The sequence below is a fragment of the Aureimonas endophytica genome (genome assembly GCF_014642635.1).
Classification (GTDB): domain Bacteria; phylum Pseudomonadota; class Alphaproteobacteria; order Rhizobiales; family Rhizobiaceae; genus Plantimonas; species Plantimonas endophytica.
Window position 1 is genome coordinate 235,610 of the sequence record NZ_BMIQ01000003.1, and the last position, 57,168, is coordinate 292,777.

General features: G+C 67.2%; 47 protein-coding genes and 1 pseudogene (1 of these 48 running past the window's edge). 29 read left to right on the forward strand and 19 right to left on the reverse strand.

Annotated features, from left to right (window positions below; all coding sequences use genetic code 11):
- Window positions 1-298 precede the first annotated feature (298 nt).
- Window positions 299-1,474 carry an MFS transporter gene (locus tag IEY14_RS11295; protein WP_188908474.1) on the reverse strand — a complete coding sequence of 392 codons (1,176 nt, stop codon included), beginning with the start codon at window positions 1,472-1,474 and terminating at the stop codon, window positions 299-301.
- 115 nt (window positions 1,475-1,589) lie between these two features.
- Between IEY14_RS11295 and pdxR the strand changes: the two genes are divergently transcribed.
- Window positions 1,590-3,098 (forward strand): MocR-like pyridoxine biosynthesis transcription factor PdxR, encoded by a 1,509-nt coding sequence (gene pdxR / locus IEY14_RS11300; protein WP_188908475.1) that lies wholly within the window; start codon window positions 1,590-1,592, stop codon window positions 3,096-3,098.
- A 145-nt stretch (window positions 3,099-3,243) separates the two neighbouring features.
- On the opposite strand, the gene IEY14_RS11305 is transcribed toward pdxR, so the two are convergent.
- Genes IEY14_RS11305 through IEY14_RS11315 form a run of 3 tightly spaced genes read right to left on the reverse strand, consistent with a single transcriptional unit; the run spans window position 3,244 to window position 8,772 of the window.
- Complete coding sequence (locus IEY14_RS11305) at window positions 3,244-3,840, reverse strand: glutathione S-transferase family protein (RefSeq protein WP_373288967.1); 597 nt, start codon at window positions 3,838-3,840, stop codon at window positions 3,244-3,246.
- 50 nt (window positions 3,841-3,890) lie between these two features.
- Complete coding sequence (locus IEY14_RS11310; protein ID WP_188908479.1) at window positions 3,891-8,351, reverse strand: WD40 repeat domain-containing serine/threonine protein kinase; 4,461 nt, start codon at window positions 8,349-8,351, stop codon at window positions 3,891-3,893.
- A gap of 10 nt (window positions 8,352-8,361) precedes the next feature.
- Window positions 8,362-8,772 carry a hypothetical protein gene (locus IEY14_RS11315; protein WP_188908481.1) on the reverse strand — a complete coding sequence of 137 codons (411 nt, stop codon included), beginning with the start codon at window positions 8,770-8,772 and terminating at the stop codon, window positions 8,362-8,364.
- A gap of 181 nt (window positions 8,773-8,953) precedes the next feature.
- Here IEY14_RS11315 and IEY14_RS11320 point away from each other — a divergent pair, with 181 nt between their 5' ends.
- From IEY14_RS11320 to IEY14_RS11330, 3 genes and pseudogenes are all read left to right on the forward strand, one after another.
- Entirely contained in the window at window positions 8,954-9,838 is an 885-nt protein-coding gene (locus tag IEY14_RS11320) for an adenylate/guanylate cyclase domain-containing protein (protein ID WP_188908482.1), read from the forward strand.
- 174 nt (window positions 9,839-10,012) lie between these two features.
- Window positions 10,013-11,164, forward strand: a pseudogene (locus tag IEY14_RS11325) (IS3 family transposase).
- A 163-nt stretch (window positions 11,165-11,327) separates the two neighbouring features.
- Entirely contained in the window at window positions 11,328-11,777 is a 450-nt protein-coding gene (locus IEY14_RS11330; protein ID WP_188908484.1) for an OsmC family protein, read from the forward strand.
- On the opposite strand, the gene IEY14_RS11335 is transcribed toward IEY14_RS11330, so the two are convergent.
- From IEY14_RS11335 to IEY14_RS11370, 8 genes are all read right to left on the reverse strand, one after another.
- Window positions 11,756-12,478: an ABC transporter ATP-binding protein gene (locus IEY14_RS11335; protein WP_188908486.1), complete on the reverse strand. Its 723-nt coding sequence runs from the start codon at window positions 12,476-12,478 to the stop codon at window positions 11,756-11,758. The genes IEY14_RS11330 and IEY14_RS11335 overlap by 22 nt on opposite strands.
- Window positions 12,475-13,299, reverse strand: a complete 825-nt coding sequence (locus IEY14_RS11340; protein ID WP_188908488.1) for an ATP-binding cassette domain-containing protein — start codon at window positions 13,297-13,299, stop codon at window positions 12,475-12,477. The genes IEY14_RS11335 and IEY14_RS11340 overlap by 4 nt, the downstream gene beginning before the upstream one ends.
- A complete protein-coding gene (locus IEY14_RS11345; RefSeq protein ID WP_188908490.1) occupies window positions 13,292-14,140 on the reverse strand; it encodes an ABC transporter permease in 849 nt (282 codons plus the stop codon). Before IEY14_RS11345 ends, IEY14_RS11340 begins: the two co-directional genes overlap by 8 nt.
- A complete protein-coding gene (locus IEY14_RS11350; protein ID WP_188908491.1) occupies window positions 14,137-15,183 on the reverse strand; it encodes an ABC transporter permease in 1,047 nt (348 codons plus the stop codon). The genes IEY14_RS11345 and IEY14_RS11350 overlap by 4 nt, the downstream gene beginning before the upstream one ends.
- A gap of 48 nt (window positions 15,184-15,231) precedes the next feature.
- A complete protein-coding gene (locus IEY14_RS11355; protein WP_188908493.1) occupies window positions 15,232-16,821 on the reverse strand; it encodes an ABC transporter substrate-binding protein in 1,590 nt (529 codons plus the stop codon).
- 46 nt (window positions 16,822-16,867) lie between these two features.
- The gene (locus IEY14_RS11360) at window positions 16,868-17,242 is read right to left on the reverse strand and encodes a carboxymuconolactone decarboxylase family protein (protein ID WP_244639444.1); all 375 of its coding nucleotides are present in this window, start codon (window positions 17,240-17,242) and stop codon (window positions 16,868-16,870) included.
- A 1,118-nt stretch (window positions 17,243-18,360) separates the two neighbouring features.
- Window positions 18,361-18,600: a helix-turn-helix domain-containing protein gene (locus IEY14_RS11365; RefSeq protein ID WP_188908497.1), complete on the reverse strand. Its 240-nt coding sequence runs from the start codon at window positions 18,598-18,600 to the stop codon at window positions 18,361-18,363.
- 44 nt (window positions 18,601-18,644) lie between these two features.
- Window positions 18,645-18,884, reverse strand: coding sequence for a hypothetical protein (locus tag IEY14_RS11370; RefSeq protein WP_188908499.1), 240 nt, complete (start codon window positions 18,882-18,884; stop codon window positions 18,645-18,647).
- A 184-nt stretch (window positions 18,885-19,068) separates the two neighbouring features.
- On the opposite strand from IEY14_RS11370, the gene IEY14_RS11375 reads away from it, so the two are divergent.
- From IEY14_RS11375 to IEY14_RS11425, 11 genes are all read left to right on the forward strand, one after another.
- Window positions 19,069-19,332, forward strand: coding sequence for a hypothetical protein (locus IEY14_RS11375; RefSeq protein WP_188908501.1), 264 nt, complete (start codon window positions 19,069-19,071; stop codon window positions 19,330-19,332).
- Between the two features lie 184 nt (window positions 19,333-19,516).
- On the forward strand, window positions 19,517-20,104 hold the full coding sequence (locus tag IEY14_RS11380) for a thioredoxin family protein (RefSeq protein ID WP_188908502.1): 588 nt from the start codon (window positions 19,517-19,519) through the stop codon (window positions 20,102-20,104).
- A gap of 24 nt (window positions 20,105-20,128) precedes the next feature.
- A complete protein-coding gene (locus tag IEY14_RS11385) occupies window positions 20,129-21,763 on the forward strand; it encodes an FAD-binding protein (RefSeq protein ID WP_188908505.1) in 1,635 nt (544 codons plus the stop codon).
- Entirely contained in the window at window positions 21,760-22,089 is a 330-nt protein-coding gene (locus IEY14_RS11390) for a 4Fe-4S dicluster domain-containing protein (RefSeq protein ID WP_188908507.1), read from the forward strand. The genes IEY14_RS11385 and IEY14_RS11390 overlap by 4 nt, the downstream gene beginning before the upstream one ends.
- A gap of 19 nt (window positions 22,090-22,108) precedes the next feature.
- Window positions 22,109-22,945, forward strand: a complete 837-nt coding sequence (locus tag IEY14_RS11395) for an ABC transporter ATP-binding protein (RefSeq protein ID WP_188908508.1) — start codon at window positions 22,109-22,111, stop codon at window positions 22,943-22,945.
- A gap of 13 nt (window positions 22,946-22,958) precedes the next feature.
- A complete protein-coding gene (locus IEY14_RS11400) occupies window positions 22,959-23,813 on the forward strand; it encodes an ABC transporter permease (protein ID WP_188908510.1) in 855 nt (284 codons plus the stop codon).
- A 91-nt stretch (window positions 23,814-23,904) separates the two neighbouring features.
- Window positions 23,905-24,933: an aliphatic sulfonate ABC transporter substrate-binding protein gene (locus IEY14_RS11405; RefSeq protein WP_188908512.1), complete on the forward strand. Its 1,029-nt coding sequence runs from the start codon at window positions 23,905-23,907 to the stop codon at window positions 24,931-24,933.
- 86 nt (window positions 24,934-25,019) lie between these two features.
- Window positions 25,020-26,477 carry an MFS transporter gene (locus IEY14_RS11410; RefSeq protein ID WP_188908514.1) on the forward strand — a complete coding sequence of 486 codons (1,458 nt, stop codon included), beginning with the start codon at window positions 25,020-25,022 and terminating at the stop codon, window positions 26,475-26,477.
- Window positions 26,478-26,876: 399 nt separating this feature from the next.
- Window positions 26,877-27,845: an aliphatic sulfonate ABC transporter substrate-binding protein gene (locus IEY14_RS11415; RefSeq protein ID WP_188908516.1), complete on the forward strand. Its 969-nt coding sequence runs from the start codon at window positions 26,877-26,879 to the stop codon at window positions 27,843-27,845.
- 44 nt (window positions 27,846-27,889) lie between these two features.
- Window positions 27,890-28,726: an ABC transporter permease gene (locus tag IEY14_RS11420; protein ID WP_188908517.1), complete on the forward strand. Its 837-nt coding sequence runs from the start codon at window positions 27,890-27,892 to the stop codon at window positions 28,724-28,726.
- Between the two features lie 4 nt (window positions 28,727-28,730).
- Window positions 28,731-29,507 (forward strand): ABC transporter ATP-binding protein, encoded by a 777-nt coding sequence (locus IEY14_RS11425; protein ID WP_188908518.1) that lies wholly within the window; start codon window positions 28,731-28,733, stop codon window positions 29,505-29,507.
- A 5-nt stretch (window positions 29,508-29,512) separates the two neighbouring features.
- On the opposite strand, the gene IEY14_RS11430 is transcribed toward IEY14_RS11425, so the two are convergent.
- Window positions 29,513-30,269 (reverse strand): IS5 family transposase gene (locus IEY14_RS11430; protein ID WP_188908519.1). Its coding sequence is split into 2 segments (ribosomal slippage): window positions 29,513-29,936 and window positions 29,935-30,269, totalling 759 coding nucleotides; the frame shifts between segments, so codons are not numbered across the junction.
- A gap of 285 nt (window positions 30,270-30,554) precedes the next feature.
- Between IEY14_RS11430 and IEY14_RS11435 the strand changes: the two genes are divergently transcribed.
- Entirely contained in the window at window positions 30,555-30,986 is a 432-nt protein-coding gene (locus tag IEY14_RS11435) for a Rossmann-fold NAD(P)-binding domain-containing protein (protein ID WP_188908520.1), read from the forward strand.
- 383 nt (window positions 30,987-31,369) lie between these two features.
- Here the strand turns inward: IEY14_RS11435 and IEY14_RS11440 are convergent, their stop codons facing one another.
- Window positions 31,370-32,407 (reverse strand): aldo/keto reductase, encoded by a 1,038-nt coding sequence (locus IEY14_RS11440; protein ID WP_188908522.1) that lies wholly within the window; start codon window positions 32,405-32,407, stop codon window positions 31,370-31,372.
- Between the two features lie 213 nt (window positions 32,408-32,620).
- Between IEY14_RS11440 and IEY14_RS11445 the strand changes: the two genes are divergently transcribed.
- The 3 genes from IEY14_RS11445 to IEY14_RS11455 all read left to right on the forward strand — a co-directional run bounded on the left by IEY14_RS11445 (window position 32,621) and on the right by IEY14_RS11455 (window position 36,279).
- Window positions 32,621-33,529, forward strand: coding sequence for a LysR substrate-binding domain-containing protein (locus IEY14_RS11445; RefSeq protein ID WP_188908524.1), 909 nt, complete (start codon window positions 32,621-32,623; stop codon window positions 33,527-33,529).
- Window positions 33,530-33,894: 365 nt separating this feature from the next.
- Window positions 33,895-35,421, forward strand: coding sequence for an FAD-dependent monooxygenase (locus tag IEY14_RS11450; RefSeq protein WP_188909229.1), 1,527 nt, complete (start codon window positions 33,895-33,897; stop codon window positions 35,419-35,421).
- Window positions 35,422-35,505: 84 nt separating this feature from the next.
- Window positions 35,506-36,279 (forward strand): SDR family oxidoreductase, encoded by a 774-nt coding sequence (locus IEY14_RS11455; RefSeq protein WP_188908526.1) that lies wholly within the window; start codon window positions 35,506-35,508, stop codon window positions 36,277-36,279.
- A 220-nt stretch (window positions 36,280-36,499) separates the two neighbouring features.
- Here the strand turns inward: IEY14_RS11455 and IEY14_RS11460 are convergent, their stop codons facing one another.
- A complete protein-coding gene (locus IEY14_RS11460; protein WP_188908528.1) occupies window positions 36,500-37,672 on the reverse strand; it encodes a cystathionine beta-lyase in 1,173 nt (390 codons plus the stop codon).
- Between the two features lie 472 nt (window positions 37,673-38,144).
- Between IEY14_RS11460 and IEY14_RS11465 the strand changes: the two genes are divergently transcribed.
- Window positions 38,145-38,894: a Crp/Fnr family transcriptional regulator gene (locus tag IEY14_RS11465; protein WP_373288968.1), complete on the forward strand. Its 750-nt coding sequence runs from the start codon at window positions 38,145-38,147 to the stop codon at window positions 38,892-38,894.
- Here IEY14_RS11465 and cydC read toward each other — a convergent pair.
- Together cydC and cydD are read right to left on the reverse strand one after the other, a co-directional pair.
- Window positions 38,882-40,543, reverse strand: coding sequence for a thiol reductant ABC exporter subunit CydC (gene cydC / locus IEY14_RS11470; protein ID WP_188908530.1), 1,662 nt, complete (start codon window positions 40,541-40,543; stop codon window positions 38,882-38,884). The genes IEY14_RS11465 and cydC overlap by 13 nt on opposite strands.
- Window positions 40,540-42,276 carry a thiol reductant ABC exporter subunit CydD gene (cydD, locus tag IEY14_RS11475; protein WP_244639446.1) on the reverse strand — a complete coding sequence of 579 codons (1,737 nt, stop codon included), beginning with the start codon at window positions 42,274-42,276 and terminating at the stop codon, window positions 40,540-40,542. Before cydD ends, cydC begins: the two co-directional genes overlap by 4 nt.
- A 158-nt stretch (window positions 42,277-42,434) precedes the next feature.
- On the opposite strand from cydD, the gene IEY14_RS11480 reads away from it, so the two are divergent.
- Genes IEY14_RS11480 through hemN form a run of 4 tightly spaced genes read left to right on the forward strand, consistent with a single transcriptional unit; the run spans window position 42,435 to window position 46,677 of the window.
- On the forward strand, window positions 42,435-44,018 hold the full coding sequence (locus IEY14_RS11480; protein WP_210318403.1) for a cytochrome ubiquinol oxidase subunit I: 1,584 nt from the start codon (window positions 42,435-42,437) through the stop codon (window positions 44,016-44,018).
- 23 nt (window positions 44,019-44,041) lie between these two features.
- Entirely contained in the window at window positions 44,042-45,190 is a 1,149-nt protein-coding gene (cydB, locus tag IEY14_RS11485; protein ID WP_188908536.1) for a cytochrome d ubiquinol oxidase subunit II, read from the forward strand.
- Window positions 45,191-45,202: 12 nt separating this feature from the next.
- On the forward strand, window positions 45,203-45,355 hold the full coding sequence (gene cydX / locus IEY14_RS11490; protein WP_182422368.1) for a cytochrome bd-I oxidase subunit CydX: 153 nt from the start codon (window positions 45,203-45,205) through the stop codon (window positions 45,353-45,355).
- Entirely contained in the window at window positions 45,352-46,677 is a 1,326-nt protein-coding gene (gene hemN / locus IEY14_RS11495; protein ID WP_188908538.1) for an oxygen-independent coproporphyrinogen III oxidase, read from the forward strand. The genes cydX and hemN overlap by 4 nt, the downstream gene beginning before the upstream one ends.
- 304 nt (window positions 46,678-46,981) lie before the next feature.
- Here the strand turns inward: hemN and IEY14_RS11500 are convergent, their stop codons facing one another.
- Entirely contained in the window at window positions 46,982-47,374 is a 393-nt protein-coding gene (locus tag IEY14_RS11500) for a winged helix-turn-helix transcriptional regulator (RefSeq protein WP_188908540.1), read from the reverse strand.
- Window positions 47,375-47,471: 97 nt separating this feature from the next.
- Here IEY14_RS11500 and IEY14_RS11505 point away from each other — a divergent pair, with 97 nt between their 5' ends.
- Both IEY14_RS11505 and IEY14_RS11510 read left to right on the forward strand, forming a co-directional pair.
- Window positions 47,472-48,533, forward strand: a complete 1,062-nt coding sequence (locus IEY14_RS11505; protein ID WP_188908542.1) for an SDR family oxidoreductase — start codon at window positions 47,472-47,474, stop codon at window positions 48,531-48,533.
- Window positions 48,534-48,577: 44 nt separating this feature from the next.
- Window positions 48,578-49,498 carry an alpha/beta hydrolase gene (locus IEY14_RS11510; protein ID WP_188908545.1) on the forward strand — a complete coding sequence of 307 codons (921 nt, stop codon included), beginning with the start codon at window positions 48,578-48,580 and terminating at the stop codon, window positions 49,496-49,498.
- Window positions 49,499-49,578: 80 nt separating this feature from the next.
- On the opposite strand, the gene IEY14_RS11515 is transcribed toward IEY14_RS11510, so the two are convergent.
- Window positions 49,579-50,445, reverse strand: coding sequence for a transglutaminase-like domain-containing protein (locus IEY14_RS11515; protein WP_188908546.1), 867 nt, complete (start codon window positions 50,443-50,445; stop codon window positions 49,579-49,581).
- 442 nt (window positions 50,446-50,887) lie between these two features.
- On the opposite strand from IEY14_RS11515, the gene IEY14_RS11520 reads away from it, so the two are divergent.
- From IEY14_RS11520 to IEY14_RS11530, 3 genes are all read left to right on the forward strand, one after another.
- Entirely contained in the window at window positions 50,888-52,105 is a 1,218-nt protein-coding gene (locus tag IEY14_RS11520; RefSeq protein WP_188908548.1) for a glycosyltransferase, read from the forward strand.
- 178 nt (window positions 52,106-52,283) lie between these two features.
- Entirely contained in the window at window positions 52,284-54,536 is a 2,253-nt protein-coding gene (gene glf / locus IEY14_RS11525) for a UDP-galactopyranose mutase (protein WP_188909231.1), read from the forward strand.
- Window positions 54,537-54,571: 35 nt separating this feature from the next.
- A protein-coding gene (locus tag IEY14_RS11530; RefSeq protein ID WP_188908550.1) for a glycosyltransferase crosses the window boundary here: on the forward strand, window positions 54,572-57,168 show its 5' portion. It continues 628 nt past the right edge of the window; the window shows 2,597 of its 3,225 coding nt (coding positions 1-2,597); the start codon lies at window positions 54,572-54,574; the stop codon falls past the right edge of the window.

Genomic DNA, 57,168 nt, shown 5'->3' on the forward strand with positions numbered 1-57,168 from the left:
TGGCATGCCGCCTAGCTGAGTTCCCACCGATCGTGGTCAACGCTGTAGCGGACCGGATCGAAAGCTTTCGTCCCGTTTGACAGTTGAGGACAGCTGACGGCCTTTATCAACAATCCGTACGAGCCCTTTTAGATGTCTGGCACGGGCCGATAGCGGTCCGTCCGCTATCGAGACGGAAGGCCGAAAAGCGGACCTTCCGTTGTCGCCCCATTGTTGTCATCCGAAGGATGCTCCACCATGCCCCTAAAACGGACACTTCAAGCTCTCGGAGCCAAGGAGAAAGTACGGGGGTGAAGTGTCACCGAGCGAGTTGCACCGCCCCCGCCTTGGTGCCGGTATTGAAAAGGAGGACGCCGAGTTCAATTAGCGCTGCGACCAGCAGGAGTGTGAGCAGTGCTGAAGGACCGAACTGCACCAGCACCCAACCGCCGAGCACCGGGAAGCCGAAAAGACCGACGAAATAAGAGAGGACGAACCATGTCAGGGCGGCATGGCGGTCCTGTTGCCGGGTTTCGTTCACCGCCCAGGTCTGGATGACGGGGTAGACCAAACCGTAGCCGATGCCGGCCAGCGCTGCCGAAAGGATTTGAAACCCCGGATGCAGCCGGACGCCGAACATTGCGAGCACGCCGAGGCTCAGGATCAACAGGAGGCCGACGGCGAACGGGCGCTGCGGCAGGGTCGCGAGGCGCCGTGCGAAGGCCAGTCGCATACCGACGACGGTCACGGCATAGACGGCGAAGTAGGTTCCGGGCACGCATCCCGTGCCTTCGACCAGCGAGCCCTGAAAGCTCATGAGGCCCGAGAAGACGCAGGCGCCGAGCCCCACCATAGCGATCGGGCGGATGGAAGCCGTCTTCGCGATCCGCCCGATCGACCGCACCCAGGTTCTCGACCGAAGCCGACGGTCCGGCAGAGGCTCGCCCAGCTTGAAGAGGAAGAGGAGCACGGCCGAAAGGGCGGCGCAGGCCGCGACGGCGGCGAAGACGGCCCGGAGACTCCATCCGGCCGAGGAGGAGAGGAGGCCCACGACGACCGGCCCCCCGCCGATCCCCGCCATCTGAAAGGCGCCGAAGCGGGTGAACCAGGCGCCGCGCTCCGCGTCGCTCACCCGCTCGGACAAGGCCATCGGCGCTCCGATATAGAACATGCCCCAGCCAAGGCCAATCAGACCCGCGGCCAGACGCGGCCATGGTGATGCGATGTCGTGCGCCAAGCCGAGGATCGCGAAACCGCAGGCGATCGCCCCACCTGCAAGCGCGGCCATGGCGGCGGCATCGAGGCGCCCGGACAGCCAGCCGACGAGCGGCACGCCGACGAACGTTCCGAGCATCGCCGCGCCGAAAGCAAGCCCGGTGTCGATGTCGCTCCCCCCGATCGCATGGAAGTAGGCGGAGAAGAGAAACGTGGCGCCATAGCCCGCGGCCGCGAGGATCGTGCCGCCGAAGAGAGGGACAGCAGAGGTCGAACGCATAAGATGAAGGCCTTTCCTCTTGCGAAGTGGCCCACTTTTATGACCTGTTCTGAGCTTTTAGGAGAGCCACTTGCCGCGCCTCTCTCGAGCCACTCGCACCTTCGAGGCCCCCGCGATGAAGCGCCGCGAAAGCCCCGCCGCGTCCTTTCGGCCGGCGATCGACCGCACCTTGACGATATCGGCGACGCGTCAGCTCTACCTTGCCCTGCGCGATGCCATCATGACCGGGACGCTTCGGCCGGGGCATCGACTCCCTTCGACGCGCCTCGCCATGCGCGAATGGGGCCTGTCGCGCGGGCTCGTCGCCGAGGCCTATGAGTTGTTGATGGCCGAAGGCTATGCCGAAGCCCGGCACGGCTCCGGGACCTATGTGGCGGCCGACTTGCCGGAGGCGCTGCCAGGCGCGCCGTCGATTGCGAGGAAAGCCGCGGCAAGTCCGCCGCGCCGCTTCGCGCCGCAGGCCGAACGCCTGCTGCGATCGCCCGGTCCGCCGGAGCGCCGAACCCTGCCGTTTGCTGCCGGGCGCGTCCTTCACGACAAGCGCACGGCCAACCTTCTGCGGCGGATCGCGGCCCGTCACCTCGACTTCGGCTCCGACGGCTACGGCGATCCGCAAGGGCTTCCCAGTCTCAGACAGGGCATCGCCGACTATCTGGCGGCCTCGCGCGGGGTGCGCTGCACCGCGGCCCAGATCTTCGTCACGGCCGGGACGCAGCAGGCCCTCGACCTCGCCTGCCGCGTCCTGATCGCGCCGGGCGACGCGGTCCTGATCGAGGACCCCTGCTATCCCCCGGCACGTGCTGTCTTCACGCTGAATGGCGCCCGGTTGATCGGCCTGCCCGTCGATCAGCACGGCCTGCGGATCGACAGCTTCGATAAGGCGGCGGAGCGACCCGCCGCCGTCTACGTCACGCCCTCCCATCAGTACCCGCTCGGAGCGACGCTCTCCCTGCAGCGCCGCCTCCAGCTTCTCCAGCTCGCGCGAGAGACGGGCTGCTGGATCATCGAGGACGACTACGACAGCGAGTTCCGCTACGAGGGCGCCGCCATCGCGTCGTTGCAGGGCCTCGACGGTGATGGCCGCGTTCTCTATGCGGGTACGTTCAGTAAGGCGCTCCTGCCGAGCATCCGGCTAGGCTACCTCGTCGTTCCCTCGGACCTCGCGCCGGCTTTTCGAGCCGTACGCCCGGCTCTCGACGTCTTTCCTCCATCACTGCCACAGCGCATCGTGGCCGACTATCTTGGCGAAGGCCATTTCGCCGCCCATCTCAGACGGCTGCGGGAGAGCTTCCGTGCCTCGCGCGACGACTTGGTCGGGCGACTGAAGGACAGCCTCGCTGCCCACCTGATCGCCGATGCGCCGGAGCAGGGCATTTTCCTTACCGCGCGAAGCACGGGCACTTGGACGGACGACGTGCGATTGGCGAAGGCGGCCGAGGCAGCGGGCGTCGTCGTCGTGCCCGTCTCGCCGATGCATATCGCCGCCCCAGCGAAGGATCACCTGATCTTCGGCTTTTCCGGTCTGTCGCGGGACGAAGCGGAAGCGGGTATCGAACGCTTGGTTCAGGTGTTCGATCAACGTCCCGCCTCTGCAGCGCCGAGTGTTCGAACTCAGCGAATATGAGGTCCATCGAACGGCAGCTTTCCGCCTTCTTCATACCCAAAACGGACCGGCAGGAAACCCACCCACCCCGGCTGTTGAAGTCAGTTCTCGAACGGGCCGGAAGCTGAAGGTCCGCGTCTCGCTTATGGAAGCGAGACGCGGACCTTCAGGACACGATGCTTAGGAGGAGTAAGGGCGAAACCTGCGTCGAGCCTTGCGGAAACGTAAGAGCGACAAAACGAACTCGGCCTCGAGCTCTTTCCTTCTGCTTTCGAACCGCAATCTTCTGAGCGTCCAATTCGGCAGCGAACGCAGCGGCCGGACGCCCGGCGGAGCGATCAACCCAGGCGTCGACAACCGGGTCGCCGGTTTTGCCGAAGAACGCGTAGGGCGAATGGAGTAGAAGATCCGCCGCGGTGAAACGGTCGCCCATGAGATAGGGTCTATCGGCCAGCGCCATAGCAAGGCGGGCCTTGACTTCGGCAGTGCTGCGGAATGTGGAGCGCAGCACTGCATGATCCAACCCCGCAGCTTCGATCGCCATCGTCGGCTCGACCACGCCCGCGTACCAGGCGAACCAGCTCAGATACGCACCACATTGGGGATGGCCGTGCGGAATGCTCATCCCAGCTTCCGGGAAGAGGTCTGCGAGGTGCAGCATGATTGCGCTCGACTCCCAGACGAGGAGCCCGTTGTGGTCGAGCAGCGGCACCTTGCCCTCTGGGTGAGGATTGCGTGGATCGCGCTCCCCGGTGCCGTCCATGCGCTGCACACGCCCAGAGTCTGCCTGGCAGTCACTCTCTCCGCCGGTCCTCATTCTTTATTCGAACTACAGGACAGGATGTGGACGCCGCCGCCGAAATATTCGCGCTTGCGCTCCGTGTCGAAGACCGTTTCGCCAATGCGACAGGCCCGAACCGGACTCATGACGTCCCAGGTCCGCACCTTACCGTCCTCGCCCGCGGTCACCACGCGATCTTGCTGCCGTGCGACTCCGAGGCGCCAGCTCGTTCCCGCGTGGCCAGGGATCGGCGGCGAAAGCCGGCGCTGTGTCGCGACGTCCCAGAAATGCAGGCTTCCGCGACGGTCCACCACCGCGAGCGTCGCGTCGTCAGCCATGAAGCCGATGTCGACCGCGCCGCCGCTGTGACCGGCGAGACTCGCCTTCTGCTCTCCCGTCACAGGATCCCAGAGCGACACCACCTCGTCGCTGGATCCGACGGCGAGGAGCCGTCCATCCGCGCTCCAGGCGACGCTCCAGGCGATGTCATGCAGTACATCGAGATCTCGGATGAAGCGATTACCGGTGAGATCGAAAAGCCGGACCCGCCCGTCAATCGTGCTGATGGCGAGGCGCGTTCCGTCGGGCGACACGGCGCCGCGCGTCATCGCTACGTCCTCGCTCCGACCAAGTTCGGTCGTCGTGTTCGCCGCGATGTCGAGGACATCGATCCCGGCGTCGCCCGCCTCGATCAGACGTTTGCCGTCCGGCGTGAAGCCCAGCCACCAGACGGCGCCGGGCCGGCCCGGCCGGGACATCGCCAGCGTCCGACCCTGCAGGTCCCAGATCCGGACCTCGCCGCTCCTGTCGCCGGATGCGAGCGTGCGCCCATCCGGTGCAATCGCCACCGCCCAGACCTGTTGCCGGTGGCCGTCGAAAAGGCGCGGAACGGCCTCGTCCCGCCGCCACACGTACACCATGCCGGCCGCGTCGCCAGCCGCGACGAGCTGGCCGTCGCTGCTGATCGCGACACCCTTCGCGGGCGCTCGAGTGGAACGGTCCAACGTCATTGGGATCGGCGCCGATAGCGTCCAGAACCGCACCGTCTGGTCCCGTCCGAGGCTGGCGAGGAGCAAACCGTCGCCGCTGATCGCGAGGTGAATGATGCGGCCGATATGTCCGATGCCGGAGATCGACGTGGTGCTGCCGGCGATGAGATTCCAGACGTGGAGGCGGCCATCCTCACCGCCACCGATCAGATTCTCGCCGGTGCGGGTGAAGGCGATGCTGTGAATTAGAGTTCCTGGCTCGAAGGCACGTCTCAGGTAGCGCCCTTCTGGATAAGTGAATAGCGCCGCCGATCCGTCGCTGCTGGAACTCGCGAAGTATCGCGCGGTCGGTGAGAAGCGAATGTCCCAGATGTCGCTCGTGTGGACATCGCGGATCGTCGGCATCGAACGCTCCCGGCGCTCGATGCTCCAGCGGTCGATCGCACCGGTCGCCGTACCGACGACGATGCTGCGACCGTCGGGGCTGAAGGCGAGGCTTCGCGGGTCGTAACCACCCTTGACGAGAAGGGTCCCGTCGGCACCGCCGCGCGCGTTCCACAGGCGTACGGTCTGGTCCTCGCTCGCGGTCGCCAGCCAGTTGCCCGTCGGATCGAAGGCGACGCTCCATCCGACATCGCCGAGCTTGGCCGCAGCGGCGGCAGGTTCGATCGACCCGTTGTCGCGCAGGGCCCAGGTCCGGACCGCCGCGTCATTGCCGATCGTCGCGAGCAGGCGTCCGTCCGGGCTGAATTCGAGGTGCTCGATACCGCCCTCGTGAGCGGCATAGGACGTGCCGGCAAATTGCCGCGTGCCCGTGTCGATCATTCGCACGGTTCCGTCGCGGCCGCCGACGGCGAGCAGCCGGCCGTTCGGACTCATCGCGATCGACAGGGCGTCGCCGACCGAAACCGGGCTGCCGAGCGGCTGCGGCGTTTCGTCGGAAAGTTGCTGGCGTGCCGCGATCATCGCCACGCGCGCGTCAAAGCCGGGAGGGTCGTCACCGGCGCGCAGCACGGCCTCGCCAGCGAGAAAGAGCGCGAGCCGCGGGTCCTCGCGCGCGAGCCCGGCGCTGATCGCCCCGAGCGCGGTCGCAAAGCGCGCCTCGGACTGACGGGTGGCCGCCGCTGCCTTCTGTTCGTTCAGATGGGCCTCGCGGTAGCCGAGATAGGCGGCGACCGATGCGACGCAGGCGCCGGCCGTCAGGACGGAAAGCATGGCGACCGCAGCGATGCGGAGCCGCCGAAAACGGCTGAGCCGCTGCTGTTCGGCGGCCTCGGCTCCGAGCTTCTCCGTCAGCGACGCGTCGATGAAGGCGCGCGTCGTCGCGCTGCCCTGGTGCGGGTTGCGGCTCTGCCAGTCGCCGGCCGCCAGCAGCGACGTGCCGCGCAGAAGAAGGTCCGGGTCGCCGCCGGCCGCTTCCCACTCCTCCGCATGGCGAATGACGCGCTGGCGCATGCGCAGGTCGTCCCGCGCCTCGTCGATCCATTGCCGAAGCCGGGGCCAGGACCGCAGCAGCGCTTCGTGGGCAATCTGCACGGATCGCTCGTCGACGGTCAGAAGCCGCGCGTTCGTCATCTGCTCGATGACATTCGCGGTCGTTTCCGATCCGGCGCCGTCGACGAGTTCACCCCGGTCGACGATGCGCCTCGTGTCGCCCGCGCCCTCGCCCGGGGTAACGAGCTGGAGGAAGAGTTGGCGCGCGGCGTCCCGCTCGGAATCGTTGAAGCGGCTGTCATAGATCGCGCCCGCGGTCTGCGCGATGGCACCGGCAACGCCGCCAGCGGCCCGGTAGCCTTCGAGCGTCAGGGTCGCTCCCTTGCGGCGTGCCCAGGTTTCCACCAGCGCATGCGCGACGAGCGGCAACGAGCCGTCCTCCTGGCCCGCCTCCTCGACGATGGCGTCGACGAGGTTGCGCTCGAGATGCAGGTTGGCGCGCCGCGCCGGCTCGCCGATCGCACGGCGCAGCTCGGCCGAGTTCATCGGTCCGACGAGAACCTGGTTCTGGCTGATACATTCGGCGATCCATGGCATTCGCGCGCAGGCCGCGTAGAAGTCCGCCCGAACGGTCAGGACGATCCTGACGCGGCTGTCGGCCGGGTCGGTCATCGCCGACAGCGCCGCGACGAAGGCATCCCGCTGGCCGGGCGGGCTCAAGGTGAAGAGTTCCTCGAACTGATCGATGCAAAGCAGGAGGGGCGCTTCCGTGCCGGCGGGGTGCGCCAGCCGGCGGGCGAGACCCGGGCGCGCCGCGAAGGTCGCCGTATCGATCACGGGACTGGCGGGGCTCAGCGACTGCGCGAGCTGGAAATAGAGTTCCGCCATGGCATCTCGCCCCGGTGTCATCAGGGCGAAACGCCAGATCGCACTGTCCGGCAGCGCGCCGCTCCGCAGGGCCGGAAGCAGCCCGGCGCGGACGAGGGACGACTTGCCGCTGCCGGACGCGCCGCCGACCACGAGGACGTTCCGCATCCGCATTCGGCGGACCACATCCTCCACCAGCGCCTCGCGTCCGAAGAACCTGTCGCCGTCCTCCGGCTGGTAGGCGTTGAGACCCTTATAGGGGCAGTCGACGGCGGCGGCCGCGTTCGGTGCCGCGCCCCAGGTCGCGGTCCCGTCCGCAGCGGCAGCGGCGAGCACGTCGCTCGCTTCCGCACGCCAGGCCTCGACCGAGTCGAAGCGATCGGCCGGGTCGAGAGCGAGGCCGCGCCGCATGAACTCGTGCCAACGTTCGGGCAGGCGCGAAATGGCCTCGGCCATCCGCTCCGCCCGGACCGGCCGCGCTCCGGCGATCAGGCGGTACAGCACGGCGGTCGCCGAGTAGATGTCGGCGGCGGCCGTGACCGGCCGGTCCGGATCGAGCTGCTCGGGCGCCTGGTAGGCGGGCGTGCCGCCGACGAGCGTCGCGCCGGGATCGCCATATGCGAGATCCTTGGCGATCCCGAAATCGCCGACGAGAATGCGCGAGCGGCGGAACAGTTCGGCGGCGCCGGGAGCCGCCTGCGGCCCGTTTGCCGCAGTTTCGGACGGAGCGCCATAGGGAAATGTCGACTGGAGCAGGATGTTCGCCGGCTTGATGTCCCGGTGGACGATGCCGGCGCGATGCACGGCGCCGAGCCCCTCTGCCAGCGCGTCGACGAGAGGGCCGAGCGCATGCGCCGCCACGGTGGACGTGCCTTGCGCAGGAGAAGGCGGCTGCCTGCCGAGCCAGTCCTCCAGCGTGCCGCGATCGGCGAAGTCCATGACGAAATAGGCGCGGCCGTCGGCGAGATGCCCGACGTCGTGCACGGTCACGACGTGGTGCGAACGGATCCGCCTGAGAAGCCGCGCTTCCTTGACGAAGCGTTCCTGCATCGCCTCGCCGCCGCCGCCATCGAACGGGGCGAGCAGCTTCAGCGCGACCGCGCAGTCGAGTTCCTCATCCCAGGCGAGAACGACCACCGCGAAGCCGCCGCGCGCGATCTCGTGGCGAACCGCGTACCGCCCAACATAGGAGGGCAGCAGCACGGCAGCGGCGTCACTTCACGAGATCGGCGACCGAGCGGCACTCGAAAAGGGCCGGATCGATAATGTCGTGGTTGCGGTCACCGGCACTGACGCAGAGCGTCGTGGCATTCCGCCGCTCCTTCATCGAAGCGCCGCTCTGCGTGACGTAGACCGGATATTCGTCGGTCGGGTGCCAGACGCCACGCTTCACGCCGTAAAGGGTTTCGGCATTGTTGCTGACCTGCTTGACGTCGAAATTGTCGCCCCACCACACGTGAATGTGGTTCTTCGACATGTCGGGCTTGAAATTCGCCTCGAGCGTCAGCCTCAGTTCGCCGTCGGCCTTCTCGACGGACACGAAGTGAATTTGGCAACCGTCCACCGGGCAGGCGTTGACGGCAGGCTCGGCGGTGACGGACCCTGCCGAAGCCGCGAAGGCCACGACCGCTGCGGTCAAGATGCGGCAGTCTGACGATCCACTGATACGCTTCATCGGCCACTCCTCGAGTGTGATTCAGCTCGATGAAACTAGCTCAGAAACTGTCTTCGACGCAATGCTTGTCGACACGTAAACTTCGTTGCATGATCACGACTATTGCTTGAGAGAATCGGGACGGCAAGCAATGCGGCTCGCCATGTTCGAGGCGGCGGTCGATCGATCGTTGCTTCTGGCCGACATCAGCGGCAGCACGGCGCTTTACGACACCGTCGGCAACGAGGAAGGCGCGCGCCGGATCCACGCGTGCCTCGACGCCATGCGCGACGCGATCCTTGCGGCCGGCGGCCGTTTCGTCGGCGCGAAAGGTGACGATGTCCTGGCGAGCTTCGATGCAGCCGACGCCGCGCTCACCGCGGCGCGGTTCATCCTGGACGCCGTTCCCACAGGCGGTCTCGCTGTCCATGTCGGACTGCACTTCGGCTCCGTCGTGTCAGCCCGGAACGACATCTTCGGCGACGCCGTGAACGTCACCGCACGCCTCGCCGGCGCTGCCAATCCCGGCGAGGTGCTGATCAGCGAGGATTTCGTCGCCCAGCTCCTGCCGGAAGGGCGGGCTGCATTGCGCCCGCTGGCCCCGATGTCCCTTAAGGGCAAGCCACTCCCGATGGGGGTGTATTCCCTCGGTCAGGACACCAGGATCTTCGAGATGGCGGGGCGCGGCGCGGCCGGTCCGCCGGCGCCCCTGCCGGCGAGCATCGCTTTCCGCTTCGAGGATCGCGAAGTCCGTCTCATGGACGCGCAGAACGTCGCGATCGGCCGAGCGTCGGACAACGCCTTCGTGGTCGACAGGCCGTGGGTGTCGCGCCGACACGCGACGATCGCCGTCAGCGCCGGCCGCGTCCAGTTCACGGACCACAGCTCCTACGGCACTTGGCTGACGCTTGACGCCACTGCCGAATTCCTGGTCCGCCGGGAAACGGTCCTGCTCGTCGGCCGTGGCCGCTTCTCTCTCGGCATCACCGCAGCGGACGAGGACGCAGCGGTGATCGAGTTCGAGGTCGGAAGCTGAGGAATAGTTGTATTCGTGTTCCGGTCACACGCCCTTCACCTCGCTTCCCATAAGAGAGACAAACCCACTTCTGGAACGGAGAAGGATCGGAGCGAACAACCACAGTGATGAATGCTTCGAATGGAGTTGCTCTAGGAAAGTGGAGAGCTCTCCTGAAGGAGAGAGGAGCATTTCATGGGCAAGCCGCAGCGCCGGTTTGGCAAGGAGTTCGAGGCGGAGGCCGTTCGTCTGGTGGAGACGAGCGGGCGCACGCAGCGTGAAGTCGCCGAGGATCTCGGCATCGGGCTTTCGACGTTGGGCCGCCGGCTCGACAAGCGCCGGGAGCGCGATCTGGAGACACCGCCTCCCGAGCGCCAGGAGGACATGGCGACCGATTTGAAGCGGATGCGGCGCGAGAACGAGATCGTTCGCCAGGAGCGCGAGATCCCGAAGAAGCCGGCGACTTTTTTCGCCAAGGAGGAAAGTCGATGAGGTTCCGCCTCATCGATGCGGCATCGATCAGAGTTCCCAGTCCAGCGCCTGTGCAAGGTCCTTGGCGTCAGTCCGAGCGGCTACTTCGCCTGGCAGAACCGCCCAGCCTGTCATCGCCAGTGTACAGACCTGATGCTGCTCGCGCATGTTCGCGCGGCCTTTGCCCTGTCGAACGAGACCTATGGCAGTCCGCGTATGGTGCACGAACTGCGCGGCGGCGGTTTAGCGATCGGACGCCGGCGCGTTGCCCGCCTGATGCGCCAGAACAACACGAAGGCCCGACAGAAGCGACGGTTCAAGCGCACCAACGACAGCCTCCATGCCTTCCCGATCGCGCCGAACCTACTCGACCAGGACTTCACGGCGACCAGGCCGAACCGGAAGTGGGGTGCGGACATCTCCTACGTCTGGACGCGGGAGGGCTGGCTGTACCTGGCCGTCGTCCTCGACCTCTTCGCCCGGCGCGTCGTCGGCTGGGCCACCAGCGACCGCCTGCACAAGGAACTGGCCCTGTCGGCCCCGCGTCGGGCCATTGCCGTCCGGCGTCCGCTGGCCGGGCTGATCCACCACGCGAAACGCAGCAGCCAGTACTGCTCCCTGAACTATCAGGCCGAGTAGCGTCGCAACGGCATTCGGATCTCGATGTCGGGCAAAGGGAAGTGCTTCGATAACGCCATGGTCGAAACCTTCTTCAAGACGCTGAAGGCCGAATTCGTCTGGCGCACCGTCTTGCAAAGCCGGGCCAAGGCAACGGCCGCGATCGCGCGCTACATCGACGGCTTCTACAACCCAGTCCGGCGTCATTCGGCGCTCGACTTCGTCAGCCCGCTTCAGTTCGAAAGGCGGGCCGCGTAAAGCCGATAGCGCTCTCCAAAAATGCGGGGCAAGTCCAGCCCGCTGCTTTTGAACATATGGATCGCGGCCCCTTCGGAAAGGTCGTGATCGATGCGAGAGAGGCCTCTGCAGATGGGATTCGGATGGACACGCCCCTTTCACCGTTGCAAGTGAGGGCATGAGCATGAACCCGACAAGCAAGATCCGACCGACCGGGGCTACCGCCAGCATGGGGCGCTCCGGCTTCCCGCAGGTCGTCTCGGCGACGGGTGGTGAAATCACCATTAAGACCGGCGCTTCCGAGGCCGGGTTCAACCCGCTCGACCTCCTCTACGCATCCCTATCCGCCTGTCTGGCGATGAGCGCTCGTATCGCGGCCGGTCAGCTCGGCGTCTCGGACCGCCTCACTGGCGTCGCCGTCCGCGTGACAGGCGAGAAAGCCTCGGAGGGGCTCTCGCGGATCGCCCGCTTCGCGATCGACATGGAGATCACCGGCGATTTCGACACGGCAATCCGCGACGAGATCGCCCGTCTCGCCGAAGCCGAGATCTGCACGGTCAGCAACACGGTCAATGGCGGGGCGGAATTCGTGCTGGCGGTGCGCGCGCCACATCAGGATTCCAGCGCCTCGTAGCGTGCGACGAGACCGGCGCGGTCAAGCCGTTCGGTGATCTCGCCGGCCCGCATGACAGCCGCGCGGTCGCACATATGCGCCACGACGCCCGGATCGTGGCTGACCAGCACGAAGGTCATACCACGCGCGCGCTTCAGATCGTTGAGGAGGTTCAGGACTCCGGCTTGCACGAGGACATCGAGTGCCGAGGTCGGTTCATCGAGCAGCAGGAGATCCGGCCTCGGCGTCAGCGCCCGGGCGATCGCGACGCGCTGGCGCTGCCCGCCAGACAGTTGGTGCGGATAGCGCTCGGCAAGATCCGGAGAAAGGCCAACCTGCCGCAGGGCTTCGGCCACGTCGTGCGCCACTTGCCTGGAGCCGTGGATGACCAGCGGCTCGCCCAGGCTGCGGCCAATCCGGTGACGCGGATGCAGCGAGGCATAAGGGTCCTGGAACACCATCTGCACCCGCCGGCGCAACGCGCCGGACATCCGACGATCCGGCCGCAGCCGTTCGCCGAGCAGCGTCATCTCGCCCGTCCAACCGGACTTGAGCCCCGCGATGGCGCGCAGCACTGTCGTCTTGCCGCAGCCGGACGGACCGATCAGCCCGAAGCTTTCGCCCTCGCGCACGTTGAGTTCGAGATCCCGTACCGCATGGACGGCGCGTGAGGCGACCGAATAGCGGATGTCCAGATCCCGGATGGCGACGGCATCCGTCATAGGGCCTCGTCGGCGGTCGGCAGCCTTCCGCCATAGGTCTTGGCCGATGGCCGGGCGGCCCAGAGACCGCGGGTGTAGGCGGAACGGGCATCGGCGAGCTCATGCGCTGCGAGTTCCTCCTCGATGCGTCCCTGGCGCATCACGATCACCCGGTCGGCGAAGCGCGCGACCTGGACGAGATCGTGGCTGATGAGCAGAAGCCCCATGCCGAGATCGACCGTCAGGCTGCGCAGGAGAGCGAGGATCTGGGTCTGGACTTCCCGATCGAGCGCCGAGGTCGGCTCATCGGCGATCAGGAGCCGCGGGCGATTCACCAGCATCGCCGCCATCATGGCGCGCTGGGCCATGCCGCCCGAGAGTTGACGGGGATAAGACCGGTGGATCCGCTCGGCATCGGCGAGGCCGAGACGGACCAGCATGTCGAGCGCCGCCTCCCGCCTTTCTTCCTTGCGCAGGCTGGTATGAAGAAGAAGCGTCTCCTCGATCTGCACGCCGATCCTCTGGCCTGGATTGAGCGACATCTTCGGATCCTGCGGCATGAGTGCCAGCAGCTTGCCCCGGCGCCGCGTCCATTCGCGCTCGGTCAGTGTCCGGAGATCGTCACCACCGCAGGTGAGGCGGTCCGCCGTGGGGCGGGCTCGCGCCGGCAGAAGGCCCATGATGGCCCGCGCCGTCAGCGACTTGCCGGAACCTGAGCCGCCGACTAGGGCGACGATCTCCTGCCCGACGTCGAAGCTGACCGACGAGACGATGGTGCGCCAGCCGGCGTCGTCCGGCAGGGCGACGCTGAGATTGCGGACGTCGAGAATTGGCTCAGGCATGACGCGGGTCCAGGACGTCGCGTAAGCCGTCGGCGAGGAGGTTGAAGCCGAGCGAGGTGACGAAGATGACGGCGCCCGGGACGGCGGCGATCCACCATTGGTCGAAGATCACCTGTGTGCCCTCGGCCACCATCGAGCCCCATTCCGCCGTGGGCGGCCGGACGCCGAGACCGAGGAAACCGAGGCCGGCGGCCGCGAGGATGATGCCCGACAGGTCGAGCGCCAGCCGGATCAGGGCGGAGGGCAGGACCATCGGCAGGACATGGCCGAAGACGAGGCGGCCGTTCGAAATTCCCAGCATGGCGGAGGCGGCGAGATAGTCCCCTTCCCGCAAGGCTGCGGCCTCGGCCCGTGCCTGGCGCGCATAGGCCGGCCATAAGGTCAGCGCCAGAGCAAGCGCGCCGTTGACGAGACCGGCTCCCAGAAGGCTGACGAAGGCGAAGGCGAGGAGGATGCGCGGAAAGGACATGACGATGTCGGTGATCCGCATCAGGACACGCTCGACGAGGCCGCCACGGAAGCCTGCGATCGTGCCGATGGTGACGCCGAGCGGCGCCATCAGAAGGATGACGATCGCGACCAGAACCAGGCTCGACCGCGCCCCGTAGAGGATACGCGACAGGAGATCGCGGCCGAAGGCGTCGGTGCCAAGCCAGTGCATGCCATCCGGCGCGGCGAGCCGGTTCGTCGTATCCTGAACATAGGGGTCGAAGGGCGCGACGATCGGCGCGGCGATCGCGACGAGAAGCACGAAGAGGATGATCAGTCCGCCGATGACCGCCGAGGGCGAGCGCAGCAGCTTGCGACGCGCGCCGCCCCGGGAAGTCGGATGCGCGCTCATCGTCGGCGATCCCGCTCGATACGGCCGACCGCCAGATCTGTTGCCGAGTTCAGGAGGACGATGGCGGCGCCGACGATGAGCGTCGCGCCCAGAATGGCCGGCATGTCACCGGAGAACATCGCCGTCGTCAGATAGCGGCCGATCCCGGGCCAGGCGAAGACGGTCTCGGTGAAGATGGCGCCCTCCAGGAGGCTGGCATAGGCGAGCGCGAGGATGGTCAGCAGCGTTCCGGCGATGTTCGGCAGGATATGGACGAAGACCACCCGGACGCGGCTGGCGCCCTTGGCGCGGGCCGTCATGGTATAGTCCTGGCCAAGTTCCACGAGTATGGCGGCGCGCGTCAGCCGGGCGATGCCAGCCATGCCGTAGAAGGCCAGCACCAGGGCCGGAAGGACCAGATGCCCGGCCGCATTCGCGAAGGCCGCCCTGTCGCCGGAAAGCCAGGCGTCGACCAGGCCGAAGCCGGTCACTTGATCGACCGTATAGGCATAGGCGACATCCAGCCGCCCCGGTCCCGGCGCCCATTGCAGCGTCGCGTAGAACAAGAGCAGCATCAGAAGGCCGAGCCAGAAGATCGGCGTCGAATATCCGATGAGCGATACGAGCCGCGCCAGCACGTCCAATGCGCTGCCGGGCTTCAGAGCGGCGAGAATGCCGAGCGCGAGGCCGAGCCCCGCCGCCAGCATGATCGCGGCCGTCGCGAGTTCCAGCGTCGCCGGGAAAGTGCGGAGGATGTCGCGGATGACGGGCTGGCCCGTGCTGATCGCAGTGCCGAAATCGCCGGAGACGGCGTTGCGGAGGTAGATCAGGAACTGAACCGGGAGCGGTCGGTCGAGGCCGAGTTCCAGCCGGGCGGCGGCATAGGTGGAGGCGCTGGCGTGATCGCCGACCATTTGAAGAGCAGGATCGACCGGCGACAGCCGCGTCATCGCGAAGGTGGCGAGGACGAGGCCGAAGAGCGTCAGCCCGCAGGACAGGACCCAGCCAAGGCCGCGCCGCGCGCGCCCAGGCTGCCGCCGGCCTCCCGGCCAGCGGGATCTCATCCCATCGCTCTCGACGCTTCCAGCCGCGTCTCCCTCGGCAATCGTCACTTATTTCGAGACTTGGTCGTAGTAGACCTGATCGGCATTGAGTCCCTGCGCATAATCCTTCACGTTCGTCCCGAGAACCACTTGATCGGCGCCCTGATACAGGAAGACGAAGGGGGATTCGTCCTGAATCTGCTTCTGGATCGTCGCATAAAGCGCGGCTCGCTTGGCGGGATCCTGCTCCTTGACGGCCGCGAGCGTCTCGTCCGTGATCTTCGGGATCACCCAACCTGCCTGCTTGGCGACGGTGTTGGACGAGTTGTCCCGGTTGATCGCGAAGGCTGAAGCGTTGGAATGCGAGTCGAAATAGTCCGGAATCCAGTAACGCAGCGTGATCTGGAACTTGCCGGCACGAGCCCGGGCATAGACGTCGCTGGCGACGCCCGGCTGGATGTCGAGCTCGATGCCGGCCTTGGCGAAACTCGCCTGCAGCGACTGGGCGACCGATAGGAAGGGCTGCTCGTTGAAGACCGGGAACTCGACCTTTACCGGCGTCTGAATGCCGCCCTCGGCAAGGATCTGCTTGGCCTTCTCCACGTCGAGCTTGTAGGGATTGTCGGTCAGGGCCCCGGGCAAGCCGACCGGCAGGAAGGCCTGATGGACCTGGCTTTGCCCGCGCAGGAGGTCACGCGTGATGCCATCGTAATCGACGAGGTAGCGCGCGGCCTTCCAGAAGGCGGGCTTGCCGAGCGTCTCGTTCGCCTTGGAATTGATCAGCAGATAGTCGGATCGAGCGGAGGGAACGGCATCGACCACAAGCTTGCCCTCCGTCTTGATCGCATCCACCTGATCGGCCCCGAGACCGCGAGCGATATCGGCATCACCCTGCTGGATCTGGAGGCGGCGCGCACCGGCATCGGGCACGTTCTGCAGGATCACTGTCGAAAGCTTCGGCGGGACCGCTGCCTTCGGATTGGCCTTCAGCACCAACGCTTCGTGCGGCTGATACTTGGCGATGACGAAGGCGCCGGAACCGGCCGAATTGGCCTTCAGCCAGCTATTGCCGAAATCGCCATCGGCGACATGCTCGGCCACTACCTTCTCGTCGACGATCGAGGCGATGGGCGCCGTCAGAAGCGCGAGGGCGAAGGCGGGCCCCACATCCGCGGTCCATGTCAGCCGGACATGGCCGTCGTCGACCTTCACCAGCCCGGCATCGACGGTCTCGGCCGTCCAGCCGAGCTCGTTCAGGATGAAGGCCGGCGACTTGTTGAGCTTCACGGCTCGCGACAGCGAGAAGATCACGTCTTCCGGCCGGACGGGATTGCCGGATGCGAAGCTCGCGCCGGGTTTGATCGCGAAGGTCAGGCTCTTGCCGTCCTCGCCCGGGGTCCAGGATGCCGCGATCGCCGGACCGATACGGGTGCCGTCCTTCCGATCGGATTCGACGAGACGCTGATAGACATTGTTGAAGGTTTGGACAGTGGTGAGCTCGAAACCCTCGGCGGGGTCGAAGCTGACTGCGTCGTCGATGGATTGCGCCACGACCAGGGCGTTGGCGGGCGTCGCGGCCTGCGCCGCCTCACCGGAACCGAGGCTTGCGGTCGTGAGGAGCACGGCGAGAAGCGCAGCTTTGCGCCGGGGGAACGTCATGGGAATTCTCCAGGGTCGGAAATAAGGGGAGCGTCGGCGACGCGGGTCAGGAGGTGGGTTCGAGAAAGGCGACGAGATCGTCGTCCGGTTCGGCCCGCACGACATTGGCGAAGAGGGTGGTGGCGACCATCAGTCCGGCGAAAGCAGTGAGGTCGACCAGGACCGTCTGGTCGAAACGCCCGGCCAGTTTCTCCCAGAGCGCGTCGGAAAGGGCATGGGCGTCCTGGCCGAGAACGGTGCCGAATTCTTCGAGCAACCTTTCCTCGTCCGAAAGCTCGAGATTGTCGGCATCAAGGCCGAGATGGTCGAGCGCGCGGCGGAAGAAGCCGACCGGTATGGGCGAGCGCTGGGCCTTCGAGATCGCGAGCGAGAATATGAAGATCGCGCGATCGGAAAGCCGCGCGCTAAGCGCCTCCTTCAACGCGAACCATTCGCCGTAAACCCGGAGGACAACAGGCGAGCGGGCTTGAATGAGCTTCAACCTGGTCAGCCGGCCCCGGCGTCGCAATTCTTCGTCGAGCCCCTCTTTCGCGGGTCCGGACGCGGTATCGTAGGAGATGGGAGAAAGGCGTGTCATGTCGGCCTGCATCGATCGCTCGCGAGTGTAGCCCATCGGCAGGCGGGACAGGCAGGCGCGTTCAATCCACTAGAATGGTGGAATATGAACGATTTTTGCGCGGTCTCGCGAAACGAGACGCTTTCGATTTCTCTCGGCAGCCTATCGCTGGCGAAACACCATAATGACGCTGCATCACCGCGGTCTACGATCCTGAGTGGTACTGCGCCAGGAAACTGGTCTGGACGAAGTGAAGACTTCGGGGCACGATTGCTCCCTGAAGGGGGAGAGACCATGCCCAAGAAACAGTTCATGAACGAACAGGTTGCCTGTGCCCTACGGCAGACGGAGAGCGGCACGTTGATGACGGAGATCTGCCGTAAGATGGGGGTCGCTTAGGCAACGTTCGATCGATGGAAGTAGTCCACGCCGGAATGAGCATGTCTTCGATCCGGAGCTTGAATCAACTCAAGGAGGGGAATGCCGAGTTGAGGCGGCTGGTCGTGGATTTCCAGCCCGGATAAGACGATGCTGCGGGATCCCTTGCAAAAAAAGGGGGAAGCCTGTCAGGCGCCGCGAGGCGAGTCCGACACTTCCAGGCGACGTTCGCCGTGTCGGAGTTCCGGGCCTGCCAAGCCAGCCCGTACAAGTCCTGCCGCCATCCGCCTCTGCTTATGTGGTTGATGCGTCTTGTCGCGAGGCGGGTTTGCTGCGGGTAGGGCCGCCTGCATATGCTTCTTCCGCGAAAAGGCCGGGTCGTGAACCGCCAGCGCGTGTGCCTGTTCGGCGCGCTGCGGCACACGAGTGTCGCTTTGAGTTTGGAGGGGTACTCCCTCGTGGGAATCGACGGATCCCGAAATGCAGCCGCCGCCAGGGCGGGTCGTTAGTACTGCTCGAAGCAGGTCGGTTCTGCAAATTTGCGCGGCATCGGGACCAGTCCGTTCCATCTGAATTCGGTGCGCGAAATTCCTTGGCATTTGGGACTATGCGCCGCTGGTCAGCAGCCGCGCTGGAATTCCGAAAGCCGCCGCCAGCGCCTTGACCTCGTCTTGGCGCGGTATCGCGCCGCCCTCCAACGAATGCAGCCGGCTACTGACGATGCCAGTGCGCTCCGAAAGACCGGTGATGCTCTGCTGGCTATGCCGGCGGAAGGCACGGATCGCCGCGACGCCGTTTGTCATCTGTTCGACAATAGCATTCGGCAGTTCATAGGTTTCGATCATGCATCGTCCTCGAAGTGAAAACGGGTTCGTGCGGGCTCAAGGCTTCATATGCCGTCACGCGCAGCGGTCTGGCGTAGGGCCAGATCGATATCTGAGACCCGACAGCCGAGTTCGCGCTGGATGAGATCGTAGCTCCAACCTTCGTCGATCATCGCGACGATCAGACGCCGGTCGGGCGGGGTGGGCCGTCGCTCGCGCCACAAGCCAAAGCGGCGAGTGGCCCAACCCAGGAATTTTCTTCGCACAATGACCGCTCCTGTCTGCGCCTGCGTTTCGGAGGTCATGCTAACGGGCGCCCGAGGAGAGTAGAAAGAACAGACTACTAAAAAGATAGATTTATTGGGAAAAACGCTGCACCCAGATGGCTTCGGCACTTGCGGGACGTCCTACTCAGATCTCCGCAACGCAGCTTGGAACACTGGGATTCACAAGCTCGCTCGACGCGATGTCGGCAATCGGCGCTTCAGCTTGGTCGGCAACCAGCAAAAGGTGATCCTCGCGCGCTGGATCGCGCTGAAGCCGACACTGCTCAACGTCGAAGAGCCGACGCGCTGGGTGCCGGCATGCGGACACACAGGCCGCCGAGTTCCTGAAACGCACGCCGACCGCCTTTGCGCAAGGAAGACGCTACAGCATACGAAGGGCCGGCTTTACGATGACGCGGTGGCCGACTTTGTCTCCAAGGCCCCCTTGTTTGATTGGGCCAACCGTCCGAAGACTCTCACTCGGTAAGCCCGAAGGGTAGCGACCGGGCAAGCCGCCCGTCACGGCCCGCTTATGCCGAAACGTGAACGTCTCCAGCCGGCAAAGCACTGGGAACAAACAATCTCTCGACGCTCGCGGCAACGAAAATTTTTGTCTACAAAATAAGTGTATTTAGTGTTCCCCTGCGCATTCCGGATGCGTGGAGGCCAGCATGCCTAAGACCGAATCGAACGCCGTAGCCCTCGGCATCAAGGCGCCTCATTTCTCGCTTCCCGCACCGGGCGGGCACGAGGTCGCCCTGTCCGACTTCGCCGATCGCCCGGCTCTTCTGGTCGCCTTCATCTCCAACCGCTGTCCCTTCGTGGTGCTCCTGCGCGAGGAACTCGCCGCCTTCGCGCGCGACTATACCGCCAAGGGCCTCGCCGTGATCGCCATCAATTCGAACGACGCCGAGGCTCATCCGGAGGAGACGCTGGAGAGGATCGAGGCGGAGGTGCGCGAGCAGGGCTATACTTTCCCTTATCTCAAGGACGCCTCGCAGGAGGTTGCCAAGGCCTATGACGCGGCCTGCACGCCCGACTTCTTCCTCTTCGATGCCGACCGGCGGCTGGCCTACCATGGCCAATTCGATGACGCGCGGCCTGGAAACGGCAAGCCGGTCACGGGCGCCGATCTGCGCGCGGCGGTAGACGCCATCCTCGCCGGTCGGGCGCCCGCCGCGCGGCAGACACCCTCGATCGGCTGCAACATCAAATGGGCCGAAGGCAATGGTCCGGGCGTCGTACCGGCTGCGGCCTGACGCGGCGGTTTCAGGGAACGTCGCATGGCCTCGACGCCTAAGAAACGATCCTCCTTCGACGGCGAGCGCCTCGCCTGCGACGTCCTCGTTGTGGGCGGCGGTCCGGCCGCAGCCTGGGCCGCCCTGTCGGCAGCCGAAGCCGGCGCTGGCGTCATTCTCGCCGACAAGGGCTACTTCGGCACGAGCGGCGCGACGGCGCCTTCCAATACCGGAACATGGTGCGTACCGCCCGGTGACGGACGGCAGGCGGCCGTTGAGGCACGGTGGAAGCGCACGGCCGGGCTCGGCGACCGACGCTGGATGCTGCGTTGCGTCGACCAAAGCTACGAGAATCTGACCCGACTGGTGGAATGGGGCTATCCGTTCCCGAGCGACGACGGCGGCACCCTCTATGTCGCGAACCTGCGCGGGCCAGACTACATGCGCTTCATTCGGGCCCAGGTGGCCAAGCGCGGGGTGCGCATTCTCGACCATCACCCGGTCCTCGAGCTTCTTGGCGACGGCCATGCGGTGGCCGGCGCCAACGGCATGTCGCGGCGAACGGGCGCAAGCTTCGAGATCCGGGCGGGCGCGGTGGTGCTGGCGAGCGGCGGCTGCGCCTATTTCGAGCGTATCCTCGGCGGCACGGGGCTCACGGGCGACGGACACCTCTTCGCCGCGGAAGCGGGCGCCAGCCTGTCGGGCATGGAATTCACCGGCAAGTACACGCTCGCCCCGCGCGGCTCCTCGCTCAACAAGGGCCTGCCCTTCCGTTGGGCGAGTTTCTACCGGCCCGACGGCACGCCTCTCACCGGGCCGGACGGCGAACCCGTCACCAACGGCATCGGCGCGGCCGAGCGTCATATCGCGGAAGCGCTGGCGAGGGGCGAGGTGTTCGCGCGCCTCGACCTCGCCGACGCCTCGATCGAGGACGCGCTTCGGCGCGGCCAGCCGAACTGCTTCACGCCCTATGACCGCATGGGGATCGATCCCTTCCGCGACCTCTTCCCGGTCGAACTGAAGTTCGAGGGCACGGTGCGCGGCACCGGCGGCATCCGCATCGTCTCGTCCGACTGCTCGGTCGGCATTCCCGGCCTCTTCGCCGCTGGCGACGCGGCGAGCCGCGAGAATGTGACGGGCGGCGTCTCCGGCGGGGGCGCGGTCAACGCATCCTGGGCGATGGCGAGCGGTTGGTGGGCCGGGCGCGGCGCGAGCATGGCGGCTCGCCGTCCCGCCGCGCAGTCCGGGCGCAGCCTCCTGCCGCTCGGCGGTGCCGGGCTTCGGCCGACCGGCGAGGCGCGTCCGCTGGATATCGATCGCGCCGCCGCGCTGGTGCGCGCCGAGATCGCCCCGCTCGGCCGCAACTACCAGCGCGACGGCGCGACGCTGGCCGTCGGTCGCCGCAATGTCGAGGCTGTCTGGCAGGAGATCACCGCCCATCTCCAGGCTGACGGCGCCGCTCGTCTCGCGGCCCGGGAGCTCGCGTCCGTCACCGCGGTCACGCGCTGGACGCTGGCGGCGGCGGAGCTCCGCACGGAGAGCCGCGGTGCTCATCGCCGCAGCGACCATCCCGAAACCGACCCCGCCATGGCGCGGCGCATCCTCGTCGGCGGCCTCGGCGCGGTCCGCGCGGAATGGGATGCCGAGGTGGAAACGCTTCTGGAAGGAGCCGCATCGTGATCGAGATCGTGTCCGAGGAGCGCTGCATCCGCTGCGACATCTGCGAGCGCATCTGTCCGGCCCTCGTCTTCGATCGCGACGCGGCGGGGCTGCCGATCATCGCCCGGCAGGACGACTGCCAGACCTGCTACCTCTGCGAGATCTACTGCCCGACAGACGCCCTTTTCGTCGCGGAGCGCGCCGACGGGCCGACCGGCGTCACGGCGGCCGAGGTCGAGGAGCGCGGCCTCTTCGGCGTCTATGCCCAGGCGCTCGGCTGGCGACGCGGGCGTGCCGGAGGCGCCGACCAGGACCCCACCCATCGCCTGCGCGCGGCGCAGAACTGATTCCTCGGAGGAGCGCATAATGGACCGCATCGACGTCAGCGACCTTCGCAAGACCTTCCGGCTGAAGCCTGGCCAGAGCGTGACGATAGAGGGCCGACGTAGCGACCGCGTCGATGTCCTTGGTGGCGTCGACCTGTCGATCCGCAAGGGCGAGTTCATAACCCTCGTCGGGCCCTCGGGCAGCGGCAAATCGGTGCTGCTCGACGTGATCGCCGGGCTCACCGAGGCCTCGTCGGGCGTCGCGCGCATTGATGGAAAGCCCGTCACGCGCCCCCATGCGGGCACGGCCTACGTCTTCCAGCAATACGCTCTCTTCCCATGGCGCACCGCGCTCGAAAACATCGAATATGCGATGGAGGTGCGGGGCGTCGGCCGCCGCGAGCGCCGGGACAGGGCCCGCGGACTTCTCGACCTTTTCGGGCTCGGCGGCTTCGAGGACCGCTATCCCGCCCAGCTTTCGGGCGGCATGCAGCAGCGCGTGGCGATTGCCCGGGCGCTGGCTAACGACCCCGAAGTTCTTCTGATGGACGAGCCCTTCGCCGCGCTCGACGCCCAAACGCGCGACATCCTCCAGACGGAACTCCTGCGCATCTGGGAGACGATCAAGACCACCGTCGTCTTCGTCACCCATTCCATCGACGAGGCGATCTTCCTGGCCGACCGGATCGTGGTGATGACCGCCCGTCCGGCTCGCGTGAAGGAGATCATCGAGATCGACCTGCCGCGCCCCCGCGACATCGACCTGCGCAACGGGGACGACTTCAACCGATACCGCGCCCGCGTCTGGGAGGCGCTGCGCGACGAGGTGCGCAAGGCGCAAGGGGATTGGTCCCTCGCCGCGCGGCTCGCGCATTGAAAGGACAGCGCTCATGACCCTCGTTTCGTCCAAGCCCGTCCCAGCGCCGTTCGTCGGCCCCCGGCTGCGCTTCGCGCCGATCGCCCCGCGCCTTCGCCGCGCGGCTGCCGGCATCGGCCTCGGCCTGCCGGCGCTTCTCGCCTTCGCCCTTCTCTGGGAGGCCGCGCCGCGGCTCGGCTGGATCAATGCGCTCTTCTTCCCGCCGCTGAGCCGCGTCCTGTCCGCGCTCTGGGACATGATCGCGAGCGGCACGATGGCCGAGCATATCGGCATCAGCCTCCAGCGCGCCGCGCTCGGCTTCCTGCTGGCCATCGTGGTGGCCGTGCCACTCGGCCTGATCATGGGGCGCTACACCTTGTTCGAACGGATGAGCGACTTCCTCGTCCAGACGCTGCGCAACACCTCGCAGTTCGCGCTGATGCCGGTCTTCATCCTCGTTCTTGGGATCGGCGAGGCGTCCAAGATCGCCATCACCTTCTACGCCGCCGTCTTCTTCCTGCTCGTCAACACGATCGTCGGCGTGAAGTCGGTGGACCCACTCCTCCTGAAGGCCGCGCGGTCCATGGGAACGTCGGACTGGGACCTTTTCAAGAAGGTGATCCTTCCGTCCGCCGTGCCGTCCATCGTCGCGGGGGCGCGGCTCGGCGTGAAGACCTCGCTCTTCTCGGTGATCGCGGCGGAGATGCTAGCGGCGCAGTCCGGCATCGGCTTCCTGATTCAGCACTCGTCCCTGATGCTGGAGACCGACCGGATGTATGCCGGCATCCTGACCCTGACGATTACCGGCCTCGTCCTGAACTATCTCCTCGTCGCCCTCGAAGCGCGCGCGACGCGCTGGAAGATCAGCGAGGGCGCCGGCCCCGCCTGAGCCGGGCCATGCCGTTCCATCCATCTCATGCCCGCCCGGCCGGATGGCCGCGTGGATCGACGACACACGCCCCTCGACAAGGACCCGTCCCATGCCCCTCGCATCCCTGCGTCGCCGCGAGCTCCTTCGGCTCGCCGCCCTGTTCCTCGCGCTCGGCGTCATCGGCAGCAGCCCGGCCGAGGCGCAGGAGGCCAAACCTGAGGTCATCCGCATCGGCTCGACCGCGCCCGGCCACCTCAAATTCATCCTTTTCCGCAACCAGAAACTCTTGGAGAAGGAGTTCGAGAAGGACGGCATCAAGGTCGAACTCACCACGTTCGATGGCGGCTCAGCGGCCTCCGTCGCCCTCGGCTCGGGCGCGATCGATGTCACCTATATCGGCAACAACCCGTCGCTGCGCCTCGGCGCGAGCGGGGCCGATGTGAAGCTCGTCGGCCTGTCGAGCTGGGTTCCGTCCAACGAGACCCTCGTCGTCGTCCGGCCCGACTCGCCCGTGAAGTCCCTCGCCGACCTCAAGGGCAAGCGCGTCGCCTACCTGTCCGGCACGGTGCGCCATTCGACCTTGGCCAAGGCGCTGGAAGCCGAAGGCGTATCGATCAACGACGTCGAGAGCCTGAATATCGGGATCGAGAACTCCGGTCCGGCGCTTGCGCGCGGCGATGTCGACGCGATCGCCGAAAGCACCGGCCCGGCGCAGAAGCTGGTCGAAGCCGGCCAAGCGCGCGTTCTCTTCGATGCCGGCCTGTCAGGGAAGCCCGAATGGGCGGTGCCGCATCTCATCAGCGTCAACGGCACGTTCGCCCGCACCTATCCGCGGATCGTCGAACGCCTTCTGAAGGTGGATATCGAGGCCGCGCGCTGGGCGGATGCCCATCCGGACGAGACGATTGCCATCTTCGTCAAGGAGACCGGCAACAGCGAGAAGGCCGTGCGCTCCACCTATGCCGACGGCAGATTCCATCAGAACCCGGAGATCACGCCCCAGGCCATCGATGCCCTCAAGGGCGAGGAGCATTTCATGGCGGAAGCCGGGCTTCTGAAGGGTAAGGTCGACTACGACAACTGGGTCGACCGCAGCTTCTACGAGGCGGCGGCGGCACAGGCGACTACCAGCAACTGAGGCCATTATGGCTTCCGTCGGGAGGGATCCGGGCGCAGAGTGCCCGGGCCCCTCCTCCTTTGCATGAACACAGGTTCCCCCATTTCATGACCGCCGTGGCTCCGGGCCCTTCCGTTCTCCACCACCCCCGGCTGATGGCCGGTATCGTGGCGGTCTCCTTTTTCATGCAGGCGCTCGACGGCACGATCATCGCCACCTCGCTGCCTGCCATGGCAGCCGACTTCCGGACCGACGTCGTCGACCTGAACGTCGGATTTACCGCCTATCTCCTTGCCATGGCGGTCTGCATCCCGCCGGCCGGCTGGCTTGCCGACCGCCTGGGCGCGCGCAACGTCTTTCTCGGCGCGATCGTCCTATTCACTCTATCCTCGCTCGCCTGCGCTCTCGCCGAGGGTCTCTGGAGCTTCGTCGCCGCGCGCGTCGCGCAGGGCGTCGGCGGCGCGCTGATGACGCCGGTCGGACGCCAGATCGTCCTGCGCAACACGCCGAAGTCCGAACTCGTCAACGCCATCGCGCTGATCACCTGGCCAGCCCTGATCGCCCCGGTCGTCGGGCCCGTGCTCGGCGGATGGATCACGACGCATGCCGGTTGGCGGTGGAACTTCCTCCTGAACCTGCCGATCGGGGCACTTGGCGCCACCCTGACCATGCGGTTCCTCGTCGGCGGCGAACGGGAGAAGGCGCGGCCCTTCGACGGGCTCGGCTTTCTCCTGACAGCGGGCGCGCTGGCCCTGGTCCTTATTGGCCTCGAACTCTTGTCGCAGGAGGCGGGCCGGAGGATGGCCGGCCTCGTCGTCCTTGGCCTGGCGGTCGGCTGGCTGGCCATGCGGCACCTGCGTCGCGCGCCGCATCCGCTGGTCGACCTGCGCGTCCTCTCCACCCAGACATTCGCGCTCGCCTCCCTCTCGACAGGGACGGCGGCCCGCATGGTGATCAACGCGACGCCCTTTCTCCTGCCGCTTCTGTTCCAGGTCGGCATGGGTTTGAGCGCAGTCGAGACCGGCTCGCTGATGCTGGTCTATTTTCTCGGCAACCTAGCCATGAAGGCGGCGACTACGCGGACCTTGCGGCATCTGGGCTTCCGAACGCTTCTGGTGATCAACGGCATCCTCGCCTCTGGGGCGGTGGCGGCATTCGCGCTGGTCGACGCATCGACGCCGCGCCCCCTCCTCCTTGCGCTTCTGTTCGGTGCCGGGCTGACGCGATCCATGCAGTTCACCGCCCTCAACACGATCACCTTTGCCGACATCGAACCGGCGATGCGCAGCGCGGCGACGACCTTCTCCTCCATGACGCAGCAGCTCTCCGTGCTCCTCGCCGTGGCGATGGCCGCCTTGACAATCCGCTTGAGCGTTCTCGCACGAACCGGCACGGCGGACGCGGCGGCCATACTGCCCGACTTCCACGCGGCGCTGGCGATGATGGGCGGCGTCGGCATCCTCGTGTCGCTACGTTTCCTGACGCTGCCGCGCGATGCCGGCGCAGAGGTCTCCGGCCGAGGCCCGGCTTCGCTCCGGGCCGCAGAATCGAAGCCGCTTGGCTGACCCCGTCGGGCGGTTCGGGGCAAACGAAGACGACCTCCGCCGTTTCGACGGCGAGATGGCGGCCGGGCTCAGAGGCCCCCGACTGCCCGATGGCCAACCGGCCTCACGCAGGAGGGGCGCTGTCGAGGGGACCACCCCGTGAGAGAACTCGCCATAGGGGCACGGATGCATGGTTCCAGGTTCGGATCGGCGCCGCTCACTGTGTCCCGATGCAAGACGCCGTCGGCGACGCTGCCGCGACCGCTCGTCGCGACGCCGACGACCACGGTTTTTCTAGAAAATGTCTATAGAATGAATGGATATTTCTGTTGAGGCTCGCCATTCCTGGCATAGGCTTCGTCCAACCCCGTCGCGAAGAGAATCGCCCCGGCGGGACATCGCGACTCCGGAGCCCGTTCCATGACTCGACCCGTCTTCCGCCTTTCAGGGCTCGTCGCCGGCATCCTCGCCCTCCTCTCGGGATCGGCGACCGCGGCCGATCTCTCGGAGATCACCGTGGATTGGGCCACCTACAACCCGGTGTCGATCCTCCTGAAGAACGAGAAGCTGCTGGAAAAGGAGTTCGAGAAGGACGGCATCACCGTCAAATGGGTCCAGTCGGCCGGTTCGAACAAAGCGTTGGAGTTCCTGAACGCCCGCTCCATCGACTTCGGCGCCTCCGCCGGCGGCGCGGCGCTTGTGGCACGCATCAACGGCAATCCCATCCGCTCGGTCGGCGTCTATTCGCTCGCCGAATGGACGGCGCTCGTCGTACCGGAAGGCAGCCCGATCACCAAGGTCGAGGATCTGAAAGGCAAGCGCATCGCGGTCACGCGGGGGACGGACCCGCACATCTTCCTGGAACGAGCGCTCGCCGATGCGGGTCTTTCCGACAAGGATGTGACCCTCGTCCTCCTCCAGCACGCCGACGGCAAGCAGGCCCTGTTGCGCGGCGACGTCGATGCCTGGGCCGGCCTCGACCCGTTGATGGCCTCGGCCGAGCTCGAGAACAAAGCGGTCCTTCTTTTCCGCAAGCCGGAATACAACAGCGGTGGCGTCATCAGCGTGCCGGAGGATTTCGCGACCGAACATCCCGACATCGTCCGCCGCGTGCTCGGTGCCTACGAGGCGGCCCGGAAGGATGCCCTCGCCCGACCGGACGCTCTCAAGGAGGCCCTCGTCGCTGCGACGAAGCTGCCGCCGGACGTGATCGAGCGCCAGCTCGAGCGCACGCGACTGACGACCACCAGCATCGAGCCAACCGAGCGCAAGGCGATCGTCGAGGCGGGTCTCGCTCTGCAGAAGGTCGGGCTCGTCACGGCCGATATCGATATCGCCGCCGTCACGGACCAACTGATTGACCGAAGCTTCGCGCCGCCGAGCCAGTGAGCGTCGATGACATCCTCCGTCAAGGACGCTGAAAGCGAGGTGACATGAGCTCGACGGCCCGCATCGCCGCGCGCCCGGAAACCATCGAGAAAGCCGAAGAACGGGGAGCGGGCCGCACCCATCTCGCTCTTCCGATCGGCTGGATCTTGCCGACTGTCCTGGCTGTCGCGTGGGAGCTGGCGGTTTGGGCAGGAGGGATGAGCGGACGGCTGATGCCGCCGCCGTCCCGCATCGCTGAGACGCTGTGGACGCTCGCCGTCAGCGGCGAGCTGTACGCTCACGTCGTCGCCACGTCCGTGCGCGTCGCCTCGGGTTTCGTGGCGGGCGCGACGGTCGGCATCCTCGCGGGCGCCCTCACAGGCGCCGTGCCGTTGGCACGCCGCCTTCTCGACCCGACGATCCAGGCGCTGCGCGCCATCCCGTCGATCGCTTGGGTGCCGCTCTTCATCCTTTGGTTCGGCATCTTCGAAACCTCGAAGGTCATATTGATCGCCGCCGGCGTCTTCTTTCCCGTCTATCTCGGTGTCGCCAGCGCCGTGCTTTCGGTGGACCGGCGTATCGTGGAGGTTGGCCGTGCCTTCCGCCTGTCGCGACCAGCGCTTGTGCGCCGCGTCCTTCTTCCCGCTATTCTTCCTCAGACCGTGACGGCACTGCGCACGGGTCTCGGCCTGGGCTGGATGTTCGTCGTCGCAGCGGAGTTCATGGGAGCCTCGGAAGGGCTGGGATATCTCCTCGTCGACGGCCAGCAGCTCGGCAAGGCCGACCAGATCGTCGCCGCCATCCTCGTCTTCGCCGCGCTCGGCAAGCTCAGCGACGCTTGCCTGGCGGGAGCATTCGAGCCGCTCCTACGGTGGCAGGACCGCCACCAGGACGGGATCTGACAGCATGCTCGTTGCCGCAAATCTCACCCGGACCTATCGCAACGGCACGACGGCGCTGAGACAGGTCTCGGCGGAATTTCCGCCGGGCAGCATCACCGTGATCGTCGGCGGCTCGGGCTGCGGAAAATCGACCCTGCTGCGCCTTCTAGGCGGCCTTGATCGACCGGACACCGGTGAGGTTCTGTTCGACGGCCAGCCCATCCACCAGCCCCACCCGGCCATCGGCATCGTTTTCCAGGAGCCACGGCTGATGCCATGGCTGACCAATTCCGGCAACGTCGAGTTCGGCTTGTCGAACCTTCCCCGCGCCGCACGACGCGAACGAGCGGCCGCTGCGCTCACGCGTCTGCGATTGGACGGGCTGGGTGCCCGGTGGCCGAAGGAACTGTCCGGCGGGCAGGCCCAGCGTGTCGCTATCGCCCGCGCGCTGGTCGCCGAGCCTTCGGTTCTTCTTCTTGACGAGCCCTTCTCGGCGCTCGACAGCTTCACCCGATCCAGTCTGCACAATCATCTTCTCGATCTATGGAGGGATAGCGGCTTGACCCTGGTTCTTGTGACCCACGATCTTGACGAGGCGCTTGTGCTTGCCGACCGAATTCTCGTCATGAAACCGGGGCCAGGCCAGATCGCGGCGCGCTTCGATGTCAGCCTCGATCGCCCCCGCAGGCGCAGTGTCCCTGCCTTCGAAGCCCTGCGCGAGAAGATTGCCGACATCATCACGAGCACGGCTGAGCCCGACCATCTTGCAACTTGTACGGCGGTGGCGTCATCGCCTAGGTAGGGGACTCACCTAAGCCATTGAGTGACCGTTGCGATCAGGGCGATGGCGGAGAGATAATTGACGGCGAGGCGGTCGTATCGGGTCGCGATGCGCTTCCAGTTCTTCAGCCTTCCGAACATGCGCTCGATGACGTTGCGACGACGATAGGCTTTGCGGTTCAGCGGATAGACCACGCCGCGTGCTGCCCGTCCCGGGATGACCGGCTCAATCTGCCGTTCGATGAGCCAGGTCCGCAGCTTATCGGCGTCGTAGGCTTTGTCCGCAATCAGGCGCTGGGCCGGTCTCATGGCCTCCAGGAGCGGAAGAGCCATGGTGATGTCGGCGATGTTGCCGGGCGTCAGGGCAAGAGCGACGATCCGGCCACAAGCATCGGCCAGACAATGGATTTTCGTTGTTCGGCCGCCACGCGAGACGCCGACCGCTTGGCTGAACTCCCCCTTTTCCGCCCGACGCTGAGCGGTGCGCCTTCACATGAGTGCTGTCGAGGCAAAGCTCGTCTGGAACAGTACCTGCGGCTGCAACCTTGGCGTAGATGCGCTGCCAGACGCCGTGCCGTGCCCAGCGGGCATAGTGGTTGTAGATCGTCTTGGCCGGTCCATACTCGGGCGGCACGTCCCGCCAGCGACCGCCGGTCTTCAGAATATGGAGGATGCCCGAGATCACCCGCCGGTCATCAACACGCGGCTTGCCGGGTTGGTTCTTCGGCAGGTGCGGCTCCAACACCGCCCACGCCTCGTCCGACAGCCAAAACAGATCACGCATGATCGCCTCCATCCAAAGGCCCCAATCCCGGATGGAATCGGCCAATTCTGGCAATATGTTGATTGGGCCCCCTACCTAATCGGACCCGAAAGCGAAGCGGTCGAAGAAGACCAAGCACTGAACGCAAAAGGCGGCGCCGGCCGAAGCCGAAGCCGCCTCTGATCGCTGGTTCCCGGGAGATCGAAAACCGAGACGGACAAGGAGACCTGACGCGCGCTTGTCCGAAACCGCGACGCCGCCATCGGCATTCTCATCCCGGTGACGATCCAACGGGGCGCCTTTTACATGAGCAACTGGGACACGATGATCGATGCCGCGCGTCAGGGCGTCCTACCATCGATGTTCCCGGCCGACTTCGAGCTTCCGATGGTGGCGCCAGTTGACCTGGGCAAGGAAGCCGCGTCGCTGTTGCGGCAGGCCCCCGAACACACGGCGACATCCCATACCGAAGGCCCCGAGCGTTACACACCCCGAGATGTCGCGCACGCCTTCGCCGCAGGACTTGGCCATCCGGTAGACGTCGCCGTCACACACCGAGCGGAATGGGTCGATACCTTTCGAAAGCTCGGTTTCTCCGAGAAGGCTGCATGTTCCTTTGCAGGCATGACGGCTGCCACTCTCGACGGAGGGGCGGACAAGCCGTTCCATGCAAAGCAAGGGCAGACGTCCCTCGCGGACTACATCGGCAACCTTATCGGCAGGATGGAGGTGAACTGACACTTGGGCAGCAGTCCGGTCGAACACTCCCATGCCGGAAGCAAACCGGCACGAAACACTTCAACTCGGCTGCAAATCAGTCTGGACCTTCGTCGAAAAGTAGGACGCTCTCCTGACGGAAAGAGCAGAACTTCAGAGGCAAGGCGCAGCGATCCTTCCGAAAATGTCCGCATCTCGACCGGCGTCGCCGAAAGCCGGCCGACCGATTCCCACTCTCTCCAGCTTTTGATCGGGTGCTTCCGCTTCTCCCACAAGCGGCGGCGCGTCGGCTTCGAAGAAGAGGCGAGCGGATCGCTGCTGTTACGGATGGACCGCTCCCGGACGACGCGCCTGGCGCGGTCAGGCCGCGAAAGGCCGAGGGCAGGCTGCTCGCGACCGCATGCTTACCGAGGCATCGGCCGGTTGAGGCGGGCAAAACCTTCCTGCCGATGATAGGGAAAATGCGGATAGGGCGCGGCGACGGCGCTCGCGGCATCGAGTTTCGCCGTCTGCTCTGGCGTCAGCGACCAGCCGACGGCATCGAGATTCTGGCGAAGCTGCGCCTCGTTGCGGGCGCCGAGGATGACGGAGGAGACCGTCGGCCGGCCGATCAGCCAATTCAGCGCCACCTGCGGCACGGTTCTTTCCGTTGCCGCCGCGACCTCATCCAGGGCATCGACGACGCGGAACAGATACTCGTCGTCCACCGGCGGTCCGAAGCTCGCGGTGTCATGCAGACGGCTTCCGGCAGGCCATGCCGCGCCACGACGGATCCTGCCGGTCAACCGGCCCCAGCCGAGCGGGCTCCAGACGAGGGCGCCGAGTCCCTGGTCGGCGCCGAGCGGCATCAGGTCCCATTCATAGTCACGGCCGATCAGCGAATAATAGACCTGATTGGCCACGTAGCGCGGCCAACCATGGCGGTCCGCCACCGCCAGCGCCTTCATGATCTGCCAGCCGGAAAAGTTCGAGACGCCGACATAGCGGACCTTGCCGGCGCGCACGAGCGTGTCGAGCGTCGACAGAACCTCCTCCATCGGCGTCGCCGCGTCGAAGGCATGCAGTTGCAGAATGTCGATATGGTCGGTGCCGAGCCGGCGCAGCGCGGCCTCGACGGCGCGGACGAGCCGAAAGCGCGAAGAGCCGGCATCGTTCGGGCCGTTACCGGTCGGCAGGCTGGTCTTGGTCGAAAGCAGGACCTCGTCCCGTCGTCCCTTGATCGCCGCGCCCAGCACTTCCTCAGAGGCCCCGTTCGAATAGACGTCAGCCGTGTCGAACAGATTGATGCCGGCTTCGAGACAGATATCGATCAGGCGGCGCGCCTCGTCCGCATCCGTGTTGCCCCATGCGCCGAACAGGGGACCGATGCCGCCGAAGGTGCCTGCGCCGAAACTGAGGATTGAGACGTTGAGGCCGGAGCGGCCGAGGCGACGATATTCCATGGAAAGACAGCCTTGCGGAGGAAGAAGCAGCTTGGATGAGCCGTTGGCGGACAGCCGGGCCGCAGCGCGTTTATCCGGTCGGCTCCGGCACGGGGCGCGGAAGCTCGGCGATACGGTCCGGCTCCCTGCATCGGTCCATGCGCCAGAAATAGACGGGGCTGCGCTCGTGCTGTAGCCATCCGACAGGAACAGCACTTGTGAAGCGGCGGCATCATGGCACAAGCGGCGATCAACCGCCTTGGCGAGATGGAGGTCTTCGCGCGCGTCGTCGAACAGGGCGGCTTCTCGGCAGCGGCACGGGTTCTTCGCCTCACACCCTCCGCGGTCAGCAAGCTCGTCGGCCGGCTGGAGGCGCGATTGGGCACGCGCCTCGTCAACCGCTCGACGCGGGCATTCCAGCTCACGCCCGAAGGCTGCGCTTTCTACGAGCGGGTGCTGCGCATTCTCGCGGATGTCGCGGAGGCCGAGCGTAGCGCGAATGCGGGGGAGCGACCGGTCGGCCATATCCGGGTGAACACCAGCGCGTCCTATGCCGCCCATGTGCTGATCCCCCTGCTGCCCGAATTCCTCCGCCGCCATCCTAGTGTCACGGTCGATCTCACGCAGACGGATCTCGTCGTGGACCTTCTGGCCGAACGGAGCGACATCGCGGTCCGCGCCGGACCGTTGAAGAGTTCGAGCCTTATCGCCCGCAAGCTCGGCGATACGGCGATGATCGTGGTCGGGGCTCCTTCCTATCTCGAGCGATCCGGCCGACCGCGAACGATCGAGGATCTCGAACGGCATGAGCGGCTGGGCCTCGGCTATGTCCGCGCGGTCAACGGCTGGCCGATGCGGCGGGACGGCGGAACCGTGGTCGTCCCGGTGGTCGGCCGCGTGCAGGCGAGCGACGGCGAAGCGCTGCGCCGGCTGGCGCTCGCCGGCGCCGGGTTGTCACGTATCGCCGCCTTCACCGTGCGGGACGACATCGCGAACGGCCGGCTGGTGCCGGTGATGGAAGACTTCAACCCCGGCGATCGCGAGAGCTTCCACGCCATCCATGTCGGGCAAGGCGGCCCGCTGCCGGCGCGCATCCGCGCCCTCCTCGATTTCCTCGCCGAAAAGGGCAGGATCGACGGCTGACCTCGCGTCCGATCGGGGCCGAGTGCGGACGGGCGGCTTTCAGGTGCGGTGAGCAGGAAAACAGCCGTTCAACAGCGACCTTCAGCCGCCCCGTTCGGGGTCGTGTCTTGCGCCCGCAGGCCCAAACGGACCGAGGGCATCCATTGCGAGGTCATTCCGGTGGAGCTATAGTTCCCATGTCGGAAAAGGCAGACTTGGTTTGGTAAGCCCAAGTCCTTTCGGTAACGGAAGCTCTGGTCTTTGGCCTCGCGCCGGAGATCCCCACGACGAACGAAAGACGCGGCTTGCGCGTCTCAGCGTTCGTCCGTGTGGGTTTCGGGTTCGGGAAACGCTCCGGTCGAACATCGACACGAGGAGCCCCGACCATGCGTCCCACCCCGATCCATCTCCATGACGTCGTGATCTCCGGCGCAGGCCCGGTCGGCCTGTTTCTCGCCTGCGAGCTGCGGCAGGCCGGCTGCTCGGTGCTGGTGCTCGAAGCGGCGGGAGACCCGTCTTCGCCGCTGAAGCATCCGCCATTCGGGGTGCGCGGCCTGACGGTGCCGACGATGGAGAGTTTCGACCGCCGCGGCCTTATGGATGCCATCAGGGATCGCGCCACGGGCCGCGACACGCTCGGAACGGCACATTGGAGAAAGCAGCCGCGGAGGCCCGGCGGTCACTTCGCCGGCATTCAGTTCTTCCACGACCAGATCGACGGCGAGCGCTGGCCCTATCGCCTTCCGGGCGAGGTCGGCAGTGTCGCGGCTGACATGGCGAGCATCGAGGCCGTCCTGACGGCTCGCGCGGCAACGCTCGGCATCGAGATCGAACGGGGCCGCGAGGTGAACGGCTTCGATCCGTCCGACGAGGATGTCGTCGTGCGTGCCGGCGGCGCGACGTTCCGGGGGCGCTGGCTCGTCGGCTGCGACGGGGCGCGCAGCGCGGTGCGCAAGGCGGCCGGGATCGGCTTCGCAGGCACCGATCCCGAATTCACGGGCTACTCCATCCAGGTCGAACTGGCCGACCCCGGCGTGCTGGAGCCCGGTCGCCACTACACGGCGACGGGCATGTACGTCTTCACGCCGCCCGGCACGATCGGGTTGGTCGACTTCGACGGCGGCGCGTTCCATCGCGCCGCGCCGATCACGCGCAGCCATGTCGAGGCCGTCCTGCGCAGGATCTCCGGGACCGACGTCACGGTAACGGCGCTCCACCTCGCCACGACCTGGACCGATCGCGCCTTCCAAGCCACCGAATATCGCAAAGGACGTGTGTTCTTGGCGGGCGATGCCGCGCACATCCATTCGCCGCTGGGCGGACAGGGCCTCAACCTCGGCCTCGGCGACGCGATGAATCTCGGCTGGAAGCTTGCCGCCACCATCCATGGGCATGCGCCGCCCTCCCTCCTTGACAGCTACGCACAGGAACGCCAGCCCGTCGCGGCGCAGGTCCTCGACTGGTCTCGCGCGCAGGTCGCCCTGATGCGGCCCAGCCGAAGTTCTCGCGCGCTCGAGACCATCGTCCGGGATCTCCTGGCAACGCGCGACGGAGCGACCTACTTCGCCGAGCGCATCTGGGGCCTCTCGCTCCGCTACGATCTCGGCGACGGACATTCGCTGGTGGGGCGCAGCGCGCCGGACTTCGCGCTGGCAGACGGCTCGACGCTGAACGAGCAGCTTCGAAGCGGCCGGGGTGTGCTGCTCGATTTCGACGGACGCTCGGCGCTACGAGACGTCGCGGCGCGCTGGCCCGACCGGCTTCTCCATGTCGCGATGGATGCCCGCGATCGATTGGGCCTCGGCGCTGTGCTGGTGCGTCCCGACGGCATCGTCGCCTGGGTCCATGCCGATGCGGCGCTTGACGAGACCGAACTTGCCGATGCCATCTCGCGCTGGTTCGGCGCAGCATGAGATCGCTCGGCAGCACCATGCGACCGACATGCGCTGGCCCTGATGTCGGCAACGGCGCTGAAGGCGGATATCAGGAGGAGTGTCATGCAGGAACGTCGTCTCGAGGGGCGCGTCTGCGTCGTGGCGGGTGCGATGGGCGACATGGGTGAGGCGGTCGCGCGACGCTTCGCCGATGAAGGCGGCATCGTCGTCGGCATCGACCGCCGCCCGCATGCGGTCGGTGAACTGTCCTTGATGGCCGACCTGACCGACGAGGATGCCGTCGCCGCTGCCTATGCGAGCGTGGCCGAAGGGTTCGGCCGCCTGGATGTTCTCTACAACAATGCCGGGCCGCTCGATCCAGATGATCATTCGGCGCTCGATACCACGCTGGAAACCTGGAACCGGGTGATGGCCTTGATCCTGACGGCGACATGGTTGAGCTGCAAGCACGCGATCCCGCATATGGGCAAGGGAGCGTCGGCCGGTTCGATCATCAACACCGCCTCGTTCCTGGCGGGCATGGGCGCGGCTACGGGCCAGATGGCGTTCAACGCCGCGAAGGCTGGTGTGGAACAGCTGTCGCGCGACCTCGGCGTTCATCTCGCCCGCCGCAACATCCGGGTGAACGCCCTCGCCATCGGCCCGATCGAAACACGGCAGATCAAGGCGACGTTCGAGCGCCTCGGACCGGAACAGGCTGAGCGTCGCTTCACCCACATGCCGATGGGACGGTTCGGGACCTTGGCGGAACTGGCCGCAACGGCCGCTTATCTCGCAAGCGACGATGCAGGCTTCGTGACGGCCGCATCGTTTCCGCTGAACGGCGGCATTCCCGGTGCTTTCACCGTCCCGGATCTGCCACCCCGCCAGCGCTGAACCCGTGCCTGAAGGCACCTGCCTGCCGCAACACCCAGTGTTCAGCTCCGGCAGCCGGCCATATCCATCCCAGCCGGCTATCCGGTCGATCCCCCTTCCGGGCCGGAACCGGAACGTCGGCTTTTGGTTCGAACGCCGGAAAAGCTGCCCTTCCGCTGTCGACCCGTTCGAGACGTTTGAACCTTTTCCTGATGGCCTCAAAAGCGGACGCCGGCATTTGCTACCTCGTCAACGCTTGTTCGAGGTCGGCGATGAGGTCCCCGACCGCCTCCAGTCCGACGTTGAGACGGACGAGGCGGTCGCCGTGCGATCGGCTAGCCGAGCCGGCACCGAGATATGCCATCACGAGGCTCGTCGTGCCGCCCCAGCTATAGCCGATCCGGAACAGCCGCAGCGCGTCGACGAACCGGCCGATGCGCTTCGCGTCCCAGTCTTCCGCGAACACCACCGAGAACACACTGGCTGAACCGGTGAAGTCGCGCCGCCAGAGCGCATGCCCGGGACAATCGGCAAAGGCTGGATGCAACACGACTGAGATCTCCGGCCGCCCCTTCAACCACTCTGCGACTGTAAGCGTCGAGCGTTCGAGCGCGTCGAGCCGGACTGCAAGCGTTTCCAGTCCGCGCAGGGCCAGCGCGCAGTCGTCCGGCGAGACCGCGAGCCCCAGGAGGCGATGCATGGCGCCGACGCGCTCGTACGCAGCCTCCCGAACGGAGACGGTGCCGAGCAGAAGATCGCTATGGCCACCGACATACTTGGTCAGCGCTTGCAACGACACGTCGACGCCTGCTGCGAACGCATCGAACAGCACGCCGGCCGCATAAGTGTTGTCGAGCGCAACTGGCACGCCGCACCTATGCGTCGCCGCAACGATAGCAGGGACGTCTTGCACTTCCATCGTCACCGAGCCGGGACTCTCGCACCAGACGAGCCTAGTTTCCGGACGGATGAGACCGGCAATGTCGCTGCCGAGCGTCGGTGAATAGGTCTCGACCGTGATGCCGAGGCCTTTCAGCAGACCGTCGGCCAGCTCGCGGTTCGGGCTATAGGCGCTTTCCGGCACGAGGGCGTGCGATCCGGCGGTACAGAAGGCGAGGTAGACGAGGACGATGGCCGCCTGCCCGCCGGGCACAACGAAGCTGTGGTGGGCGCCTTCAAGATCGGCGATGCGGGCGGCAAGTTCGAGCACCGTCGGCGTGCCGTAGAGGCCGTAGGTGTAACGATCGCCGCGCCAATCATCCTTCGCGTCAGCGAGACGCTGGAACACGACGGTCGAGCCGCGATGCACGGCAGGCGCCAGCGACATGAAGCCCCCGGGAGCCGCAACGTCTGGCTGCACGATCCGTGTGCGCCAGTCCCGGCGGCTCGCCGCTCGTTCGTCGTCGTTCGTCATCCGCTCACTTCGCCCCTCGCTTCGGCCAGGATGCTGGCAGCCGCAGTCTGATCAAGCAAGCCGGACTTCCCGTGGCGAGGCCGGTCGACGTCTCCAACTCCTTCCAACCCTGTCTCGCCGCGCTGACGCAAACATCCGACAATCGGAATCTTCGATCACCGATCCGATGGATGACAAGCGAAGCGATGCCGAACGCGCGACCGCAGGCTTTCCGCTTCTTGCGGACACCGACCAAAAGCGGACAGACCGCTTTCCACCCAAGCCGGCTCCTGATTACCTGACTCCATTCGACCCTTCGCAGCCCTTGGTGGCTCAATGGCTGCGTCTCGATGGCGGACACGAATCTCGCGCCGAACGCGGGTTCGTCTCCGAAAGGAAGCGTCGCAGGCTTGTGCGGCAGGCCGGCTGAGATGCGCATCCGGGATCGTCTTGATCTTGTGCGGGTGGCGCGACTGAGGCCATATCCTTCGTCATGGGACAGGTCCTCGACAGAACGATCGGCAGGGAGCCGCATCGCCAGCCATGCGGAGCGTGCGGCCAGTGCGACGTGCGCACGATGGCGGTCTGCGCGGCGCTGGAGGACGACGAGGTCGGAGCCCTGGAGCGCATCATGACCTCCCGCCGCCTGGGTCCGAACGAGACGCTCGTCGAGGAGGGCCAGGCCAGAACGCGGGTCTTCACGCTGACGGCCGGCATGTTGCGGCTCTCCGTCGCCCTGCCTGACGGGCGCCGCCAGATCACCGGCTTCCTGATGCCCGGCGACTATCTCGGGCTTGCCGACGACGAAGTCCACTCCGCCAGCGCCGAGGCCGTCGAACCCTCGGCTCTGTGCGCCTTCCCGGTCCGGCAGATGGAGGCGCTGACCGAGCGCTTCCCCAAGCTCCGGGACCGGCTGCATCACTTCACGCGCGCGGCGCTGCGGCAGGCGCGCGAACATCAGCTCATCCTCGGCCGCCTTGCGCCGGTGGAGAAGCTGGCAAGCTTCCTCGTGCTTCTCTCGGCGCGAACCGTCGAGCACCGTCTCGCTCCGAGCCCCGTCCGCCTGCCGATGGGGCGGGGCGACATCGCCGACTATCTCGGCATGACGGTCGAGACGGTGAGCCGCTCCTTCACCAAGCTGCGGAACCAGAACCTGATCGCCATGCCGGACCCGCACGCGATCGAGATCGTCGACGCCCGCGCCCTCAAGGCGGTGGCGGGCCTGCCCGATCACGGTTCCTGAACCAGTCCGCCGTTCACCAGCTTGAACGTGCGGTCGAAGGCGCCGGCCGGCAGGTCGGCATGGGTCGCGAGCACCACCGTGCGGCCGGCGCAGGTTGCCGCGATGTCGTCGAGGAAAGCCGCCTCCGTCTGGCGGTCGAGGCCGCTCGTTGGCTCGTCAAGGACGAGGATCTCCGCCGGAGAGAGCAGGACGCGGGCCAGGCAGAGGCGCCGCGCCTCGCCGGCCGAGAGCGTGCGGCCGGCTTCGCCCAGCGGCGTGTCGAGGCCGAGCGGCATCGAGCGCACGAGCGGAGCCAGGCGTACCTGCTCGAGCGTGCTCCAGAGCTCCTCGTCGCGGGCCTTGGGGCAGCCGAGCAGCAGGTTGCCGCGCACCGTGTCGAGAAAGACCGGCGCGTCCTGCTCAAGGAAGGCGACACGAGAGCGTAGGGCGGACAGGCCGCAACGGCGAACGTCGATGCCCGACACGAGGACGCGCCCGCCCTGCGGGTCCGACAAACGCAGGAACAGGTGCAGGAGGGCGGACTTGCCCGAGCCGCTCGGACCCCGGATCGCGACATGCTCGCCGGTGCCCACCGTCAGGCAGACGTCGCGCAGGACCGGCCGGGCGGGGTCGAAGCCGAAGGTCACCCATTCGCAGGCGAGCGATCCCCCTTCGGGCAGGCAGGAAGGCGCGGCCGGCTCCACGATCGCGGGCAGACGGTCGGCAAGATCACGCAGACGCCGGGCTGCCTCTTGCGCCTCGCCGAGGCGGGAGGTGCCGCGAAGGATCAGCGCGCTCCCCTCGAAGCTGCCGAGGACGGCGAGCACCAAGCCGGCGAGCAGCGGACCGCCGATCGTGCCGCTCTCCAGCGCCGCAAGGCCTGCGAGGAGCACGCCAAGACCCGTTGCCCCGGCGAGGAACTGGACGGCGGCCGATCCTATGGCTGCCCGCCGACACTGTCGCCTGCGCAGGGCACCGAGGCGCCCGGCGCGGGCGGAGACGTCGGACGCCGCCTCGTCGGCGCGGCCGAAGGCGATCAGGTCGGCATGACCATCCACGCCGTCGAGGGCGGCGGCGCGCAGGTCGGCCGAGGCCGCCCGGATCGCCGCGCCGCCCGACCGCCCCACGATCGCGAGCCCGAGCGGCACGAGCAAGCCGGCCGCGAGCGATCCGGCCGCGTAGATCGGCGCGGCTTGCGGCAGGAGGTGGTGGAGCGCCACGAAGAGCCCCACGCCGACCGCGAGACTCGCGAGGAGCGGCCCGATTGCCAACAAGAACACGGTGTCGAGCGCGTCGACGTCGGCGGTGAGGCGCGAGACGAGATCGCCGCGCCGGACGGCGCGGTCGGCGGGAGAGACGCGCGGCAGCATTCGACGGAAGGTCCAGGCCCGGATCGTGCCGAGGGTCCGGAGCGTCGCGTCGTGGCCCGCGAGCTTCTCGCCGTAGCGTGCGCCGATCCGCAGGAAAGACAGGCCCCGAACGGCCGCCGACGGGCCGAAGAGGTTGAAGGCGGCGCCGAGCGTCGTCAGACTCGCGGCGGTGAGAAACCAGCCGGAGACCCCGAGGAGAAGGATGCCGGCGCCGACCCCGACGATCGACAGGACGAGCGCGAGGAGGAAGCCGCGCGCATGGGGCGCGAAGAGCGGGCGAAAGGCCAAAAGCGCGCTCATGCGGCGGTCTCCAGATCGATGCGCGGTTTCGGCACGGGAACGAGACGACCGTCCCGGAAGCGCAGCGACGTCCCCAGCATGCGGGCGACGCGGGCCGAATGGGTGGCGACGAGCAGCGTCCGCCCTGCGGTAAACTCCAGGAGGCCACGCAGCACCTCGGCCTCCGTCGCCGGATCGAGATGGGCCGTCGGTTCGTCGAGAAGGATCAGCGACGGGTCGCGCAGGTAGAGCCGGGCCAGCGCGACGCGATGACGCTCGCCGCCCGACAGTCCAAGCCCGTTCTCCCCGACCGGCGTGTCGAGGCCGAGCGGCAGCTCGGTCGCGAAGGCATCGACGCAGGCCCGCGCCGCGGCCGCCTCGACCTCGGCGTCTCCCGCACCTGTCCGCCCGAAGCGAATGTTGTCGCGGATCGTGCCGACGAAGAGATGCGGACGCTGAGGTAGGAAGGCGACGCGCTCGCGAAGGGCCGCCTCTCCGATCCCGGACAAGGCAACGCCGCCGAGGAGCACGGTTCCCTCGCCTGCCCTGAGGCCTGCGAGCCGCTCCAAGAGCGTGGACTTGCCGATGCCGCTCGGGCCTTCCAGCGCGACACGGGCTCCCGGAGCGATGGACAGGTCGACATCCCGAAGGATCCTACGCGCGCCGTCGGGCGTCGAGACGACCAGCCCGCCGGCGGTCAAGCCGAGCGGGCCTTCCGGAAGCCGACCCGTTACGGCCGGCTCCTCCCGCTTCGCGCCGAGATCGGGCAGCGTCCCGAACAGCGTCGAGAGTTCGGCCACCGCAGCCTTGGCGCCGGCGCGGTCGTGGTAATGGGCCGCCATGGTGCGCAGCGGCTGATACACGTCCGGCGCCATCAGGAGGCAGAACAGGCCGGCCTGCAAGGTCAGGCCGTGGGCATGAAGGCCGACCAGGCCGAGATAGGTGAGCCCGACATAGAGGGCGACGCCGGCGACGCCGAGCGCGGCGAAGAACTCCAGCACCGCCGAGGAGAGGAAGGCGATGCGAAGGACGCGCAAGGTTCGGCGGCGCAGCTCGTCCGTCGCGCTCTCGGCGCGCTCCGCCTCGGCTTCGCCGCGCCCGAGAAGGGCCAGCGTCGTCAATCCGCGCAGCCGGTCGGCAAAGTGGCCGGACAGGCGCGCGAGCGCGCTCGCCTGCGCTTCGGCCGCGCTCTTCGCACCCCAGCCGGCCAGCGCCATGAAGACCGGGATCAGCGGTGCGGTGAGAAGGAACAGGAGCCCGACGACCCAGTCCACCGCCATCGCCGCGACCGCGAAGGCGAGCGGCAGGACGGCGGCGCCGACCGCTGCCGGGAGGAAGCGCAGGAAGAAGCCGTCGAGCGCCTCGACGTGATCGACGAGCGCCGTGCCGAGCGCGCCGGACGGGCGGGCGGCGCTCCACGCCGGATGCTCCGTGAGGAGCCTATCGAAGAGGGCACGACGCAAGGCGAGCTTGATCCGCTCCGCCCCCGCCGCCGCGCCGACCTCCCCGGCGAGCCCGAGGAGGATGCGGGCGAGAAGCAGTCCGCCGAAAGCCATGACGTCGCCCCCGAGGTCCGAGACCGGGACCCCTTCGCCGATCGCACGGCCGAGGAGACGCGACAGGAGGAATGCCTGGCCGAGGAGAAGAATGCCCGAGACGAGCGGCGCGCCGAGCGCCAGCGCCAGGGGCCAGCCGCCGAAGCGCCGAAGCCCCGCCATCCAGCGTCCCTGCGCGCGTTCCGCGGATATGTCCATCGCCATCGCCGTCCGCCCTTGTGACCGATGGGCGTGGCTTAGCGGGCGGGTTCACGCGGTGCCTTGATTCAAATCAAGGCGCCCGGCGAAGCGCGGGCCTAGAGGATTCGGGGACGGCCGGCGGGGTGCCGGCTTCAACTTCCGGGTGAACGATCATGATCGACATGACGGTCGTCGACCTGTCGCGGCTCCAGTTCGCGGCAACGGCGATGTACCACTTCCTCTTCGTGCCGCTGACGCTCGGCCTGTCCTTCATGATGGCGATCATGGAGAGCGTCTACGTGATGACGGGCCGCGAGGTCTGGCGGCGCATGACGCTCTTCTGGGGCACGCTCTTCGGCATCAACTTCGCCATGGGCGTCGCCACCGGCATCGTCATGGAATTCCAGTTCGGCATGAACTGGAGCTACTATTCCCACTATGTCGGCGACGTGTTCGGCGCGCCGCTGGCGATCGAGGGCCTGATGGCCTTCTTCCTCGAGGCGACCTTCATCGGCCTCTTCTTCTTCGGCTGGGACCGCCTGAGCCGCGTCGGCCATCTCGTCGTCACCTGGCTGGTCGCGCTCGGCGCCAACTTCTCGGCGCTTTGGATCCTGATCGCCAACGGGTGGATGCAGAACCCGGTCGGCGCGACCTTCAACCCCGACACGATGCGCATGGAGATCACCGACTTCATGGCGGTGATCTTCAACCCGGTCGCCCAGGCGAAGTTCGTCCACACGGTGTCGGCCGGCTATGTCACGGGCGCCATGTTCGTTCTCTCCGTCAGCGCCTGGTTTCTCCTGCGCGGCCGGCACGTCGACCTCGCCAAGCGCTCGATCGCCGTCGCCGCCTCGTTCGGCCTCGCCTCGTCCCTATCGGTCGTCGTCCTCGGCGACGAGAGCGGCTATGCCGCGACCGAGCACCAGAAGATGAAGATCGCGGCGATGGAGGCGATGTGGCACACCGAGCCAGCCCCCGCCGGGTTCAACCTCTTCGCGGTGCCGGGCGACCGGGAGAACTCCTTCGAGGTGCAGATCCCCTATGCGCTCGGTCTGATGGCGACGCGCTCCCTGTCGGGCGAGATCCCGGGCATCCTCGACCTCGTGGAAACCGCCGGCCAGCGCATCAAGAACGGCATCGTCGCCTACGAGGCCCTCCAGCGCATCCGCGCCGACGGCAAGGACATGGCGGCGCGCGAGACATTCTCGGCCGGCTGGCGCGACCTCGGCTACGCCCTCCTCCTCAAGCGATATCGCGACGATGTGGAGAACGCGACGCAGGAGGAGATCACGCAGGCCGCCTTCGACACGGTGCCGGGGGTCGCGCCGCTCTTCTGGAGCTTCCGCCTGATGGTGGCCTGCGGGCTCTATCTCATCGCCTTCTTCGCGGTGGCCTTCGTCCTCGCCTCGCGCCATCGCATCGGCGAGAGCCGCACGCTCCTCTGGATCGCGCTCCTCTCGCTGCCGACGCCCTGGATCGCGATCGAGGCCGGCTGGTTCATCGCCGAGTACGGGCGCCAGCCCTGGGCGGTGGAAGGCGTGCTGCCGACCTTCTACGCGGCGTCCGGTCTCGGCCTCACGGACCTCGCGATCAGCCTCGGCTTCTTCCTGACGGTCTATTCGACGCTCGCCGTCGTGATGGTGGTCCTGATGCTGAAGGTCATCAAGGCAGGCCCCTCGAAGACCGACGTGCTCCTCGACGGCGTCGGTGGTTCCCGGACGATCCCCGTCGGCGCGGCCGCCGCGCCGGAAACGCGCTGACCTCGATTCCCAAGGCAATGGACATGACCCACATTCCCCTCGACTACGAGACGATGCGTCTCGTCTGGTGGGCGCTGCTCGGCATCCTCCTGATCGGCTTCGCCGTCATGGACGGCTACGATCTCGGCGTCGGCACCCTCCTACCCTTCGCGGCCAGGACCGACGAAGAGCGGCGCATCCTCATCAACCTCGTCGGCCCGACCTGGGAAGGCAACCAGGTCTGGCTGGTGCTCGGAGGCGGCGCGGTCTTCGCCGCCTGGCCGGCGCTCTACGCCGCGAGCTTCTCCGGCTTCTACCTCGCGATGATCGCGATCCTGCTCGCCCTGATCCTGCGCCCCGTCGGCTTCAAGTTCCGGGGCAAGGTCAAGGATCCGCGCTGGCGCGAAACCTGGGACTGGGCGCTTTTCGTCGGCGGATTCGTGCCGGCGCTGATTGCCGGGGTGGCGGTCGGCAACGTCCTCCTCGGCGTGCCCTTCGGCCTCGACGCGACGCTCCGCGCCTCCTATTCGGGAAGCTTTTTCGGCCTTCTCTCGCCCTTCGCCCTTCTGGCGGGCCTTGTGAGCGTCGGCATGTGCGTGGCGCAGGGTGCGGCGGTGATCGCGGCGCGATGCGAGGGTCCGGTCGCGGCCCGTGCACGCCTCTATGGCGGCCGGGCGGCGCTGCTGACGGCCGCGCTCTTCGCGCTCGGCGGGCTCTGGGTGGCCTTCGGGCTGGAAGGCTACGTCGTCATCTCCGCCCAGGACATGGCCGCTCCCTCCAATCCGCTCGGGAAGACGGTGGCGCGTGAGGCGGGCGCCTGGGTCGCCAATTACGGTCGGCACCCCTGGATGCTGATCGCCCCGGCCCTCGGGCTCCTGGGAAGCCTCGCGGGCTTCGCCGGCCTCCGGCTCGGACTGAAGGTGCCGACGATCCTGGCGACCAGCGCGGCCATCTTCGGCATCATTTCGACGGCCGGCCTGTCGCTCTTCCCCTTCCTCCTGCCCTCGTCCTCGACGCCGAACGCCAGCCTCACGGTCTGGGACGCTTCGTCCAGCCACCTGACGCTCTTCGTGATGCTGATCGCGACCGCGGTCTTCCTGCCCCTGATCCTCCTCTACACGACCTGGGTCTACCGCGTGATGCGCGGGCCGGTGACCGCCGCCTCGATCGGCCGCAACCCCAACGCCTACTAGGAGCATCCGCGCATGTGGTATTTCAGCTGGATCCTCGGCGTCGGCCTCGCTTGCGCCTTCGCCATCCTCAACGCGATGTGGTTCGAGATGCGCGAGGACCGGCGTCTGTCGGCACTGGCCGGCGACCCTGCCGGACGGCCCGGTGCGGGAGATCCCGCCCGATGACCCTCGCCCGGCACCTCGCGGCGGCCCGCGTGCCCCGCTACACCTCCTATCCGACGGCGGCGGACTTCACCTCCGCCGTCGGGCCCGAGCAAGCGGCGCGCTGGCTCGGGGACGTGGCAAGCGACGAGCCGGTCTCGGCCTATATCCACATCCCCTATTGTCGGGACATCTGCCACTATTGCGGCTGTCACGCCAAGGCGGCGCGCCGGGAGAGCGTCATCGACGCTTTCCGATCTACGCTTCTGGCCGAGATCGCGCTGGCCGCCCGCCATCTGCGGGATCGCGTAGCAATCGGCCGGATCAACTGGGGCGGGGGCACGCCATCGATCCTGGGCCTCGATGGGCTCGCGTCCGTCCTGTCCGAACTCCGCGACAACTTCGACCTCGGCGCGCTTGCCGAGCACGCGATCGAGCTCGACCCACGCCTCGTCGACCCGGGCTTTGCCCTCGGCCTGGCGGCTCTCGGCGTGACGCGAGCGAGCCTCGGCGTCCAGGATCTCGACCCCGTCGTGCAGGAGGCGATCGGCCGCTTCCAGCCGCAGCGCCAAGTCCAGCGCGCGGTGGATGTCCTGCGGGCGGCGGGGATCGGACGCCTCAACTTCGACCTCGTCTATGGGCTGCCGCACCAGACCGAGGCGAGCCTCCAGCGCACGCTCGAGAGCGTTCTGGCAATGGCGCCGGACAGGATCGCCTTCTACGGCTACGCCCATCTGCCGTCACGTCGGGCCAACCAACGGCTGATCGACGAGAGCGCCCTGCCGGGCCCGGAAGCACGCCTGGCCCAAGCCTCCACGATCGCTCGCAGTCTCGAAAAGGCTGGCTTCGAGCGGATCGGCATCGATCACTTCGCCAGGCCCGACGATCCGCTGGCCGTGGCGGTTCGGCAGGGGCGGCTCCGTCGCAACTTCCAGGGTTACACGGACGATCCCAACGACGTTCTCATCGGTTTCGGCCCATCCGCGATCTCGAAACTGCCCGGCGGCTTTGCGCAGAATGCGAGCGACATCGGACATTGGCGCGCGGAGGTCACGGCTGGCAGGCTCGCGACGCGGCGAGGCCATGGCTTCAGCGGCGATGATCGGAACCGGGCGCGCGTTATTGAGCGCCTCATGTGCACCTTCTCGACGGAGTTGGAGGAAACGCATCATCGCTTTGCCGACGAACTAGCCCTACTCAGGCCCTTCGCTAGGGAGGGTCTGATCGAACTGGAGGGCGGACACCTGAAACTGACGGAGAACGGCCGCCCGTTCGTGCGTCTCGTCGCCGCTGTGTTCGATCGCTTCCGTACGGAAGCGGAACAAGCCTTCAGCGAAGCGGTCTGAGCGAGCACGTGCGACGATCACCGACTGGGGATACGAACGGTGCTGCATAGCCTCCCCTGCCTGAATCGAGGTCTTGTCCGCTTCACGCCTGCGATCACCCGGAAGCGGACAGTCCCCTTCCCTACCCGGCTGTCCAAGTCAGGTCCCGAACGGGCCGATAGCTGTGCGTCCGCCATCGGGAAAAAGCACCGAAAAGCGGACGTTCCGCTGTCGACCCTTCCCAGGCATACAAACGGGCAGGGTTCAAATCCCGAAAGCCGACGCCGTTTCGCGTCGATATCCGCCAGCGCAAAGGGATGGCCACTCAGTCGATCCGTCGATCTCGGCGAGAGGATCGCCTGGCCCGGAGGCTGTCCAGCGCGTCCGAGTTCACCCGCCCCCATTCGTAGAGCTTCTCGACAGGCTCGACGAACCGCTGCCCGAGGACGGTCAAGCGGTACTCGACGGCGGGTGGAATCGTCCCCTGGACATGCCGCGTGACGAGTCCGCTCTCCTCCATCTCGCGCAACGTCTGCGTCAGCATCTTCTTGGAGATGCCAGGCAGGCTGCGCAGGAGAACGCCGGTGCGTGCCGCGCCCCCATGTCGGACGTGCAGCGTGTGTAGAACCATGCTCGTCCACTTCGTGGCGAAGAGTTCGAGCACGCGGCGCGGCGCGCAGTCCTCCCGCCAGTCATCGTCGGGCGTTCCCGGTCGCATCGATGGATACCTCTTGGTGCCTATGTCCCCAAATGGTGCCGTCTGGACGCCTCCCGCAAGGCCTCCTAGCTCGTGATGCAACGAGAAGGACAACGGCATGACACGGACGGCATTGGTGGTGGGCTCCAGCGGCATCGTCGGCAGCGCGACGGCGGCTTTTCTTCTGGAGAACGGCTGGACGGTGCACGGCCTTGCGCGGCGCCCCGTCGAGCATCCGGGCGTCATTCCCGTCGCGGCCGACCTCCAGGACACGGCCGCCACGGCGGCGGCGCTTCGCGACCTGAATCCGGACGCGGCCTTCATCACGACATGGCTGCGCCAGGATACGGAGGCCGAGAACATCCGCGTCAACGCCGCCATGGTCCGCAACCTTCTCGATGGGCTGCGGCCGACGGGAACGGTGCGCCACGTCGCTCTGGTGACGGGCCTCAAGCACTATCTCGGCCCGTTCGAGGCCTATGGCAAAGGCACCCTGCCCCAGACGCCGTTCCGCGAGTCCCAAGGCCGCCTCGACGTCGCGAACTTCTACTACGCGCAGGAAGACGAGGTCTTCGCCGCCGCCCGCCGCGACGGCTTCGCCTGGAGCGTCCATCGCCCGCATACGGTGATCGGCAAGGCGGTCGGCAACGCCATGAACATGGGCACAACGCTCGCCGTCTATGCGACGCTCTGCCGTGAAACGGGCCGTCCCTTCCGCTTTCCGGGCTCCGCCGCGCAGTGGAACGGCCTCACCGACATGACCGACGCGCGCCAGCTCGCCCGGCAGCTCCTCTGGGCGGCGACGACGCCGGCGGCGGCGAACGAGGACTTCAACATCGTCAATGGTGACGTCTTCCGCTGGAACTGGATGTGGGGGCGGATCGCCGACTGGTTCGGGCTGGAGTCCGCGCCCTTCGACGGCACTGTGCTCCCGTTGGAAGAGCAGATGAAGGACGACGCGCCGCTCTGGCGCCGGATCGCCGAGCGCGAGGGCCTTGCCGAGCCGGACCTGTCCCGCCTCGCCTCGCCCTGGCACACGGATGCCGATCTTGGCCGGCCCATTGAAGTGGTCACCGACATGAGCAAGAGCCGGCGTCTCGGTTTCACCGCCTATCAGGCGACGGACGAGGCCTTCTTCGACCTCTTCGCGCGTCTCCGCGCCGACCGCCTGATCCCGTGAAGGACGCCGGAGCCTCGTGTCGATCCGAAGTTCGAGGCGCAGCCATGATCAGCCGGCGGCACGTCCTGACCCTGTTCGCGGCGATGCTCGTGCCAGGAACGAGGAGCCGGGCCGCGCCGAGCGAGCTCCTGGCTCTCTGGCCGGGCGTGGCGCCGGGCGGCGGCGGTCCTTCCGGCGAGCCCCTGCAAGCATCCGGTGGCGCCCTGCGCAACATCGCCGTTCCGGCGATCGAGATCGTCCGGCCGGCAAGGCCGAATGGCAGCGCCATACTTGTCGCCGCTGGCGGCGGCTATCGGCGGATCGAGATCGGGAAGGAGGCCCGCCGGGCCGCCCTTTGGCTCGCGGCGCGCGGCATCACGGCCTGCATCCTGCGCTATCGTCTGCCGGCGGAGGGCTGGGTCAACGGTCCGCTCGCGCCGCTTCAGGATGCGCAGCGTGCCCTCCGGCTGCTTCGCGGCGGGCGCGTGCCGGATATCGATCCGGAGCGGATCGGCGCGCTTGGCTTTTCGGCGGGCGGCCATCTTCTCGGCATGGCCGCAAGCTGCGCGGCCGAGTCAAGCTACGAGCCGGTCGACGCGGCCGACCGGCATTCGGCCCGTCCAAGCGCGCTCGCCCTCCTCTATCCGATCGTGACGCTTCTGCCGCCCTATGACGACACGTCGACGCGCCGCATCCTTGTCGGGCGGCATCCGACGCGGTCGCAAAGCGCACGCTGGTCGGTGGAAACGCATGTCCACGCCGATTGTCCGCCGTTGCTCCTGGTCGAGGCCCTGGACGATCCGATCGCCGCTCCCGCCAACGGCGCCCTTCTCGCGCGAGCCTGCCGCGATGCCGGCGTCGCGATCGAGTGGCATCGGCTCGCCAGCGGCGGTCATGGCTTCGGCATGGGCCGGCCGGGCGAGCCTAGCGCGGCTTGGCCGGGATGGTACGAGGCCTGGCTGAGGCGGCAGTCCTTCCTGCCGTAAGACCGAAAGATGCGGCCTTGCTTCGCGTCCGACGGAATGTCGGACGAAGCCGAGGCAGCGGGGTCGGTCGGCACACGCCGTCATCTTGCCCCGGCATTCGGCGCCGGCTCCTCCGTCGAGATCGCGTCGGTGGTGCGTCCCGGCGCTTCCGGCGAACCGTCGACATGTTCGATGGTGATCTGCACCTTGCCGGGTTCCATCTCGCCGAACGGCCAGGAAAAGGCGATCTCGGCCGCGTCGCGCCCGACGCCGATCCGCACCAGCCCGTCGAGATTGGCTTGCCGCGTGCCGTCGAACAGCCACCAGCGCCCGTCGAGATAGGCTTCGAACACGGCATGGAAGTCGCTCGGCTCGAGCCCATAGGCATAGCAGCTGACGAAGCGCGCCGGGATGTTGAGCGCCCGGCAGAAGGCGATGCCGATATGGGCAAAGTCGCGGCATACGCCGGCCCGCAGCAGCAGGCTCTCGTCGGCGGTGGTCTGCTCGTTCGAAGCCCCGCGCCGATAGTCGATATGGTCGTAGAGCCAGTTGCAGATGGCCGTCACGCGCGAATGGCCCTGTTCGAGATGGCCGAACTCGCGCTGCGCGAAGGCGGCAAGGCGGTCGGAGGACACGAAGCGCGAGGGTAGGAGAAAGGGCATGATGTCGAGCGGCAATTCGGCGACCGGCGTTTCGCGGATCGTCGCCGGGTCGGCGCGGTAGACATCCAGCGTCACCTCCGCCTCGTAGCGCAGTTCGAGGGGTCCCGCCCCGGCTTCCAGGCTGAAATAGCGGTTGCGGACATCCGGCACCGTATAGGTGCGCAACGGCCGGTCCGGCTGGATCGTCAACCGCTCGACGAGATCGATGTGCCGCCGCAGCTTGGCGACCTCCAGATTGAAGATGAAGACCGTCGGGCCTTTGATCTCATAGGTCAGCTCGCAGCCGAGCTTGTAACGGACGGTCATGGGCGGCTCTTTCCTCGCGCTGGCGGTCGGGCCGAGCCCGCTCACGCCGCGCCGAACCAGCCATTGAGCTTTTGGTTCCCGAGCGAGACCTTTTGATCGTAAAGCCCGTCCACGCGGGCAGAGTGCGAAGTGACCGCCTCGTGGACGAACCGCCCGACCTCACAATTGTCGGCAGGCCACATTCTGACCGACCGATCATGTCCACAGCCATGCGTGACGTCTCTCCACTGAAGCCGACCCGCTTGCGCGAGTTGTGGAACGTCGGCTCCGAGATCTCTGATTTCTGGCAGACTTCAGCGCCGGCCATTCCCTTGGGCAGATCCTCATCGCACGAGTTCGACGGTAGAAGGCTCGACTCCCGCACGCCCTTCCCAAATTGACGTCTGCTGAACGGCCGTCAGCCTTCGGCGCGACGGTTTCGGGCGATTGGGGAGGCTTTCGAATGAATCTTGGCACGCCGGCGGCGTTGACGGAGCAGCCTTCCATCGTCGTCCTCGGAGACCTCGTGGAGGGCTGGCCGGCGCACCAACACAGTGCCGAGACGCTGGACGAGCGCGCGAACGAATGGCCCGAGCGGCTCCTGCGCGAACCCTTCGCGCCTCATGGTTCCGAAGCTCTCGATGTGGAACCCGTGCGCGTGACCGGCGGGTATCTCGAACGCCTTCCCCTGGCCTGCGTCCATGCCGGGATCGTTGAGACCTGCGAGATCTGGCACCACAGCCGCGCCGCCGAGCCGCCGCCGCTGCAGCGTGACAGCGCTCATCTCGCGCGCCGCGTGTTCAGGCTCGACGTGGAGGACGCACCCTTCGCCTCGCGGCACATGCTGCGCTTCATCGAGACCGTCGGTGCGCCTCATATCCTCGTGGTTCTGGGGCTTGGCGTGGACGAGCGTATCCTGGCCGCCTGCGAGCGTAGCTTCAAGGTCTACAATTCGATCGACGCGCCCTCGCTTCGCGTGCCTCCCACGGTGAGCCGCCATTTCGACCTTGTTCTGACCGGCGCGCAGTGGCAGTCCGACGAGGTCGAGGCGCGCCATCCCGGCATGGCCACCGCGATCATGCCGATCGGGCCGGAATTCGCCGACGACGAGACGTTCCGTCCGCTGGGCGGCGAGAAACCCTACGATGTCGTCTATGTCGCGGCGGCGCAGCCCTACAAGCGGCACGACATCCTGTTCGACGCGCTGACCCATGCGCCGCGTCGCCTGCGGGCGCTTTGCGTCTTCGGCTACGGCGAGATGGCCGAGACCCTGCGAGCGCAAGCCGCCGAGCGCGGCCTCGACATCGACTTCGTCGGTCCGCCGGGCGTGCCCTTCGCCGAGGTCAATCGCCTGATGAACCTCGCCAAGATCGGGATCGTCTGCGGGCAGGACGACGGCGCTCCGGCGATCCTCACCGAGTACATGCTCGCCGGACTGCCGGTCCTTGCCAACGAGCGCCTCGCCTGCGGTCTCCAGTTCATCACGCCCGAGACGGGGCGGACGGCGCCCGCCGAGCGGTTCGGACAGGCGATCGTCGCGATGCTGGACACGCTGCCGAGTTTCCGGCCCCGCGAAATCGCCCGCGCGCGCTGGACCTGGCCGCACACGGTGGGCCGTTTCCGTTCCCTGCTACAGGAACAGCCCCGCTTCAAATCGCCCTATCGCGGAACGATGGCGTAATCGGCTAGTTCAGCTGCCACGACGCGAAGGGGTGGCCATGACGCCGGAGTTACCTGCGGTTTCCGGATCTCCGGGAGCAAAGTTCGGCGATGGCTTCAAGCAACCTCAAGACGACGCTCCCATCATCTGCTTTTCGCATCTGCGCTGGGACTTTGTGACCCAGCGACCGCAACATCTTATGCGACGCTTCGCACGTGATCGGAAGGTGTTCTTCCTCGAGGAGTTCATCCCTTGCGATCATCATTTGCCGTTTCTCGAATTCCATCCTTTCCCAGAGGATGGGGTCATCGCGCTTCGGCCTCGCCTGCCGCATTGGTGGAGCGTGCCTGAGCGCGAGGCCGGCCTGGCGCAGCTGTTGGGCATGCTGATCGATACCGCGACCACAGCGGCCCCTGTGCTCTGGTTCTATACGCCGATGATGTTCGCCTTCGCCGGCGGCGTGGAGGCCGCGGCGGTCGTCTACGACTGCATGGACGAATTGACCGCGTTCCGTTTCGCGGATCCTCGGCTCGTCGAGCTCGAGGAGCGGCTGATCGCGCGGGCGGACGCCGTATTCACCGGCGGCTGGAGCCTCTACGAGGCCAAGCGCCACCGGCATGCCAATATCCATCCCTTCCCCTCGGCGGTCGATGCGACCCATTTCGGGCAGGCTCGGGAGGGGCGGCTTCGTCCCCCCGCCGATCAGGCGAGGCTCCCCGGTCCGGTGCTCGGCTTCTACGGAGTGATCGACGAACGCCTGGACCTCGACCTTCTGGCCGAGGTGGCGTCGCTTCGTCCCAACTGGACCATCGCCATGCTCGGCCCGGTCGCCAAGCTCGACGCCGCCGACCTGCCGCGCGCGCCCAACATCCACTGGCTCGGCGGGAAGGCGTATGACGAGCTCCCCGCCTATCTTTCGGGCTGGGATGTCGCGCTCATGCCGTTCGCCCTGAACGAGGCGACGCGCTTCATCAGCCCGACCAAGACGCCGGAATACCTGGCGGGCGGACGCCCCGTGGTGTCGACCCCGATCGCCGACGTGGTGCGCCACTACGGCGAGCTTCACGGGGTGCGCATCGCCGCCGACGCGGCCGGCTTCGTGGCGGCCTGCGAGGCGGCGCTCTCCCTTAGGCGCGACGGGCCCTGGCTCGCCGAAGCCGACGCGGTGCTCGCCGGCATCTCCTGGGACGCCACGCATCGGCAGATGGCCGCAATCGTCGGCGAAGCCATCCTGGCGGCAAGGCATGCGGCGACGCGGGCGGCCAACGACGAGGCACCGGCCGCTCCTTCTATCGGGGGAGCGTCGAGGTCGGAACGCTTCGATGCGCTCGTCGTCGGCGCCGGGTTCGCCGGCGCGGTGCTGGCCGAACGGCTTGCCAGCCAAGCCGGGCAACGCGTCCTCGTCATCGACCGGCGCGACCACGTCGCCGGCAATGCCTACGACCACTTCGACGCCGCGGGCGTCCTCGTCCATCGCTACGGCCCGCACATCTTTCACACCAACAGCCAGAGGGTCGTCGACTATCTTTCGCGTTTCACCGACTGGCGCCCCTACGAGCACAGGGTGCTGGCCAGCGTCGAAGACAAGCTCCTGCCGATGCCGATCAACCGCACCACGGTGAACGGCCTCTACGGGCTCGATCTTCGCAGCGACGCCGAGGCCGCCGCCTTCCTGGCCGCGCGCGCCGAGCCGGTCGCCGAAATCCGCAGCGCGGAGGATGTCGTCGTCTCGGCGGTCGGGCGCCATCTCTACGAGACGTTCTTTCGCGGCTACACCCGCAAGCAGTGGGGTCTCGACCCTTCCGAGCTCGACCGATCCGTCACGGCGCGCGTGCCGACGCGCGTGGACACCGACGACCGCTATTTCCTGGATCGCTTCCAGGCGATGCCCGCCGAGGGCTACACCGCCATGTTCGAGCGGATGCTCGATCACCCGGGCATCACCGTCAGGACCGGCACGGACTACCGTATGGTGCGGGAGCGGATCGAGGTCGGCCATACCGTCTTCACCGGGCCGGTGGACGAGTTCTTCGACCATCGCTTCGGCAAGCTGCCCTATCGCAGCCTGGCCTTTCGGCACGAGACGCACGACCGACCGCAGTTTCAGCCCGTCGGCGTGGTGAACTACCCCGATGCCGCCATCCCCCACACCCGGATCACCGAGTACAAGCACCTGACGGGACAACGGCACGCGAAGACCAGCATCTCCTACGAGGTGCCGTCCGAGGAGGGCGAGCCGTACTATCCCGTACCCCGTGAGGAAAGCCGCGCGATCTATCGGCGCTACGAAGCCCTGGCCAACGCGATGCCGAACGTCACCTTCGTCGGTCGCCTTGCCACCTATCGCTACTACAACATGGATCAGGTCGTGGCGCAGGCGCTGGCGACCTTCGAGCGCATGGGCTCCGCTGGCGGCCGGGCGAGCGCGGCGGCGGCCGGGCCGGCGATTTGACGGACCCCGGCGGAACCGGACGCCGCCTTCGCCTGATGCTTGCCACCGACAGTCTGGTGCCGTCGGGCGTCGGCGAGCACATGCTGGCGCTGGCGCGCGAACTTTCGGGGAATTGGGACGTCGTCCTTGCCAGCGATCCGCGCGCTTGGCTGGGCAGGCGAGCCCTGCGCGCCGGCCTCGCCGCGATCGACTTCGACGCGAGCGATACCGCCTCCTTGGCTGAGGCGCTGGAGCGGTTGCGCCCGGACATCCTGCACGTCCATGCCGGAATCGGATGGGAGGGACATGACCTCGCCGCGGTCGGGCGGCGCGCCGGCATCGCGGCCATCCTTCGCACCGAACATCTGCCGTTCGTCCTCACGGATCCGACTGAGATCGCCGTCCATCGACGCGCCGTTCATGACCTCGACGCCGTCGTGTGCGTTTCGCGGACGGCCGCCGAGAGCTTCGTCGCCGCAGGGGTCGATCCGAATTTGATCCACGCGATCGCGAACGGCGTCCACCCGCGCCCGCCGGGGCGCAGCCGCGCCGATTCCCGACGAAATCTCGGCATCGCGCCGGAAGCGACCGTCGTCCTCGTCGTCGCCCGGCTGACCGAGCAGAAGGGGCATGCCGTCCTCCTGGATGCCCTTGCCGCCGATCGTCCGTCGGTTCCGGGCTTCGTCTGCCTGATCGCCGGCGACGGCCCCCTGCGCATGCCGCTGGAGCGGCAGGCTCGGACTGCGGGACTCGGGCAGACGGTGCGTTTTCTGGGCGAGCGCGACGACGTGGCGGATCTCATGGCGGCAGCCGACTGCCTCGTCCTCCCTTCCCTCTTCGAAGGATTGCCGCTTGTAGTTCTGGAAGCCATGGCGGCCGGGCTTCCCGTGGTCGCAACGCTTATCGGCGGCACGAGCGAGGCGGTGGACGACGGTGTCACCGGCTGGCTCGCCGAGCCGGGCGATGCGGCCGCCCTCGCCGCGACGCTGCGCTCGGCGCTCGCCGATCCCGTGGCGCTGGCCCGAGCCGGCGCGGCCGGGCGCGAGCGCTTCGAGGCGAAGTTCCGGGCCTCCGCCATGGCCGAGGCCACCGCCGACCTCTACCGCCGGCTCGCCGGTTCCACCCACGCCGAAACGCAGGACGCGCACATGAAGACAATCCGGATCGGCTTCGTCGGGGTCGGCGGCATCGCCCAGCGCCATCTCGGAATTCTCGAACATTTCGACGACGTCGCGATCGTCGGCTTCGCCGACCCCGACCGCGCCAGGGCGGAGGCCGCCGCCGTCCGCTTCGGCGCGCGCGCTTTCGACGATGCGAGCGCCATGATGGACGCCTGCGACCTCGACGCCGTCTACATCTGCGTGCCGCCCTTCGCCCATGGCGCGCCGGAACAGGCCGCGATCGAACGCGGTCTGCCCTTCTTCGTGGAAAAGCCGGTCTCGCTCGATCTGGCGACCGCCGAGGCGATCGCGGCGGCCGTCGCCGAAAAGGGCCTCGTCACCGCCGTCGGCTACCATTGGCGCTATCTCGATACGGTGGACGAGGCGCGCGCGCTTCTGGCCGGAAACCCGCCGCAGCTCCTGTCGGGCTATTGGCTGGACTCGACGCCGCCGCCGCAATGGTGGTGGCGCGAAGACCGGTCGGGCGGGCAGATGGTCGAGCAGGCGACGCATCTTCTCGACCTCGCCCGCTTCCTCGTCGGCGACGTGGTGCAAGTCTACGGCCGCGCCGCCCACAAGGATCGGCCCGAATTCCCCGACCTCGACGTGCCCACGACCACGACCGCCAGCCTGACGTTCGCCAGCGGCGTCGTCGCGAACCTCGCCTCGACATGCCTTCTCGGCTGGAACCACCGCGTCGGGCTCCACATCTTCGCCGACAAGCTGGCGATCGAACTGACCGACCATGACATCATGGTCGATGTCGGTCGCGGGCGTCCCGTGCGGGGCGCGGACGGCGATCCCGTCTGGCGGGAGGATCGCGACTTCATCGACGCCGTGGCCGGCTTGGAGAACCGCATCCGCTGCCCCTATGCGGACGCACTGGCGACCCATCGCTTGGCGCTCGCCGTGGTCGAGTCCGCGCGCACCGGCGAGGTCGTGAGCCTGCCGCCGGACGCGGCGCCACGCGTCGACCCGGCGCCGCTCCGGTTTCTCCCGCGCCCGGAGCCCGGCCAATTGCCGCCCGGCCACCGTCATGTCCGGTCTCTCGGCATCGAGCGGCCCGGCGAAGCCTATCACTTCCAGTACGAGGAAGGGCCTCCGGGCGAAGGGCAGGTGCGGCTCGACACGCTCTATTCCGGCTTTTCCGCCGGCACCGAGCTGACCTTCTTCAAGAACACTAATCCCTACCTCCATTCGCGCTGGGATGGCGGGCGCGGCGTCTTCGTGCCGGGCGAGCCCGGCCAGCACTTCCCCCTGCCCTTCCTCGGCTACATGGAAGTGGCGCGCGTCGCCGAATCCCGCGCGGCCGGGTTCCGTCCGGGCGAAATCGTCGCCTCCACCTATGCGCACAAGAGCGGTCACACGGCCGACCCGTTCCACGACCTTCTCGTCAGCCTGCCGGCGACGATCGATCCGATGCTCGGCATCTATGTCGCGCAGATGGGACCGATCGCCGCCAACGGCCTACTCCATGCCGACGCCGAGCTCGC

What these genes read in the sequence shown, in the direction of transcription:
- IEY14_RS11295 (WP_188908474.1), bottom strand. Translation starts at nt 1,474, where the DNA reads ATGCGTTCGACCTCTGCTGTCCCTCTCTTCGGCGGCACGATCCTCGCG.
- pdxR (WP_188908475.1), top strand. Translation starts at nt 1,590, where the DNA reads ATGAAGCGCCGCGAAAGCCCCGCCGCGTCCTTTCGGCCGGCGATCGAC.
- IEY14_RS11305 (WP_373288967.1), bottom strand. Translation starts at nt 3,840, where the DNA reads ATGGACGGCACCGGGGAGCGCGATCCACGCAATCCTCACCCAGAGGGC.
- IEY14_RS11320 (WP_188908482.1), top strand. Translation starts at nt 8,954, where the DNA reads ATGCGGCTCGCCATGTTCGAGGCGGCGGTCGATCGATCGTTGCTTCTG.
- IEY14_RS11330 (WP_188908484.1), top strand. Translation starts at nt 11,328, where the DNA reads ATGAACCCGACAAGCAAGATCCGACCGACCGGGGCTACCGCCAGCATG.
- IEY14_RS11335 (WP_188908486.1), bottom strand. Translation starts at nt 12,478, where the DNA reads ATGACGGATGCCGTCGCCATCCGGGATCTGGACATCCGCTATTCGGTC.
- IEY14_RS11340 (WP_188908488.1), bottom strand. Translation starts at nt 13,299, where the DNA reads ATGCCTGAGCCAATTCTCGACGTCCGCAATCTCAGCGTCGCCCTGCCG.
- IEY14_RS11345 (WP_188908490.1), bottom strand. Translation starts at nt 14,140, where the DNA reads ATGAGCGCGCATCCGACTTCCCGGGGCGGCGCGCGTCGCAAGCTGCTG.
- IEY14_RS11350 (WP_188908491.1), bottom strand. Translation starts at nt 15,183, where the DNA reads ATGAGATCCCGCTGGCCGGGAGGCCGGCGGCAGCCTGGGCGCGCGCGG.
- IEY14_RS11355 (WP_188908493.1), bottom strand. Translation starts at nt 16,821, where the DNA reads ATGACGTTCCCCCGGCGCAAAGCTGCGCTTCTCGCCGTGCTCCTCACG.
- IEY14_RS11365 (WP_188908497.1), bottom strand. Translation starts at nt 18,600, where the DNA reads ATGATCGAAACCTATGAACTGCCGAATGCTATTGTCGAACAGATGACA.
- IEY14_RS11370 (WP_188908499.1), bottom strand. Translation starts at nt 18,884, where the DNA reads ATGACCTCCGAAACGCAGGCGCAGACAGGAGCGGTCATTGTGCGAAGA.
- IEY14_RS11380 (WP_188908502.1), top strand. Translation starts at nt 19,517, where the DNA reads ATGCCTAAGACCGAATCGAACGCCGTAGCCCTCGGCATCAAGGCGCCT.
- IEY14_RS11385 (WP_188908505.1), top strand. Translation starts at nt 20,129, where the DNA reads ATGGCCTCGACGCCTAAGAAACGATCCTCCTTCGACGGCGAGCGCCTC.
- IEY14_RS11395 (WP_188908508.1), top strand. Translation starts at nt 22,109, where the DNA reads ATGGACCGCATCGACGTCAGCGACCTTCGCAAGACCTTCCGGCTGAAG.
- IEY14_RS11400 (WP_188908510.1), top strand. Translation starts at nt 22,959, where the DNA reads ATGACCCTCGTTTCGTCCAAGCCCGTCCCAGCGCCGTTCGTCGGCCCC.
- IEY14_RS11405 (WP_188908512.1), top strand. Translation starts at nt 23,905, where the DNA reads ATGCCCCTCGCATCCCTGCGTCGCCGCGAGCTCCTTCGGCTCGCCGCC.
- IEY14_RS11410 (WP_188908514.1), top strand. Translation starts at nt 25,020, where the DNA reads ATGACCGCCGTGGCTCCGGGCCCTTCCGTTCTCCACCACCCCCGGCTG.
- IEY14_RS11415 (WP_188908516.1), top strand. Translation starts at nt 26,877, where the DNA reads ATGACTCGACCCGTCTTCCGCCTTTCAGGGCTCGTCGCCGGCATCCTC.
- IEY14_RS11420 (WP_188908517.1), top strand. Translation starts at nt 27,890, where the DNA reads ATGAGCTCGACGGCCCGCATCGCCGCGCGCCCGGAAACCATCGAGAAA.
- IEY14_RS11425 (WP_188908518.1), top strand. Translation starts at nt 28,731, where the DNA reads ATGCTCGTTGCCGCAAATCTCACCCGGACCTATCGCAACGGCACGACG.
- IEY14_RS11435 (WP_188908520.1), top strand. Translation starts at nt 30,555, where the DNA reads ATGAGCAACTGGGACACGATGATCGATGCCGCGCGTCAGGGCGTCCTA.
- IEY14_RS11440 (WP_188908522.1), bottom strand. Translation starts at nt 32,407, where the DNA reads ATGGAATATCGTCGCCTCGGCCGCTCCGGCCTCAACGTCTCAATCCTC.
- IEY14_RS11445 (WP_188908524.1), top strand. Translation starts at nt 32,621, where the DNA reads ATGGCACAAGCGGCGATCAACCGCCTTGGCGAGATGGAGGTCTTCGCG.
- IEY14_RS11450 (WP_188909229.1), top strand. Translation starts at nt 33,895, where the DNA reads ATGCGTCCCACCCCGATCCATCTCCATGACGTCGTGATCTCCGGCGCA.
- IEY14_RS11455 (WP_188908526.1), top strand. Translation starts at nt 35,506, where the DNA reads ATGCAGGAACGTCGTCTCGAGGGGCGCGTCTGCGTCGTGGCGGGTGCG.
- IEY14_RS11460 (WP_188908528.1), bottom strand. Translation starts at nt 37,672, where the DNA reads ATGACGAACGACGACGAACGAGCGGCGAGCCGCCGGGACTGGCGCACA.
- IEY14_RS11465 (WP_373288968.1), top strand. Translation starts at nt 38,145, where the DNA reads ATGGGACAGGTCCTCGACAGAACGATCGGCAGGGAGCCGCATCGCCAG.
- cydC (WP_188908530.1), bottom strand. Translation starts at nt 40,543, where the DNA reads ATGAGCGCGCTTTTGGCCTTTCGCCCGCTCTTCGCGCCCCATGCGCGC.
- cydD (WP_244639446.1), bottom strand. Translation starts at nt 42,276, where the DNA reads ATGGACATATCCGCGGAACGCGCGCAGGGACGCTGGATGGCGGGGCTT.
- cydB (WP_188908536.1), top strand. Translation starts at nt 44,042, where the DNA reads ATGACCCACATTCCCCTCGACTACGAGACGATGCGTCTCGTCTGGTGG.
- cydX (WP_182422368.1), top strand. Translation starts at nt 45,203, where the DNA reads ATGTGGTATTTCAGCTGGATCCTCGGCGTCGGCCTCGCTTGCGCCTTC.
- hemN (WP_188908538.1), top strand. Translation starts at nt 45,352, where the DNA reads ATGACCCTCGCCCGGCACCTCGCGGCGGCCCGCGTGCCCCGCTACACC.
- IEY14_RS11500 (WP_188908540.1), bottom strand. Translation starts at nt 47,374, where the DNA reads ATGCGACCGGGAACGCCCGACGATGACTGGCGGGAGGACTGCGCGCCG.
- IEY14_RS11505 (WP_188908542.1), top strand. Translation starts at nt 47,472, where the DNA reads ATGACACGGACGGCATTGGTGGTGGGCTCCAGCGGCATCGTCGGCAGC.
- IEY14_RS11510 (WP_188908545.1), top strand. Translation starts at nt 48,578, where the DNA reads ATGATCAGCCGGCGGCACGTCCTGACCCTGTTCGCGGCGATGCTCGTG.
- IEY14_RS11515 (WP_188908546.1), bottom strand. Translation starts at nt 50,445, where the DNA reads ATGACCGTCCGTTACAAGCTCGGCTGCGAGCTGACCTATGAGATCAAA.
- IEY14_RS11520 (WP_188908548.1), top strand. Translation starts at nt 50,888, where the DNA reads ATGAATCTTGGCACGCCGGCGGCGTTGACGGAGCAGCCTTCCATCGTC.
- glf (WP_188909231.1), top strand. Translation starts at nt 52,284, where the DNA reads ATGCGACGCTTCGCACGTGATCGGAAGGTGTTCTTCCTCGAGGAGTTC.